The organism is Streptomyces albiaxialis, assembly GCF_039530985.1.
GTDB lineage: Bacteria > Actinomycetota > Actinomycetes > Streptomycetales > Streptomycetaceae > Streptomyces > Streptomyces albiaxialis.
On record NZ_BAAAPE010000007.1, the window covers coordinates 215,258 to 271,495 of the forward strand.

A 56,238-nucleotide genomic window follows, 5' to 3' on the forward strand; every position below is an offset into this window, starting at 1 on the left:
ACGCGACGCCGACGGTCGTCGGCGAGATCAAGCGGCACTTCCGCGACAAGGGCTGGGCGGTGCGCGTGCCCCGCCGCCTCCAGGAGCTGCGGCTTTCCCTCACCTCGGCGACGGCCGAGCTGTCCCAGCAGCACGGCCGGGCCCCGACCGTGCACGAGCTGGCGCAGCGCCTGTCGATCTCCGAGGAAGAGGTCCTGGAGGGCCTGGAGTCGGCGAACGCGTACAGCACGCTCTCGCTCGACGTCCCGGACACCGACGACGAGTCCCCGGCGGTCGCCGACACCCTCGGCGCCGAGGACGACGCGCTGGAGGGCGTCGAGTACCGCGAGTCCCTCAAGCCGCTGCTGGAGGAGCTGCCGCCGCGCGAGAAGAAGATCCTGCTGCTGCGCTTCTTCGGCAACATGACGCAGTCGCAGATCGCCCAGGAGGTCGGCATCTCCCAGATGCACGTCTCCCGCCTTCTGGCCAGAACCCTGGCCCAGCTCCGCGACCGCCTGCTCGTCGAGGAGTGAGGGGACCGGCCCCCGGGCTCAGGCCCGGGGGCCGATGCCCAGCGCCTCGGTCGCGGTCGGGTTGATCAGGCAGGCCAGCACCCCGACCGCCGCGACGGCCAGGACGGCGGCGAGGGCCGCGTAGATCCCGCCGTTCTGCAGCAGTTGCCAGGCGACCGGCAGGGCGAGGAGCTGCACGATCATCGAGGGGCCGCGGCTCCAGCGGCGGCACAGCCACAGCCCGCGCGCGGCCGCCAGCGGCAGCACCGCCAGCGCCAGCACGGTCACGGACAGGGTGACGGCCTGCGTCATCCCGTCGGGCTTGTCCGTGATCAGCTTCACCAGCGAGACGACGCCGAAGCCCGCCACCACCAGTCCCTCGGCTCCGGTCACCAGCGCCGCCGCGGTGATCCTGCGCGGCCTGGACGTCTCCCTCGCGGTACTCACGGGGGAAGCCTAGCCCCGGGCCTGTGCCACCGTACGGCCCGGTAGGTACCCTCACCCCATGCGTGCGCTCCTCGTGGTCAACCCGGCGGCAACCACCACCAGTGCGCGGACCCGTGACGTGCTCACGCACGCGCTCGCGAGCGACCTCAAGCTGGAGGTCGCGACCACGGAGTACCGCGGCCATGCCCGCGACCTCGCGCGGCGCGCGGCGGAGAGCGGCGAGACCGAGATCGTCATCGCGCTCGGCGGCGACGGCACGGTCAACGAGGTCGTGAACGGGCTGCTGCACGACGGCCCTGATCCGGAGTCCCTCCCCCGCCTCGCGGTGGTCCCCGGCGGTTCGACCAACGTCTTCGCGCGAGCCCTCGGGCTGCCCAACGACGTCGTGGAGGCCACCGGCGCGCTGCTGGACGCCCTGGAGGCCGGCAGCGAGCGCACGGTGGGCCTGGGCCTGGCGAGCGGCGTGCCGGGCACGGACGACGCGGGGACGCCCCCGCGCTGGTTCACCTTCGCCGCGGGCTTCGGCTTCGACGCGGGCGTCGTCGGCCGGGTCGAGCAGCAGCGGGAGCGGGGCAAGCGTTCGACGCACGCGCTGTACGTACGACAGGTGGTCCGGCAGTTCCTCGGCGAGCAGCACCGCAGTAGGGGGACGATCACGCTGAGTCGCCCCGGCGAGGACCCCGTCGAGGACCTGGTCCTCTCGATAATCTGCAACACCGCGCCCTGGTCGTTCCTCGGCAACAAGCCCCTGTACGCGGCCCCCGAGGCCTCCTTCGACACCGCCCTCGACGTGCTGGGACTCTCGCGGATGACCCCCGCCGCCGTCAGCCGTTACGGCACTCAGCTCCTCGCCTCGTCGCCCGAGAAGGGACCTCGCGGTAAGCACGCGGTCACGCTGCACGATCTGACGGACTTCACCTTGCAATCGCAGGTGCCACTGCCCTTTCAGATGGACGGTGACCACCTGGGACTGCGTACCAGCGTGAACTTCACAGGCGTTCGCCGTGCACTGCGTGTGATTGTGTAAGCCGAAGGGCCTAAAGTCCTTCTACTCGAACGTTTAGACCAGGATCCACCCACTGGAATGACGGCTGTGAGCTAGTCGACACCAAGGATTCCAAAAAAACTTTCCGGAAGGGGTTGTATCCGTCGCCGAGGTTTGCGAGTCTCTTCATGGCGATCGGGACGGCCGCTCTTCAGGCCCCCTTGAGAGTCCGAATCCTCCTCTTAGATCAGTGGAACCCATCACAGTCATGGGCTCCCTCTTCCCCTGCGGAGGGATTCGTGAAAGCGTTCACATTCACAAGCAACTGAGCCCACACACGAGGAGAGGTAGCAGCCATGGACTGGCGTCACCACGCCGTTTGCCGCGAGGAAGACCCCGAGCTGTTCTTCCCCATCGGCAACACCGGTCCCGCGCTGCTGCAGATCGAGGAAGCCAAGGCCGTCTGCCGCCGCTGCCCCGTCATGGAGCAGTGCCTGCAGTGGGCCCTGGAGTCCGGTCAGGACTCCGGTGTCTGGGGTGGCCTCAGCGAGGACGAGCGCCGCGCGATGAAGCGCCGCGCCGCCCGCAACCGGGCGCGGAACAACGCCGCGACCGCCTGAGCGACGCTGACGCACAGCCCTGTCACCTAGCTGCCCCCCGAGCCGCAGCGCGCAGTGACCCTGGCCGAGCCCCGGTCCGCGACGAAACCGTCGACGGGACCGGGGCTCAGCGCTGTTCGCGCCCTTCCCGCTCGTTCCGCTCGCGCTCCCGCTTCTCCGTCTCCACCGGCAGGTCGAACAGCACGCGTGTGCCGCCCCCGGGCGCCGGCTGCATGTCGAAGCTGCCGCTCAACTCGCCCTCCACCAGCGTCCGTACGATCTGGAGGCCGAGGTTGCCCGCGCTGTGCGGGTCGAAGCCCTCGGGCAGGCCGCGGCCGTTGTCCTGGACCGTGACGAGCAGCCGGGCCTCCTCGTGGCCCGAGCCCCCTCCCCGTACCGCGTGCACCTCGATCGAGCCCTGCTCGTCCGCGCCGAAGCCGTGCTCCATCGCGTTCTGCAGGACCTCGGTGAGCACCATCGAGAGCGGGGTGGCGATCTCGGCGCCGAGGATGCCGAAGCGCCCGGTGCGCCGTCCCGTGACGCGGCCCGGGGAGATCTCCGCGACCATCGCGAGGACGCGGTCGGCGATCTCGTCGAACTCCACGCGCTCGTCGAGGTTCTGGGAGAGCGTCTCGTGCACGATCGCGATCGAACCGACCCTGCGCACGGCCTCGTTGAGCGCGTCCTTGCCCCGGTCGGAGTCCATGCGGCGGGCCTGGAGGCGGAGCAGCGCGGCGACGGTCTGGAGGTTGTTCTTCACCCGGTGGTGGATCTCCCGGATGGTGGCGTCCTTGGTGATCAGCTCGCGTTCGCGGCGCCGGACCTCGGTGATGTCGCGCAGCAGGATCAGCGAACCGATGCGCGTGCCCTTGGGCTTGAGGGGGATCGCGCGCAACTGCACGACGCAGTCGTTGGCCTCGACCTCCGCGCCGCGCGGGGCCCAGCCGCTGGCGAGCTTGACCAGCGCCTCGTCCACCGGACCCTTGGACGGGGCGAGTTCGGTGGTCGCCTCCCCCAGGTGCAGCCCGACGAGGTCGGTGGCGAGGCCGAGCCGGTGGTAGGCGGACAGGGCGTTGGGGCTCGCGTACTGCACGACGCCGTCGGCGTCGAGCCGGATCAGGCCGTCGCCGACGCGCGGGACGTGGTCCATGTCGACCTGGTGGCCGTAGAACGGGAAGGAGCCCGCGGCGATCATCTGTGCGAGGTCCGAGGCGCTCTGGAGGTAGGTCAGCTCCAGGCGGCTGGGCGTGCGGACGGTCAGCAGATTGGTGTTGCGGGCGATGACGCCCAGCACCCGGCCCTCGCGGCGGACGGGGATCGACTCGACGCGGACCGGCACCTCCTCGCGCCACTCGGGGTCGCCCTCGCGCACGATGCGGCCCTCGTCGAGCGCGGCGTCGAGCAGGGGGCGGCGGCCGCGCGGGACGAGGTGGCCGACCATGTCGTCCTGGTGCGAGGTGGGCCCGGTGTTGGGGCGCATCTGTGCGACGGAGACATAGCGCGTCCCGTCCAGGGTGGGGACCCACAGGACGAGGTCGGCGAAGGAGAGGTCGGCGAGGAGCTGCCACTCGGAGACCAGCAGGTGCAGCCACTCCAGGTCGGTGTCCGACAGGGCGGTGTGCTGGCGTACGAGGTCGTTCATGGAGGGCACGGAGCGAGCCTACCGGCCGATTTCCGGCGCGTTCGACCGCTCCTTCGAGTACGGTCGGCGCAGGCGTAGACAGGAACCTGTGGTCTAGTCCACAATTCCTGGGAATGCTTCTGGCCTCCCCGCACAGGAGGCCGGAACGAGGCTCACGGCGCTCTCTGCCCTGACCGCGCCGGGGTCTTGAAGCTCCGGGCCGCAGCGCCGGGCGGGTTGAGGGTCCCGCCCCGGCGCCGCGGCCCGTAGTGTTTCCCGGATCCGTGCGAGGGCCGTCAGGCGTGCTGTATCGCCTCGTCCGCCGTCATCGGGAACGTCGTCTTCGTGTCCCCCAGCGTCAGCGCGCGGTAGGTCGCCGTCGCGGCCTCCTCCAGGTTCATCGCCCGGCGGAACGCCATGCCGATGTCCTCCCCCAGAGCCGAGCAGCCGTGGTGGGCCAGCACGACGCAGTTGTGCTCCCTGGCCTGCTCCGCCGCGGTGTCGGCCAGCTCGTCGGAGCCGTTGGGGTGGAACGGGGTGCGGCCGTAGGAGCGGACGTAGACCGCGTGGTCGAGGGTGAGCAGCCGGATCTCGTGGCCGAGCGCGTCGACGAGGACGGCGTGCTGGGGGTGGATGTGCACGATCGCGTTCACGTCCTCGCGCACCCGGTACGTGCGCTGGTGCAGCTTCCACTCGCTGGAGGGCTTCGAACTGCCGCCGACGATCTCCCCGTCGAGGTTCATCACCGTGAAGTCCTCGGGCGTGAGCCGGTCCAGCCAGGTGCCGGAGCCGGTGACGACGTACGTGTCGGAGCCGGGCAGCCGGGCGGACAGGTTGCCGCCGCTGGCGAGCACGAAGCCGCGCGTCACGGCCGTACGGCCGACGTCGATGAGCTGCTCGATCAGGCCGTCCGTCGTCTCAGGGTGCTTCATCGTCACTCTCTTTCTCGTCCTGGAGCAGTGCCCGCGCCGTCTCGACGTCGGTCACCGCCATGTTCACGAGGCCGTGGCGGAGCGCCGCCCGGAGGGCGCCCGCCTTCTGCGGGCCGAAGGAGATCCCCACCCGCTGCGGGATGGCGGTCAGTTCGGTGAGGGCGAGGCCGACGACCCGCTCGTCCACCTCGCCGGTGACGGAGGTGCCGTCCGGGCCGAAGAAGCGGCCCGAGATGTCGCCGACGGCGCCCGCCCCGTCCAGCTCCGCCCGCTCCCGGTCGCTGAGCCGGTCGAGCAGCAGCCCGGAGCTGCCGGTCATGCCGCCGACCCCGGCCACCAGGAGGTCGGCCTCGGCCGCGCGGCGCAGCGTCTCGCGGACCCCGGGGTCGGCCCGCAGGGCGCGGCCCATCTCGGGGGACGAGGCGAGGATCGGCGCGGGCAGATGGTAGGTCTCGGCCTCGAAGGAGGCCCCGAGCCGCAGGACCAGCTCGTGCGGGCTGATGCCCCGCGAGACCCCGCCCCAGCTCCCCGCGAGGGGCACGAAGCCGAGCCCGGGCACGGGCTCCGGCCGTACGTGCGGCAGGGTGGCGGCGACCGCGGAGGAGAGGCCGACCGCGACCGTGGTGGCCCGGGGGACCAGCGCGGAGAGGGCCTCGGCCCCGGCCATGCCCACCGCGTCGTACGTACGGTCGGCGTCGGCGAAGCTGGGGGCGACCCAGACCTGCTCCAGGCCGAACCGGGCCGCCAGGGCCGCCTCCAGGTCGCCGAACGGGGTGCTGGGGCTGTGGATGCGGATCTCGACGATCCCGGAGCGGCGGGCCTCAGCCAGCAGCCGGGTCACCTTCACGCGCGAGAGCCCCAGTAGCGCGCCGATCTCGTGGTGCGTCATCCCGTGCTGATAGTGCAGCCGGGCTACCCGCCCCTGCAGCTCCTTGGCCTCCATGCGGTGAACTTCCGTTCTCACTCGCGAGCATTCGTTCACCCATCATGCCTTCCTGGCCCTCCGGAGGACAAGCGTCGCCCTCGCCGCGTGCGCGCCCACCGTCCCGCAGCAGCAGGGTCAGGCCGATGCCCGCCGCGTAGACCGCCGCGAGCAGCCACATCAGGCCGCCGACGCCGAGCGGGCCGAGGAAGACCCGGGCGAGCACGGGACCGGCCGCGTTGCTCAGGCCCGCGCCGAGGTTGAGGATCGCGACGGCCGCGGCCTTCTGGCTGGGCGCGAGGAGCGGCACGATCGCGCTGAGCGGGACGTACGCCGCCATGGCGAGGCCGAGGACGATGGCGACGGCCATGGCCGCGGCGAAGTTCGGGCCGAGCCACTCGGGCACGTAGTACATCGCGAGCACCGCGATCACGCAGCCCACGCCGCCGATCCAGGCGACGACGTTGATCTGGCCGATCCGGTCGCCGAGGTAGCCGGAGAGGACGTTGCCGATGATGTTGGCGAAGAGCATCGTGCCCCAGATCGTCTGCCACTGCGGCAGCGAGAAGCCCACGTCGTGGACCATGTGGGAGGCGACGAAGACCGGGAACGCGTAGAAGCAGAGCGTGTTGATGATCCGCACCACGCCGCCGATGCCGACCTTGGGGTGGGTCTTCACCACTGTGAGCCCCTTGACCACCTGGCGCAGGTTGGCCGCGGCGCCCGCACCCTCCCCCGCGCCCCGCGACCGGGCGCGGACCAGGAAGAAGAGGATCAGGCCGCCCGCGAGGATGAAGGCCAGCGATATCCACAGGGTGACCAGCTCGCCCACGACGGGGATGACGGCGCCCGCGAAGTACGAGCTGACGACGCCGAGCCCGGCGGTGCTCGCGAACCAGTACCAGCCGACCGCCCGGCCGATGACCTCCTTGGGCGTCGCCATGGTCACCCACACGAGGAAGCCGTAGGCGAAGAACGGGTAGCCAAGGCCACGGATCCCGTAACTGACCAGCATGACCGGGTAGTTGCCCGCCATCACGCCCAGCGCGAGGAAGACCACCTCGAAGGCGGCCCAGATCGCGAAGCCGAGGGCCATCACCCGCCGCGGGCCCCACGCCTCGGCGAGCGCGCCCGCGAGCCAGGCGGCGACGGCGACCACGATCCCGTACACGCTCACCAGCGTCGCGACGTCGGACGCGGCGAAGCCGCGGGACTCCAGATAGGGCGCGAGGAAGCCCAGCTCGACGCCGTCGCCGACCATGAACAGCAGCAGCGCCAGATAGCCCCACGCCAGGGGACGCACGATCCCCTGACGGGCGAGCCAGACGGACATCGACGACATGAGGGCACTCTCCTTTGAGTCCGGGCCGCACCTCACCGGTGAACTTTTGTTCAGGCATGTGCACTATGGGCCGCCCAGAGTCGGCCCGCCCGGGGCACCTGTCAAGAGTTGACCCTCGATCTCCCTCGACTTACATTGCGAACGTTCGCACAATGCTGTGCACCAATGTTCAGTCGGAGAGTGTCATGACGCCACCTGAGAGCGCGCTGATCGGCATCGACGCGGGCACGACCGCGGTGAAGACCACCGTGCTGACCACCGACGGCCGCGAGCTGGCCACCGCCCGCGCCTCCGTCGGGGTCGAGCGCCCGGAGCGCGGCCACGCCGAGCAGTCGATGGACGAGGTCTGGCACGCGGTCGTCCGCACGGCCACCGCCGCGCTGGAGCAGGCGGGGCCCGTCACCGTACGGGCGATCGGGCTGACCGGGCAGGGCGACGGCGCCTGGCTGCTCGGCCGGGACCACCGGCCGGTCGGCCCGGCGCTGCTCTGGCTGGACAGCCGCGCCACGGAGCGCGTACGGGCGTGGGAGGCCGACGGACGCGCCGCCGCCGTCCGCGCCGTGACGGGCTCGTCCGTCTTCCCCGGCGCCCTGCCCCCGCTGCTGGAGGAGCTGGCCGCGACCCGGCCCGAACTGCTGGAACGCGCCCGCCACCAGGCCAACTGCAAGGACTGGATCCGGCTGCGGCTCACCGGCGTGCTGGAGACCGACGCGACCGAGGCGTCCCGCACGTACCTCGACATCCGCACCGGGCGGTACTCCGACGAGCTGATCGACCGGCTGGGCCACCGGCGCTTCGCGCACTTGCTGCCGCCCGTCGTCCCGGCCGACGCGCACCGCCCGCTGACCGGCGAGGCCGCGGCCCTGCTCGGGATCCCCGCCGGGACGCCCGTGGCCACCGGGATGATGGACACCGCGACGGCGGGCGCCGGGACCGGCGCCGTCTCCCCCGGCGAGGCGTACGCGATCATCGGCACCACCGCCTTCCTCGGCGTGACCCGCGCGAGCGCCGACGAGCTGACGGCCTCCGAGGGCATCTGCCTCGCCACCGGCTTCGACGGCCAGGTGCTGGAGTGCCTGGCCCCCATGTCCGGCTCGCCGAACCTCACCTGGGCGCGCGAGGCGCTGCTGCGTGGCGCCTCCGGCGGGGCCGCCGACGCGACCGCCGACCACTGGGACGCGGTCGAGGCCGAGGCGCGCGCCGTGCCCGCCGGTGCGGGCGGCGTGCTCTATCTGCCGTACGGCGCGGAGGCGGGCGAGCGCGCCCCGTTCAACGACGTCCACGCCTCGGCCGCCTGGCTGGGGATGTCCAACCGGACGACCAGGGGCCAGCTCCTGCGCGCCGTCTACGAGGGCATCGCGCTCAACCTGCGCGAGTGCCGGGCCGCGCTGCGGCACACCGGCACCCTCCGCGTCTGCGGCGGCGCCGCCAGCGACCTGCTCTGCCAGATCCTCGCCGACGTCACCGGCGGCACCGTCGAACGGCCGCTCGCGCAGGAGGTCGGCACCCGCGGCGCCGCGGCCCTCGCGCTCGCCGCCGTCGAGGGCGGCGGGCCCGTCGCCTCGGCCTCCGCGCTGCTCGGCGACGCCGACGTCTTCACCCCCGACCCGGCCGTCGCCGGGCTCCACGCCGCGCAGTCCGAGACGTTCACGGCCGTACGGGACGCGCTGCGCCCCCGCTGGCCCGCGCTGCGGGAGCTGCGGCGGTGGGCGTGACCGTACCTGTGAGAGAGAAGAGGAACCCCTGATGACCGCACCGATGCCCGACCGTCCCCGCGTGCTGGTGACCGCCGCCTTCGACGGCGCCGTCGCGAAGGAGCTGGAACGGGACTTCGAGGTGACCGTCACATCGCCGTCCACGAGCGGCCGTTCGCTGGCCGAGGCGACGGAGCCGGGTGACGCGCTCGCCTCCGCCGACGCCGTCGTCTGCGAGCTGGACCGGCTCGACGCGGCGGCCCTCGCCGCCGCGCCCCGACTGCGCTTCGCGGTCTCGTGCCGCGCCGCCCCCGTCAACATCGACCTCGACGCCTGCACCGCGCGCGGCATACCGGTCGCGACGACCCCGGGCCGCAACGCGGACGTCACCGCCGACCTCGCCTTCACGCTGCTGCTGGCCACGCTGCGCAACACCTCGCGCGCCGAGGCGTGGATGCGGGCGGGCAACTGGACGGAGGACGACGTCTTCGCCCCCTACCGGCTCTTCCGGGGGCGCGGGCTGAACGGGCTCACGCTGGGCATCCTCGGCGGCGGCGCCGTCGGGCGGCGCGTCCTCGCCCGCGCGCGGGCCTTCGGCATGCACGTCCTGGTGTACGACCCGTACCTGGAGCCCGGCGCGTTCGGGGACGAGGCGCGCGTGGTCGAGCTGGACGCGCTGCTGGAGCGCTCGGACGTGGTGAGCGTCCACGTGCCGCTCGCGGAGTCGACGATCGGGCTGATCGGGGCCCGCGAGATCGCCCTGATGCGGCCGGGCTCGTACCTGGTCAACGCGGGGCGCGCCGCGGTCGTGGAGGAGGGCCCGCTGATCCGTGCGCTGCGCGACGGGCACCTCGCCGGTGCGGGCCTCGACGTCTTCTGGACGGAACCGCCGCGTCCGGACCACCCGCTGTTCTCGCTGCCGAACGTGACGATGACCCCCCACATCGGGGGCGCGTCCGATGACGTGATCGCCGTGCACTCGCGGATGGCGGCGGAGGCGCTCCGCGCCTGGGCCGCGGGGCGGCGACCGGCCGCTGTCGCGAACCCCGGTGTCTACGCGGACCGTTGACGGTGCGCCCCGCCGTGCCGGGCAGGGGTCGCCCCTCGCTGTGCTTCGCGGGGCGCGGGCGCGTTGTGGTTGCTCGCGCAGTTCCCCGCGCCCCTGAAGCCGCCCTTCGGGCGTGCTTCGGGGGCGCCTGCCGCCGGGCTCGCGCCCACGCGGCGGAGCCGCATGGATGACACAGTCCCGCGCCCCCGAAACCGCCGCCTCTAGCGGGTCTCCGTCACCTTCGCCAGGGAGCGGGGGGCGTCCGGGTCCTGGCCTCGGGCGATGGTGACCTCGTAGGCCAGCATCTGGAGGGGCATGATCTCGACGATGGGCTGGAGCTCCTCCGCCAGTCCGTCCGTCGGGAGGGCGAAGCCGGCCGAGGCGCGCTCGACCTGGTCCTGGGCGCCGATCACGACGAGGTCGGCGCCGCGGTCGCGGAGCCGGTCCAGGACGGGCTGGAGGGCCTCGCCGCCCTTGCCGTCGGTGACGACGGCGATGACCGGCGAGATGTTGTCGACCATGGCCAGCGGGCCGTGCAGCAGGTCGGCGCCCGAGTAGGAGAGGGCCGGGATGTAGCTCGTCTCCATGAGCTTGAGCGCGGCCTCCTTCGCGGTCGGGTACCCGTAACCGCGCGAGGTGAGGACCATGCGCTCGGCGAACCGGTAGCGCGCGGCCAGCTCCCGTACCTCGTCCTTGCGGGCGAGGACGGACTCGGCGATCTCGGGGAGCGCCTTGGCGGCCTCGGCCCCTCCCCCAGACTCCGTCCGGGGGGACCCCCAGCCGCGCAGGCCCTCGACGAAGAGGTAGAGGGCGAGCAGTTCCGCGGTGTACGTCTTGGTGGCGGGCAGGGCCTTCTCGGGCCCGGCGAGCACGTCGATGTGGAACTCGCTGACCTCGGCCAGCGGCGAGTCCGCGTTGTTGGTGACGGCGAGTGTGATCGCGCCCGCCTCGCGCGCGGCCTTGGTGGAGGCCACCAGGTCGGGGCTGCCGCCGGACTGGCTGATGGTGATGACCAGGCAGTCGGTGAGGTCCGGCTTCGCGTCGTACGCCGTGGTGGTCGACATCGAGGTCAGGCCGCACGGCTTGCCGAGCAGGATCTCCAGCAGGTACTTCGCGTACAGCGCGGCGTTGTCGGAGGTGCCGCGTGCCGTGAGGAGGACGAAGCGGGGGTTCTTCGCGGCGATCCGCTCGGCGACCTCGCGGATGCCGGCCGCCCCCTCGTCGAGGATGCGCCGCAGCACGGCGGGCTGCTCGGCCATCTCACCGGCCATGATCTGGCCGGGAGCGTGCGTCGTGGACGACGGGGCGGACATGCGTGGTGCCTCCATGGAGCTGGGCGGGGTGTCGTCATCGATCCTACGTTCCCCCCGGTGAGGGGGCACATTTCCGTCCATTCCCCGGTCATTCCCCGGCGATGATCTCGGCCGCCGCGCGCCCGCAGACCCGCGCGGCGCCGTACGTGACGATGTGCAGCGCGCCCCGGGGCTCGGCCCGGGGCAGGCCCATCTCGACGACGACGGTGTCCGGGCGCGCCGTGACCAGGGTGTCCAGTGCCGCGCTCATCCAGGGGTGCCGGTGCGCGTCGCGGACGACGGCGACGACGCGGCGGCCGTCGGCCGCCCGCAGCACCTCGGCGCCCAGGTAACGGCCCCCGGCCGCCCCCTCCGCGCCGTCGCCCGCGCGGGCCGCGCCGTCGTAGACGGCGGTGGCGGTGCCGGGCAGCATCCGGCGCAGCTCGGCGGCGGGCCCCCAGGGCGTCTCGTCGCCGACCGCGATGTTCGCGAGCGGGGTGAAGGCCGCGACGAACACGGGTCCGTCGGGGCGCTTGTACGTGTCGAGGCCGGTGGCGCGCACCGCGCGCCGTGCGGCCTCCATGCCGATGCCGGGGTCGGGGGCGAGCGCGGGGACCGCCGCGTTGGCGGCCCCCGCGCCCCGTGCCCATTCCGCGAGGGAACGGACCCGTGCTGCGGCGTCGGCGAGCCGCTCCTCCTTCAGCTCGCCGTCGCGCACGGCCCTCACCAGCGCGTCGCGCAGCCGCAGCACGGTGTCTTCTCCGGACAGGCCCCCGCCGACGCAGATCGCGTCGGCCCCGGCGGCGACGGCCAGCACGCAGCCGCGCTCCAGTCCGTAGGTGGCGGAGATGGCCCGCATCTCCATGCCGTCGGTGACGATCAGCCCGTCGTGGCCGAGGCCGCCCTCGCTCTCGGGGGCGCGCAGCAGCCCGGAGAGCGCGGCCGGGCTGACGGTGCCCGGGTACGTGGGGTCGAGCGCGGGCAGCAGGATGTGACCGCTCATCACGCCCTTGGCGCCCGCGGCGACGGCCGCCCGGAACGGCACCAGCTCGCGCGACCTGAGGGTGTCGAGGTCGGCGTCGACGCGCGGCACCGCGTGGTGCGAGTCCACGGCCGTGTCGCCGTGCCCGGGGAAGTGCTTGACGCAGGCCGCGACCCCGGCCGACTGCATCCCGTCGACGTACGCCACGGTGTGCCGGGCCACCAGGTCGGGGTCGCCGCCGAAGGAGCGCACGCCGATGACGGGGTTGTCCGGGTTGGAGTTGACGTCGGCCGAGGGCGCCCAGTTGAGGTTGACCCCGGCCGCGGCCAGCCGGCGGCCCAGCTCGTGGGCGACGGCCCGGGTCAGCCGGGTGTCGTCGACGGCGCCGAGCGCCGCGTTGCCGGGGAACGAGGACCCCGTACGCGCCTCCAGCCGGGTGACGTCGCCGCCCTCCTCGTCGATCGCCACCAGCACATCGGGGCTGACCTCGCGCAACTGGGCGGTGAGCGACGCCAGTTGCTCCGCGGAGTCGATGTTGCGGCTGAACAGGCCGACCGAGGCGAGCCCGTCGCCGAGGTGCCGCAGCAGCCAGGCGGGCGCCGCCGTTCCCGTGAAGCCGGGCTGGAGGACGGCCAGCGCGTCGCGGGTGAGGGTGTCGGTGCGGCGAACGGAGGATGTGGTCATCTGGCGCGTGTCCCTTCGGGGTGAGCCGGGATCAGCCCTTGACCGCACCGGAGGTGAGGCCACTGACCGCCTTGCGCTGCAGGTAGAGGAAGAGCAGCAGGATCGGGATGGCGAAGAGCGAGGCCGCCGCCATGGTGGCGCCCCAGTCGTCGCCGAAGGCCGTCTGGAACTTCGACAGCCACAGGGGCAGCGTCTGGGCCTCCGCGTCCTTGTTCAGGATGAGCACCATCGGGAACTCGTTCCAGGCCGTGATGAACCCGAACAGCGAGGTCGCCATCAGTCCGGGCGCCAGCAGCGGGAAGATGACCTTCACGAACGCCTGTGTCCGCGTGCACCCGTCGACCATCGCGGACTCCTCCAGGTCCTTGGGCACGGCCGCGACGTAGTTGCGCAGGGTGATCACCGTGAGCGGCAGCACCATGACCGTGTAGAAGAGGGTCAGCGGGATCAGGCTGTTCAGCATGTCCGAGTCACGCACGATCATGTAGATCGCGATGACCATGACCTCCCAGGGCGCCATCTGCGCGATCATGAAGACCAGGATCACGCCCTTGCGGCCCTTGAACCGCATCCGTGCGAGCGCGAAGGACGCGAACAGCGCGAGCAGCAGGGAGAGTCCGACGGCGACGACGGTGACGGTGACCGAGTTCCGTACGAGCGTCCAGAAGTGCTCGGCGTTCACCGCGGTCTTGAAGTGCTCGAAGGTCGGCGAGGTCGGGAACCAGACGGGGTCCTCGCTGATGATGTCGCCGTTCTTCTTGAACGCCGTGTTGAACATCCAGTACACGGGGAACACGAAGCCGGCGAACAGCACGAGCGCCGTGGCGTTCGGCCAGATCCTGCCGGGGAGTGACTTCTTCATCGGGTCTCCCCCTCGTCGTCGGCGTCCTCCTGCTTGAGCACGATGCGCAGGTAGTACGACATCAGCGCGAGCAGGATCAGGATGGTGAGCATGGAGATGGCGGCACCGGCGCCGTAGTGCTGGTTGCCGACGCCCTCGACGAAGGCGTAGACGGGCAGGGTCTCGGTGAGCCGGTCGGGGCCGCCCTCGTTGACCGCGAAGACGTGCGGGAACGCCTTGAAGATCCAGATCACTTCGAGGAACGTCGCGACGAGCAGGAAGGGCTTGAGGAAGGGGAACGTCACGTTCTTGAAGCTCTTCCACGCGCCCGCGCCGTCGAGCGCCGCCGCCTCGTACAGCTCGCGCGAGATGGTGGTCGTCGCGGCGTAGAGGTTGATCGCGACGAACGGGATCGAGGTCCAGGTGAGCAGCAGCGAGATGACGAAGAACGTCGAGAGCTGGCTGCCGGTCCAGTTGTAGTCGGACATCCCCTCGAAGCCGATCTTGGCCAGCACCCAGTTGACGACGCCGAAGCGCTGCGCGAACAGCCACTGGTAGACGGTGGTCGCGGCGATGATCGGCATCGCCCAGGCGAGCACCAGCCCGATCGAGAGCAGCAGCCGCATCTTGGAGCCGAGGCGGGCGAGCAGCAGCCCGACCAGGGTGCCGCCGACCATGATGGCGACGACGTTGACGGCCGTGAAGATCATCGAGCGGAGGACGACGCGCCAGAACTGCTCGTTCGTGAGTGTGTCGGTGTAGTTCGAGAACCCGTGCCACTCGGTGACGTGCTGGATGAGCTGCGTCATGTTCAGGTTCTGGAACGACAGGATGCCGTTCTGCACCAGCGGATAGCCGAGGAAGACGGCGGTGGCCGCGAGAGCGGGCAGCATCAGCAGGTACGGGAGCCCGGCACGCGGCGCGCGCTCGGGGCGTACCTCGGAGGGCGCGAGCTCGCTCCCCAGCGGCTTGAACGGCACCTTGTCCTCCGGCGGCGCCTTACCGGTGTTCACAGACATCCAGACCTACGCTCCAACTCACAACAGGGTTGCCTCGGTTGCCTCCGCCGCCCCGGTCGCGGGCGGCCCGCGAGACCGCGGAAGCCAGGGAGGGGCACCGCGAGGGGCCCCTCCACCGGCCGTCGGCCACGCGCTCAGCGCCGTGTCACTGCTTCTGGCTGAGCCGCTTGTTCATCTCGCCCTCGACGCCCTTGGCCGCGTCGGCGTGCGACTTCCCCCTGAGCACGGACGTCATATAGGTCTTGATCGGGTTCGGCGGGTTCTCCACCGCGCCCCACTCGGGAATGAGCGGGGTCAGACCGCCGTCCTCGACCGCGGGCGCCGCGGCCTCGGCGGCCGGGTTGCCCTTGAGGTTGGACTGGAGCGAGTCCTTGTTCGGGATGACGCCGCCCTCCTTGGCCATGGCGCCCTCGAACTTGTCGGACATCGCGAGCTTCAGGAACTCCTTGGCCAGCTCCTGCTTCTCGCTGCCCGCGGCGACGGCGAGGTTGGAGCCGCCGAGGAAGACACCCTCGGGCTTGCCGGCCGACTCACCCGGAATGGTGAAGTAGCCGATGTCCTTCTCGATCTTCTTGTTGGCGTCGATGGCCGTCGCCGCCTCCCAGCTCAGACCGATGAACGCACCGGTCTTGCCCTTGGCGAAGACCTCGGCCTGCTGCGGGGTGGCCTCGTCCTTGTCCTTGGGGGCCTTGGAGTAGGAGGCGTACTTCTTGTACGTCGCCATGGCCTCGCCGACCTTCGGGTCGGAGAGGTTGGAGACCCACTTGCCGCCCTTCTTCTTCACGAGCTGCGCGTCGTTGGCGATGAGCAGGCCGTCGAAGAAGTACCAGTTCTGGCCCGGCATGTAGATCGGCTCGGCGTCGGTCTTCTTCTCGATCTTGTCGAGCGCCTCGAAGAACTCGTCACGCGTCTTGGGCGTGCCCTTGATGCCGGCCTCGGCCCAGATCTTCTTGTTGTAGATGACCGTGCGGTTGACGGCGAACCACGGCGCGGCGTACTGCTTGCCGTCGAAGACCGCGGACTTGTTGATGGAGGGCGTCCAGTCCTTGCCCACCGTCTTCTTGAGGTCGCTCAGGTCGGCGAGGCCGCCGGTCTTCGCGTAGGCGGGGGTCTGGGTGTTGCCGACCTCGATGATGTCCGGCGGGTCGGACTCGGAGAGGGCAGTGGTGATCTTCTGCTGGATGCCGTTCCACTGCTGGACTTCGAGCTTGAGCTTGGCCCCCGTCTTCTTTTCGAAGGCCTTCTTGATGTCCTTCTCCCATTTCTTGGGAGTGGACCCGTCCATCGCCCACAGGGTGAGAGTCTGGCCCTTCCAGTCGTCGGGGCCCGAACCCTTGTCCTTGTCGTCGGACCCACAGGCCGCGACGTTCACCACCAGTACCGCGACACCAGCCGCGGCTATGAGTCCACGTTTCACAGCATCCTCCCCTGCACACTGGAAGTGGTCTTTAATGGTTTAGACCAGTGTGCAGAGCTTGGCCTAGACCTTTAAGGGTGTCAACGGTGTATAAAGCTCGCTGTCGCTTCCGTTATCGGAACGACATCTGAGCTGGGAAGCGCACCCGGGCCCGGCCCGTGCCACGATGTGAGCCGCTGACCCGCATCGGGTTGACGCATCATCGGGCGCATGCGCATCGCCTCTGCGCTCACGCTCGGTATGCAGGGTGAGACTTCCTACAGAGCGATACGTACACGGAGGAAGCCGGTGACGGCAGCACGACACGAGTCGGGAAGGCGTGCCATGAGTACGGACGGGGGCGCGGTCGCGCCAGCGGCGACGTCAGCCTCGGCGGCGGAACCGGACGGGAGCCGCCCCTCGGGCGGCAACGGGTCGGGCGCCCGCACCGCACGCGTGCCCAAGTACTACCGGCTGAAGCGGCACTTGCTGGAGATGACGGAGACGCTCCCCCCGGGCACCCCCGTCCCCCCGGAGCGCACCCTCGCCAGCGAGTTCGACACCTCCCGTACGACCGTCCGCCAGGCCCTCCAGGAACTCGTCGTCGAGGGGCGGCTGGAGCGCATCCAGGGCAAGGGCACCTTCGTCGCCAAGCCCAAGGTCTCCCAGGCCCTCCAACTCACCTCGTACACCGAGGACATGAGGGCCCAGGGCCTCGAACCCACCTCGCAGCTCCTGGACATCGGGTACGTCACGGCCGACGACCGGCTCGCGGGACTGCTCGACATCCCGGCGGGCGGGCGCGTGCTGCGCATCGAGCGCCTCCGGCTGGCCAGCGGCGAGCCCATGGCCATAGAGACCACCCACCTCTCCCAGAAGCGGTTCCCCGCGCTGCGCCGCAGCCTGGTCAAGTACACCTCGCTCTACACCGCGCTGGCCGAGGTCTACGACGTCCATCTGGCCCAGGCCGAGGAGACCATCGAGACCTCGCTCGCCACCCCGCGCGAGGCCGGGCTGCTCGGCACCGACGTCGGGCTGCCGATGCTGATGCTCTCCCGCCACTCGCGCGACACGCACGGCGAGCCGGTCGAGTGGGTCCGTTCGGTCTACCGCGGCGACCGCTACAAGTTCGTGGCCAATCTCCAGCGCCCCGCGCCCGAGCAGGACTGACGGGCGCCGGCCCTCCCCCGGGGCGGCGTTATCGCTCCGTGTCCTAACTGCCGTTGACCACGGTGTGGCGCGGAGGAACGCGCTGTTCTACGGTCCTTGCGTCGTGCAATGTTCACTGTGTCCACAGTGAACGCTGGGGGACGAGGAGGACTCGCGCGTGCGCAATGCCAGCCCGAAATCCATCGCCATCTGGACCGCGGTCGCCCTTGTCGGCGCGGCGGGATGGGCCGTACTCGCGCTGGCGCGCGGCGAGGAGGTGTCGGCCGCCTGGATGGTCGCCGCGGCGCTCGGCTCGTACGCCATCGGGTACCGCTTCTACGCGCGCTTCATCGCGACCCGCGTCCTGAAGGTCGACAAGACCCGCGCCACCCCGGCCGAACGGCTCGACAACGGGATCGACTTCCATCCCACCGACCGGCGCGTGCTGCTCGGCCACCACTTCGCCGCCATCGCGGGCGCCGGACCGCTCGTCGGGCCCGTGCTGGCCGCCCAGATGGGCTATCTGCCGGGCACCATCTGGATCATCGTCGGCGTGATCTTCGCGGGCGCCGTCCAGGACATGGTCACGCTCTTCTTCTCCATGCGGCGCGACGGCAAGTCGCTGGGCCAGATGGCCCGCGAGGAGATCGGCCCGGTGGGCGGCGCCGCCGCGCTGCTGGCCGTCCTCGCGATCATGATCATCCTGCTGGCGGTGCTGGCGCTGGTCGTCGTCAACGCGCTGGCCGAGTCGCCCTGGGGCACCTTCTCCATCGGGATGACGATCCCCATCGCCCTGTTCATGGGCTTCTACCTGCGCGTGCTGCGCCCCGGCCGGGTCACCGAGGTCTCCGTGATCGGCATCGCGCTGCTGCTGTTCGCGCTGGTCGCCGGGCGCTGGGTGGCCGAGTCCTCCTGGGCCGAGACCTTCACGCTCGCGCCGAGCACCCTCGTCATCTGGATCCTGGTCTACAGCTTCATCGCCTCGATCCTGCCCGTGTGGATGCTGCTCGCCCCGCGCGACTACCTCTCCACCTTCATGAAGATCGGCACCATCGGGCTGCTCGCGCTCGGCGTGATCGTCACCCTGCCGACCATGAAGATGGAGGGCATCACCGACTTCGCCGGACAGGGCGACGGGCCGGTCTTCGCCGGGTCGCTCTTCCCGTTCGTCTTCATCACCATCGCCTGCGGCGCGCTCTCCGGCTTCCACGCCCTCATCTCCTCGGGCACCACCCCGAAGATGATGCAGAAGGAGACCCAGGTCCGCATGATCGGCTACGGCTCCATGCTGATGGAGTCCTTCGTCGCGATCATGGCGATGGTCGCGGCCAGCATCATCGACCCGGGCCTCTACTTCGCGATGAACGCCCCGGCGGGCGTGATCGGCGACAACGTCCAGGCCGCGAGCGAGGCCGTGAAGGGCCTCGGATACACCATCTCCCCCGACCAGTTGGCCGCCGCGGCCAAGGCCGTCGAGGAGCACTCGCTGCTCTCCCGCACGGGCGGCGCGCCCACGCTCGCGATCGGCGTCTCCGAGATCTTCTCGAAGGTGATCGGCGGCGCGAGCATGAAGGCGTTCTGGTACCACTTCGCGATCATGTTCGAGGCGCTGTTCATCCTGACGGCGCTCGACGCGGGTACGCGCGTGGGCCGCTTCATGCTCCAGGACATGCTGGGCAACGTCTACAAGCCGTTCCGCCGCGTGAGCTGGTGGCCCGGGCTGCTGGCCTCCAGCGCCGTCATCGTCGCCCTGTGGGGCTACTTCCTGTGGGTCGGCGTCCACGAGCCGCTCGGCGGGATCAACCAGCTCTTCCCGCTCTTCGGCATCGCCAACCAGCTCCTCGCCGCCGTCGCCCTCGCCGTCTGCACCACGCTGCTCGTCAAGTCCGGCCGCCTCAAGTGGGCCTGGGTCACGGCCGTTCCGCTCGCCTGGGACGCGGTCGTCACGCTCACCGCGAGCTGGCAGAAGGTCTTCTCCAGCGACCCGAAGGTCGGCTTCTTCGAGCAGCGCTCCGTCTACCAGGAAGCCATCGACGCGGGCAAGGTTCTCCCCCCGGCGAAGGACATGGACGACATGCACACCGTCGTCACCAACTCCACGGTGGACGGCGTGCTCTCGGCGCTCTTCGCGGTGCTGGTGATCGTGGTGCTGCTGGACGCCGGGCGCACGTGCGTGCGGGCCATCCGCAAGCCGGAGACGGCGACCCTGACGGAGGTTCCGCACACGGAATCCACGATCGTCGCCCCCGCGGGGCTGATCCCCACGAAGGAGGAGAAGGCGGAACTCGCCGCGGCGGGCCCGGCGGCCTCGGAAGAGGGCTCCCGATGAGTGCCCTGCGCAGGGCGGGGCGCTGGGTCCGCTGGTACGTCCGCGAGTTCACGGACGAGAGCGCGTACGAGCGGTACGTGGCGCACGTCCGGCAGCACGAGGGGCCGTCGGCGCCTGTGCCGAGCCGGCGCGAGTTCGAGCGCACTCGCGCCGACGCCCGCGAGGGCGACCCCCGCGAGGGCTTCCGCTGCTGCTGAAGCCACTTCGCCGGGTGCCCGGCACTGAGGGCTGAGCACGGGCTGCCCCGTGCCGTGCATTGCAGGCTGCGGCTGCGCCGTGGCTGGCCGCGCAGTTCCCCGCGCCCCTGGCGGGGCACTCCTGCTTCGCCCTCCACCCCACTGCGCTTGGGAAGTCTGCCACTGGGGGTGCCCCCTGCTCGAAGAGCTTGGGGGAGCAGGGTTGGCAAGCGCAGCCCCCTGCGCCGGGTGCCCCGCGCACAGGGCCGGGTTCGGGGTGCCCCGGGCTGTGCTTCGCGGGCTGCCGCAGCGCCGTGGCTGGGCGCGCAGTTCCTCGCGCCCCTCATGGGGCAAGCCCAGAAGTCTTGGCTCGGGGCCCGGAATTGTCGTGCTCTCTGTCAGTCAGGGGCGACATCATGGGGGGATGGACTTCTTGGTGAGGGACGCGCACGCGGACGAGTACGGGGCGGTCGGCGAGCTGACCGGCAAGGTGTATGTCGGGGACGGGCTCCTGGAGTTCGGGGAGTCGGACGGTTATCTGGAGACGTTGCGCGACGCTGCGACCCGCGCCGCACAGGCCGAACTCCTCGTGGCCACCGCCCCGAACGGCAAGGTGCTCGGCACCGTCACGTACGTAGGCGACGGCGGCCCGTACGCGGAGCTGGCCGGCGAGACCGAGGCCGAGTTCCGGATGCTCGCCGTCGACGGCGCGGCACGCGGCCGCGGAATCGGCGAGGCCCTCGTGCAGACCTGCATAGACCGCACGAGGCTGCGCGCGAAGACCGGCATCGTCATATGCAGCCAGCCCCACATGCGCGCCGCCCACCGCCTCTACGAGCGCTTCGGTTTCCGCCGCGCCCCCTCCCGCGACTGGAACCCCGTCGAGGGCTCCGACCTCACGCTCCAGGCGTTCACGCTGACCCTGCGGGACGCCCCCGCACTGTAAACCATCTCTTGACCCTCGACACAACATCTAGGGGCACCTCCACCACGCACCCCAACATGTATGCTCGACCGAGCCGTTCGCCGCAGGGGAATCCGGTGTGACTCCGGAGCTGTCCCGCAGCGGTGTGTGCCGTGCTGCCCGTACGGCGCGAGCCCGAATGCCTGCCGGGCGGCATCGACGAACGTCCGGGTCTCGTGGAGTGGACCGGGGGACGGCGCCGTGGTGAGCCATGCCCGTGAGGGCGCTGTTCGGCATGCCCGCGCGCCGGCGTCCCGCGCCCGCCCTCGGCCCTGAGCGAGGGAGAGCAGAGCAGTGACCATCGCACCATCAGCTCCGTCAGTGCCGCAGGCGACGTCAGTTCCGACGGTGACGACGACGGAGCCACCCGGACCCGCGGCGCCCGGCACGGAGGACGCCCCCGCCGCCGCGCTCCTGCGCACCCTCACCGAGCTCAGCGCCGACCTCACCGCCGTCGCGCCCGGGAAGATCGCCGCCGCGGCCCTGCGGGGGCGCCGGCGGGAGTCGTCCGAGGCCGAGCTGCGGGCGCTCGCCACCGAGGCGGCGGCCGGGCTCATCGGCGAGGAGCCCGAGCACTCCCGGCTCGCGGCCCGCCTGCTCACCCTCGCGATCCGCGAGGAGGCCGCCTCGCAGGGCGCCACCTCGTTCTCCGCCTCCGTCGCCGTCGGCCACGCGCAGGGGCTGATCGCCGACGGCACCGCCGCGTTCGTCCGTACGCACGCCGCGCGGCTCGACGCGCTCGTCGAGGAGGCCCTCGGCGACGGCGCCGACGACCGCTTCGGCTACTTCGGGCTGCGCACCGTCCACTCCCGCTATCTGCTCCGGCACCCCACGACCCGTCAGGTGATCGAGACGCCCCAGCACTTCCTGCTCCGGGTGGCCTGCGGCCTGGCCGACGGCGACAGCGGGCGTCCCGCCGACGAGGTCGTGGACGAGGTCGCCGCGCTGTACGGGCTCACCAGTTCGCTCTCCTACCTGCCCTCCTCCCCCACCCTCTTCAACTCCGGCACCCGCCACCCCCAGATGTCGTCCTGCTATCTGCTCGACTCCCCGCGCGACGAGCTGGACTCGATCTACGAGCGCTACCACCAGGTCGCCCGCCTCTCGAAGCACGCGGGCGGCATCGGGCTCTCGTACTCGCGGATCCGCGCGCGGGGCTCGCTGATCCGGGGGACGAACGGCCACTCGAACGGCATCGTGCCGTTCCTCAAGACCCTCGACGCCTCGGTCGCCGCCGTGAACCAGGGCGGGCGGCGCAAGGGCGCCGCCGCCGTCTATCTGGAGACGTGGCACGCGGACATCGAGGAGTTCCTGGAGCTGCGCGACAACACCGGCGAGGACGCCCGCCGCACCCACAATCTGAACCTGGCGCACTGGATCCCCGACGAGTTCATGCGCCGCGTCGAGGCCGACGCCGACTGGTCGCTCTTCTCGCCCGTGGACGTGCCCGAGCTGGTCGACCTGTGGGGCGAGGAGTTCGACGCCGCGTACCGGAAGGCCGAGGCCGAGGGGCGCGCGCTGAAGACCGTGCCCGCGCGGCAGCTCTACGGCGCGATGATGCGCACCCTCGCGCAGACCGGCAACGGCTGGATGACGTTCAAGGACACCTCGAACCGCACCGCCAACCAGACGGCGGAGCCGGGCCGCACGGTGCACTCCTCGAACCTGTGCACGGAGATCCTGGAGGTCACCGACGACGGCGAGACCGCCGTGTGCAACCTGGGATCGGTCAACCTCGCCGCCCACCTGGTCGAGGGCGGCGGGATGGACTGGGAGCGCCTCGACGCGACCGTCCGTACTGCCGTGACGTTCCTCGACCGCGTGGTGGACATCAACTACTACCCGACCCCGCAGGCCGAGGGCTCCAACTCCCGCTGGCGGCCTGTCGGTCTGGGCGTGATGGGCCTCCAGGACGTCTTCTTCCGGCTGGGCCTGCCCTTCGACTCGGCGGAGGCCCGCGCGCTCTCCACCCGTATCGCCGAACGGATCATGCTGGCGGCGTACGAGGCGTCCGCCGACCTGGCCGAGCGGAACGGCCCGCTCCCGGCCTGGTCCGCGACCCGTACGGCACGCGGCGTGCTCCACCCCGACCACTACCCGGACACCGAGCCCGCCTGGGCGGACCGCTGGGAGGCGCTGCGCGCCCGTGTCGCGCGCACGGGCATGCGCAACGCGCTGCTGCTCGCCATCGCGCCGACCGCGACCATCGCCTCGATCGCGGGGGTCTACGAGTGCGTCGAGCCGCAGGTCTCCAACCTCTTCAAGCGCGAGACGCTCAGCGGCGAGTTCCTCCAGGTCAACACCTATCTGGTGGAGGAGCTGAAGCGGCACGGCCTGTGGGACGACCGGGCCCGCGAGGCGCTGCGCGAGTCCAACGGCTCGGTCCAGGACCTGGACTGGGTGCCCGCCGATGTCCGGGAGCTGTACCGCACGGCCTGGGAGGTCCCGCAGCGCGCCCTGATCGACATGGCCGCGGACCGCACCCCGTACCTCGACCAGAGCCAGTCGCTGAACCTGTTCCTGGCCTCCCCCACCATCGGGAAGCTCAGCTCGATGTACGCGTACGCCTGGAAGCGCGGCATCAAGACCACGTACTACCTGCGCTCGCGCCCCGCCACGCGCATCGCCCAGGCGGCGAAGTCCACCCTCCCCCAGCAGGCGGCGAGCGACGAGGCTGTCGCCTGTTCCCTGGAAAACCCCGAGTCCTGCGAGGCCTGCCAGTAATGCCGAACGAGAAGCCGGCCGAGAAGCCGACCGAGAACAAGAACCTGCTCGACCCGGGATTCGAGCTGACCCTGCGCCCCATGCGCTACCCGCACTTCTACGACCGCTACCGGGACGCGATCAAGAACACCTGGACCGTCGAGGAGGTCGATCTCCACTCCGACGTCGCGGACCTCGCCAAGCTCACGCCCGGCGAGCAGCACATGATCAGCCGGCTGGTGGCCTTCTTCGCCACGGGCGACTCGATCGTGGCGAACAACCTGGTGCTCACGCTCTACAAGCACATCAACTCCCCCGAGGCGCGGCTGTACCTGTCGCGGCAGCTCTTCGAGGAGGCCGTGCACGTCCAGTTCTATCTGACGCTGCTGGACACCTATCTGCCCGACCACGACGACCGCGTCGAGGCGTTCGCGGCCGTCGAGAACATCCCCTCCATCCGCGAGAAGGCCCAGTTCTGCTTCACGTGGATGGACTCGGTCGAGGAGATCGACCGGCTGGAGTCGCGGGCCGACCGGCGCCGCTTCCTGCTGAACCTGATCTGCTTCGCGGCGTGCATCGAGGGGCTGTTCTTCTACGGCGCGTTCGCGTACGTCTACTGGTTCCGTTCGCGCGGCCTCCTGCACGGCCTCGCGACCGGCACCAACTGGGTGTTCCGCGACGAGTCCATGCACATGTCCTTCGCCTTCGACGTGGTGGACACGGTGCGCCAGGAGGAGCCGGAACTCTTCGACGGGGAGCTGGAGAAGCAGGTCACGGCGATGCTGGAGGAGGCCGTCGAGGCGGAACTCCAGTTCGCGCGCGACCTGTGCGGGGACGGGCTGCCGGGCATGAACACGGACTCCATGCGGCAGTACCTGGAGGCGGTGGCGGACCAGCGGCTGGCCCGCCTCGGCTTCCCCGTCCGCTACGGCTCCACGAACCCGTTCTCGTTCATGGAGCTGCAGAACGTCCAGGAGCTGACCAACTTCTTCGAGCGCCGCCCCTCCGCGTACCAGGTGGCGGTCGAGGGCTCGGTCAGCTTCGACGACGACTTCTGAGGCACCGGGGCGCCTCAGTCGTTCGGCACGACCTCGTACCTCGGCTCGTTCTCCTCCATCTGGCGCAGCACGTCCTTGCGCTCGCGCTTGGAGAGCCGGTCGATGTAGAGGTACCCGTACAGGTGGTCGGTCTCGTGCTGGAGGCACCGCGCGAAATAGCCGGTGCCCCGCACGACGACCGGCTTGCCCTGGGCGTCCTGGCCGCGCACCACCGCGTAGTCGGGGCGGGCCAGCGGGGCGTAGGCGCCCGGCACGGAGAGGCAGCCCTCGTTCCCGTCGTCCAGCACCCGCTCCTCGGCGGCGAGTTGGTCGAGCACCGGGTTGCAGACGACGCCGACGTGCCGGACGCCCTCGTCGTCCATGCAGTCGTAGACGAAGACCTTCAGGTCGACGCCGATCTGGTTCGCCGCGAGGCCGACGCCCTCGGCGGCGCGCTGGCTGGCGAACATGTCGTCGACCAGCGTGGCCAGCTCGTCGTCGAACGACGTGACGTCCTTGCACTCGCGGTGCAGCACGGGATTGCCGACGACCGTGATGGGACGGGCCGTGCCCCGCGCGCGGTACGCCTCCTCGCGGGCGGCGGCGTCCGTCACGTCGTCGATGAACTCGCCGTCCACCGGCCCGGCCCCGGAACCGGTTCCCTGCTGCTGCGCCATGCCCTCGTACGCCTTCCCTGCAATTCCCACAAGCCGACTCTTCGGCCTACAGGGTACGGGGCCACGCGAGGGGCCTCAGCAGACCTCCTCCAGATCCCGCCACTCACGGGTGTCCGGGCTGTCCGCGACCCAGCCGTCCAGCAGGCCCCTGACCAGGCCCGCGGGCGCCGCGAGCCCGCACTCCCGCTCGGGCACCCACAGCTCCCCGGGGCCGCCCGGCGCCATATGGCCCAGCGGTCCGGGCTGGCCGGGCGAGCTGTGGTCGTGCGGGTCCATGTGGACGCCGCCCTCGCCCTCGTCGGCCGGCATCGCGCTCTCCGAGCAGGCCCGGCACAGCAGCCGGACGGAGGACGACCAGTCCTCGGCGGCGAACCCGGCGTCGGCCGCGAGCCGCTCCAGCGCGTCCCTGTCGCTCTCCGTGGCCGCCTCCAGCAGCACCACCCAGGTGGGGACGGGCGAGGGGGCCCACAGCTCGATCTCGTCGAAGACGGGGTACGAGGGCCCTGCGGCCGTGGTCCGCTCCCCGTGCGGGACGCCGTCGTGCAGCACGACCTCGCCCCAGCGGCGCCCGGAGGACGGCAGCGGGATGCTCTGGACCTCCATCCGCGCCGGGTCGATCCGACGGCCCCAGACGACCTCGGCCTCGCCCTCCGGGGAGAGCCGGACGGCGGCGCTGCCGAGCTGCATCCCCGCGGGCTCCCCCGCCGCCGCGGCGGTCTGGGCCTGTCCGGGCACGTGCAGCCCGTACGCCTGCCAGGCGCGGCGGGCCAGCGGCCAGTCCTGGAGGGCCGTGGCCGCGATGCCCACGTTCCACCAGTCGGGCGCCCCCGTCTCCCGGTCGAGCAGCGCGACGGCGCGCAGGCCCGCCGCGCGCGCCTGCTCCCAGTCGTGCCGGAACTTGTGGAGCAGCGCGAGGTTGAACCAGGACTCCGAGAGCCACGGCTCCAGATCGGCGGCACGGGTGAGCAGGGCTCCGGCGTCCTCGTACCGCCCGTCGCCGATAAGCGTGAACGCGCGGTCCGTCGCCTGCCGCCAAGAAGCGGAGGGACGGTGCCGCACCTTGCCGAAGATCCTCACTGATTCCGCCGTTTCCGCCTGACTTCCCGCCTGTCGTCGCGCTCCCGCGCTCTAGGTGCGCCTGCGTAGCCTGCGTGCCTTCGCGCGGTGTTACGCGTTTTCCGCGGTTCCCCTCTTCGCATCCAACCATGCCCGCTCGGGTGCCCGCTCATTACCCGTGCGTCAGGCTTCCCGGCCCCGCGTCACCACGCGCGCCAGCGCTTCCACCACCCGTGGTTCGTAGTCACGCCCCGTGGCCGTGCGCAAGCGCTCCAGCGCGTACGCCGTGCGCGCGCCGGGCCGTTCGCCCGCGTCATCCCTGCCCGCGCGGAGGTCCTCGTAGGCGTTCACCGCGCGGATGACACGCGCCGTGACGGGCTGGTCCCGGTACGGATCCGCCTGCCGTTCGACCACCAGGGCGACCTCGGGGGCCACGCCCGTCTGCCGTACGACGGCGCCGCCCAGCAGCGCGATACGGCGCCGCTCCTCGGGTACCAGGGGCTCGGTGGCCCCGCCGCGCACGGGGTCGACGAGGGAGAGCTGGCCGATGTCGTGCATCAGGGCCGCGTACTCCAGGACGGTGAGTTCGGGCTCGCGCAGCCCCAGCTCACGGCCTACGGCGCGGCTGAGGACGGCCACGCGGCGGGCGTGGCCGTGCGGGGTGTATCCGGCGACCTCCGTCGCCCGCGCGAGGGAGGCGATGGTCTGCCGGTAGGTCGCCCGTACGGAGGCGTAACGGCGGAAGGAGAACTGGGTGAGGAGCAGGGGCACGCAGAAGACCGGCAGCGCCCACAGCCCCGCGACGGCGACGGCGAGCGCGATCACGGCGCCCGTCGCCGCGATGGCCGGAACGATGCCGAGGCGCCCCGCCAACTCGTCGCGCAGCAGCGGCCCGAAGGGCCAGCCGGTGCGCCCCGCCGCGAGCAGGGCGGTCAGCAGCGCGTCGCACACCCCCGTCAGCAGGGTGATGGCGAGCAGGCAGAGCGCGTATCCGGGACCCCGGCCCATGGCCTCGCCCAACGTGCCGCTGTTGTAGAGCGGTTGGAAGCAGGCGGCGGCGAAGCCGACCCCGAGCACGCCCCGCACACTGTCGTCGAGGGGCGGCGCGGTGCCGCGCGCGACGTGCGGCGCGAGGCCGCACAGCGAGCCGACGACCGCGACAGCGACGACCTGGAGGACACCGTGCGTGGTGGGCTCGCCCCCCACCTCGCCCAGCAGCGCGTAGCCGAGGGCCCCGGCGATGCCGAGGGGGCCCACGGTGCGGGTGCCGCCGTCGGTGTCGGGGAAGCGGACCCGCGCGAACTCGCCGACGGCGATGACGAGTCCGAAGGCGAGCGCGTTGCCGGGCTCGGCCGGGCCCCGCCACAGGGTGGCGCAGAGCCCGGCGGCGCTGAGCGCGGCGGCGGCCAGGTGGAGCAGCGCGACGAGACGCCTCACCGGACGGGCTCCTGGGCGGCGCGGGCGGCGTCCGCCGTCACTCCCGCGACGTCCGCATGCACGTTTCCGCTCGCGTCCCGCCCGCTCCCGTCCCGGCCCGCCGGGAGGTCCGCGGTGACGGCGGCGTGCCAGCCCGTACGGCCCAGCGCGCGGGCCAGGGCACGGACCATCACGGGGTCGAACTGCGTGCCGGAGCACCGCTCCAGCTCCTCCAGGGCCACGCTCACCGGGCGTGCCCTGCGGTAGCTGCGGGTGGAGGTCATCGCGTCGAAGGCGTCGGCCACGGCGACCAGGCGCGCGAACTCGGGGATCTCGCCGCCGGACAGGCCGTACGGATAGCCGCTGCCGTCCATCCGCTCGTGGTGGTGGAGGATCGCCGAACGGGCCTCGCCCAGGAAGCCGATGCCGCGCACCATCTCGTGCCCGTACTCGGGATGCAGCTCGATCACGCGGCGCTCCTCGGGGGTGAGGGGTCCGTCCTTGCGCAACAGCCGGGTGGGGACGCCGAGTTTGCCGACGTCGTGCAGGATCCCCGCGAAGCGGAGCACCTCGGTCCTGGAGTCGTCCATGCCGAGTTCACGGGCGATGAGCACGGAGGCGCGGCCGACGCGCTCGCTGTGGCCGCGCGTGTAGCGGTCCTTGATGTCGACGGCCTGCACGAGCGCGCGGATCGTGGCCTGGTGCGCGCCGCGCTCGCGGTGGTACTGGGCGAACACCCAGCAGCAGATGTACATCGGCAGCAGCACGAACAGCGCCGCCACGGGCCCGTACGGGCTGCGCCACAGCACGGCCATCATCAGTCCGGCCAGCCCGTGCGCCAGATGTGGCCCGGCGGCGCGGGCGAACTGGCCGCGCCAGGCGGTGCGCGGCGCGCAGCCCTCGGCGACGACGAGGATCCAGCCGTCGAGCGCGGTGCGCACGGCGCCCAGGGTCAGCGCGGCGGCGAGCGCCGGGACCAGCGCGTACGGGAAGTCGGCCTCGGCCGTGCCCCTGCCGAGCAGGACGTGCGTCCACCCGGCGGCGTACGCGGCGAGGGCGAGCTGCCCGGCGTGCCAGATCCGCCGGGCCGCCGCGTGACGCTCCCGTACGCGGCCGACGAGCGCGCCGGGGATCCCGGTGAGCGCGGCGGCCTCGGGCGGCAGCAGCACGACGGCGGTGAGGAGGACGGGGAAGAACGCGCCCACGTTGCCCGGCACCCGGTGGCCGAGGAGCGGGCAGCGGGGCAGGTACTCGCAGAACGCGTAGAGCGCGGCGAGGGGCAGCAGCACGGCCCACTCGGTGCCGCGGGGCCGCTCCAGCGCGGGCGCCACGCAGACGGCGCCCGCCAGCGCCGCGCCCACGACGGTGGCGCGGGCCGCGCGCGGCAGCCCCGCTCTCCTGGCACGCATGGTGAGCCTCCTCCCCAGATCCCGCCGGCTCGTGCCGATCCGCAGGATGGGGAGGATAGGGCGGCCAGGGCGCACGGGGGCGCCCGCACGAGGCGTTCCCCCGTACGGGACGCTGTCGGCTCACACGAAGGGGTGACAGCGTCCGGAACCGCTCGCGCGTAAGCGGTCGGGCGTGATGAGCGTCAGGCCTCCGAGGCCTCGGGCTGCGAGGACTGTGCGGACTGCGCGGCGGACCCCGAGGGCTGTGCGGGCTCCGAGGACTGCGCCGCGCCCTGCGGACCCTTCGCGGTCTTCCCGTCCTTCGTGCCCTTCGCGCCCTGCGCCGCCTTCGTGCCCGCCGGGTCGGGTGACTCCGCCGACGGCTCGCCCGCCTGGCCCGCGCGGATCACGTCGATCCGGCTCATCACCTTGGCCCGCAGGTCCGTGGGGACGTCGTCGTGCCCGCAGCAGCGCTTGACGAGCTTCTTGACCTCCTGCTCCAGCCCGTACTTCTCGAAGCACGGGGAGCATTCGTCGAAGTGCTCCTGGAACTTCTCGCAGTCCTTGTCGGGCATTTCCCGGTCCAGGTACTCATAGAGGTGGTCCAGGACCTCAGAGCAGTCCGTCTCGTGCGGCTCTCCGCAACTCATGAGCCCGAGCCTTTCCGGTCGTGCGACCCGTCCGAAACCCCACCCGCCGGGACGAGCCCGCGATCGCGCGCGTAGCCCTCCAGCATGTCGCGCAACTGGCGGCGTCCGCGGTGCAGTCGGGACATCACCGTGCCGATGGGTGTCCCCATGATGTCCGCGATCTCCTTGTACGCAAAGCCCTCGACATCCGCCAGATAGACGGCGATGCGGAACTCCTCGGGGATCGCCTGCAGCGCTTCCTTGACATCGGAGTCGGGCAGGTGGTCGAGCGCCTGGGCCTCGGCCGAGCGCAGACCGGTCGACATGTGCGACTCGGCGCGCGCGAGCTGCCAGTCCTCGATCTCCTCGGCGGCGCTGCGCTGGGGCTCGCGCTGCTTCTTCCGGTACGAGTTGATGAACGTGTTGGTGAGGATGCGGTACAGCCACGCCTTGAGGTTGGTGCCCTCGCGGAACTGGTGGAAGGAGGCGTACGCCTTCGCGTAGGTCTCCTGGACCAGGTCCTCGGCGTCTGCCGGATTGCGCGTCATGCGCAGCGCGGCCGAGTACATCTGGTCGAGGAAGGTCAGCGCGTCGCGCTCGAAGCGCGCGCTGCGCTGCGCCTCGGTCTCCGTCGTCTCCGCGGTCTCAGCCGTCTGGGCGTCGTGCTGGGCACTTCCGCCGCCGTCGGTCCCGGTGACCGGACCCACCTCCTCCAGAGTCGTGGCGAGCCCGTACGAAGACTCGCTCGAATCGGAGAATAGACGACGATCCGCCTCGCCCGCCGCTCGAATCTTCGAGCCTCCGGCCAGCGCGAGCGTGGCCCAGTCCAGGTCAACGGCCTGCGGGCGCTCGGGGCAAGCGACAGAACCCATACGGGCGGCTCCCTCTCCTCGTGAAGACTGTGCGGTTGCACACGTGTGTACCGACGTTCCGTGCAACCACACGGCCCCCCGTCTCATTCCCGGGTCAGCCACGCGGCCACGGAATCGGTGATCACGGCCAGCGCCCCGTCCTGGCCGAGGTCCGCCTTCTTGGGCACCGCGAAGCCGTGGTCCCCGTACGGCACCTCGACGATCTCCGTCCCCGCGGGGAACTCCTCCGGGCGCCCGAACGGGTCCCGTCCGCCCTGCACCACCAGCACCGGCAGCCCCGTCCCCGTCAGCTCGCCGGCGCGGGACTTCTCCGGCTTGCCCGGCGGGTGCAGCGGGAAGGAGAGCGCGAGCACGGCGCGGGCGCCCAGCTCTGCGCCCGTACGGCACGCGACGCGCGCCCCCGCGCTGCGCCCGCCCGCGACGACGGGGAGCCCGGGCTTCTCCAGCGCGGGCCACAGGCCCCGCCAGCCCTCGTCGAGGGTCTTCGGGGCCGGGGCCAGCTTCTTGCCCGCGACCCGCCAGGGCTGTTCCACCAGCGCGACGGTCACCCCGCGCGCGGGCAGCGCCTGCGCGAGCGCCCGCAGGTCGCGGGCCTCGATCCCGCCTCCGGCGCCGTGCCCGAGGGCGAGCACGGTGTGCGCGTCCGCCGCCCCGTGCCAGGTGATACGGGCGGTGCCCGCGTCCGTCTCGACGGTCTCCGCTGTCGCTGTCGCACTCATGCGCCGCATCCTGCCGCACGCCGCGTCAGAAGAGCGTCTCCTCCTCCGGCGCCGACAGCTCCTTCAGCAGCTCGGGGCCGTTGTTGCGGACGTTGCTGACGTCCGTGGAGACCGGATAGGCCCGCATCAGCCCCTCGGGCGGCGGCGCCAGCAGCTCGCGCACCTCGCCCGCGTCCGTACGGGAGGGGTCCAGCCAGGCGTCCCAGCGGTCCGGGGTGAGCATCAGCGGCATCCGGGGGTGGATGTCGGCGAGCGAGCCGGGGCCGCCCTCGGCGATCTCCGCGGCGTTGGCGAGCGGGGCCGTCTCGGCCTCCGTCGTGACCACCGTGCACGTCGCCCACCAGGCGAGCGGATGGTCGTCCGGCAGCGTCTTGTCCCGCCAGAACTCGTACAGCCCGGCCATGGCGAACACCGAGCCGTCGGCGGGCGTCACGAAGTACGGCTGCTTGCGGGGCCGCTTCTTCTTGCCCTCCTGCTCCAGCTTCAGCTCGCCCGTGGCGGTGACCCACTCGTAGTAGCCGTCGGCGGGCAGCAGGCAGCGACGGGCGGCGAAGGGGCGGCGGTAGGCGGGCTTCTCGTGGACGGTCTCCGCGCGGGCGTTGATCATCTTCACGCCCATCTCGGGCCCCTTGGCCCAGCCCGGCACCAGGCCCCACTTGAGCACCCGGAGCTGCCGCACCGGGCGGGGGTCGTCGGACCCCTTCACGGGCCGGTCGAGCACGGCGTAGACCTGCTTCGTCGGCGCCACGTTCCAGTCGGCGGCCAGGGTCTCCTCCGGGTCCCACTTCTCGATCTCGAAAAGCCCGACCAGATCCTCGGGCGCCCGGCTCGCTGCATACCTCCCACACATGGATGCAAGACTGCCACGGCGCGCGTGAGCGCCGCCGTCCGTTGGAGTGGGAAATACGGGGAGGGCCAGGGGAAGATGGGCAACACGAGCATCGCGGACGTCTGGGACCGGGTCTTCGGCACCCAGCCGGACCCCGAGCAGTGGCTGGTGATCGCCACGGGGGTGGTCGCCCTGCTGGCCGTGCTGCCGCACGGCGTGTGGCGGCTCTCGCGGAACGCGGTGACGATCGCGCACGAGGGCGGGCACGGCATCGTCGCGCTCCTCTCCGGACGGCGGCTGGACGGCATCCGGCTGCACTCGGACACCTCGGGCCTGACGGTCTCGCGCGGCAAGCCGACCGGGATAGGCATGGTCCTCACCGCCGCCGCCGGATACACGGCGCCCTCGCTGCTCGGCCTGGGCGGCGCCTGGCTGCTGGCCGCGAACCACATCACCGCCCTCCTGTGGGGCGCCACCGCGCTGCTGGTCGCCATGCTGGTGATGATCCGCAACGCGTACGGGGTGCTGACCGTCTTCGTCGCGGGCGGCGCCTTCCTGCTCGTCTCCTGGCTGACCGACCCGGAGGTGCAGGCGGCCTTCGCGTACGGCGTGGTCTGGTTCCTGCTGCTGGGCGGGGTCCGTCCCGTCTTCGAGCTGCAGGGCAAGAGGCGCAGGGGCGGCGCCCCGGACTCGGACGCCGACCAGCTCTCCCGGCTCACCCAGGTCCCCGCCGCCCTCTGGCTGCTCCTCTTCCACCTTGTCTCGCTCGCCTCGCTGCTCGCCGGGGGCCGCTGGCTGCTGTCGCTGTAGGCGCCCGCGGGGCCGGAAGGGCGGGGCCGAGGGGCTCGGGGACTCGGAGCGCTCTACCAGGAGCATGTTTCACCAGCATTTCTCCCCGTCTGGTCGGGAATCGGCGTCACCCCCACCCACTAAAGTGAGGTTCATGACCGACCAGACCGATCACCCTGCCGCTCCCTCGCCTCTCTGGGCCGCGCCCACCGTGACGGGCCCGGTCGACGCGACCGTCACCGTCCCCGGCTCGAAGTCGGTCACCAATCGCGCCCTCGTCCTGGCCGCCCTCTCCTCGGAGCCGGGCTGGCTGCGCCGCCCGCTCCGCTCGCGCGACACCCAGCTCATGGCCGAGGGCCTGCGCACGATGGGCGTGCAGATCGAGGAGACGGTCTCGTCGACGACCTCGGCGCCCCGCCCGGAGGACACGGCGCCCGGCGCGGCCGTCGCGGGCGAGGCGTGGCGCGTCATCCCCACCACGCTGCACGGCCCGGCGACGGTGGACGTGGGGAACGCGGGCACGGTCATGCGTTTCCTCCCGCCCGTCGCGGCCCTCGCCGACGGCCCCGTCCGCTTCGACGGCGACCCGAGGTCGTACGAGCGCCCGCTGCACGGCGTGATCGACGGACTGCGCACGCTCGGCGCCCGTATCGACGACGGCAAGCGGGGCGCCCTCCCGATGACCGTGCACGGCAGCGGTTCGCTCACGGGCGGCCCGGTCGAGATCGACGCGTCGTCCTCCAGCCAGTTCGTCAGCGCGCTGCTGCTGTCGGGTCCGAGGTTCAACCAGGGCGTCGAGGTCCGGCACACGGGCCGCGCGCTGCCGTCGATGCCGCACATCCGGATGACGATCGACATGCTGCGCGCCGCGGGGGCGCAGGTGGACGCGCCGGAGGACGGCGGCGAGCCGAACGTGTGGCGGGTCACCCCCGGCGCCCTCCTCGGCCGGGACCTCACGATCGAGCCGGACCTGTCGAACGCGCAGCCGTTCCTCGCCGCCGCGCTGATCACCGGCGGCCGAGTCACGATCCCGGACTGGCCGGAGCACACCACGCAGCCGGGCGACGCGCTGCGCGAGATCTTCTCCGCGATGGGCGGCTCGTGCGAGCTGGACGAGCGCGGCCTCACGTTCACCGGCGGCGGCCGGGTGCACGGGATCGACGTCGACCTCGGCGACGTCGGGGAGCTGACGCCCGGCATCGCCGCCGTCGCCGCGCTGGCGGACGGCGAGTCGGTGCTGCGCGGCGTCGCGCACCTGCGGCTGCACGAGACGGACCGGCTGGCGGCGCTCGCCAAGGAGATCAACGGCCTGGGGGGCGACGTCACCGAGACCGAGGACGGCCTGCGCATCCGCCCCCGCCCGCTGCACGGCGGCGTCTTCCACACGTACGACGACCACCGGCTCGCCACGGCCGGGGCCCTGCTCGGTCTCGCCGTCGAGGGCGTCCAGGTCGAGAACATCGCGACGACGGGCAAGACGCTGCCCGACTTCCCCGGGCTCTGGGAGGGCATGCTGGGGGCCGCACCCGTCGGAGAGAGGGCCTGAGAGGGCTCCCGCGATGCGCCGCTACGGCAAGCACACCGACGAGGACGACATCCGCGTCCGCCCCTCCCGCCGGGGCACGCGCCCCCGCACCCACACCCGCCCCAAGCACGAGGACGCGGCGGAGGGCCGCGTCCTCACCGTCGACCGGGGCCGGCTGACCGTCCTGGTCGAGGGCCGCACGATCACCGCGATGAAGGCCCGCGAACTGGGCCGCAAGGGCGTGGTGGTGGGCGACATCGTCGCCGTGGTCGGCGATCTGTCGGGCGCGAAGGACACCCTGGCACGCGTCGTGCGCGTCGAGGAGCGCGCCTCGGTGCTGCGCAGGACGGCCGACGACAACGATCCGTACGAGCGCATCATCGTCGCCAACGCCGACCAGCTCGCGATCGTGACCGCGCTCGCCGACCCCGAGCCCCGTCCCCGGCTCATCGACCGCTGCCTCGTCGCCGCGTTCGACGCCGGGCTCGAACCGCTGCTCGTGCTCACCAAGGCCGACCTCGCCCCGGCCCAGCCGCTGCTCGACACCTACGCACCACTGGGCCTGCGGTACGCGGTCACCGACCGGGACCGGCTGGCCGCCGACGGCCCGCCCGAGGAGCTGCGCGCGATGCTGCGCGGGCTGACCACGGTGTTCGTCGGGCACAGCGGCGTCGGCAAGACCACGCTGGTCAACTCCCTGGTGCCGGAACGGCAGCGCGCCACCGGGGACGTCAACGCGGTCACGGGGCGCGGCCGTCACACGACGACGGCGGCGCTCGCCCTGCCGCTGCCGGACGAGGACGACGGCGAGGCCGGGGACGGCTGGGTCATCGACACCCCGGGCGTCCGCTCGTTCGGACTCAACCACATTCAACTCTCGCGCGTCATCCAAGCGTTCCCCGATCTCGAACCGGGGACGGCGGAGTGCCCCCGGGCGTGCGGTCACAACGAGCCGGGGTGCGCGCTCGACGCGTGGGTGGCGGAGGGCCATGCCGATCCGGCCCGTCTCCACTCGCTGCGCCGGCTGCTGGAAACGCGGGAACGACGCGAAGGGGATTGATCGCCTCCGCTCGACATCCGCGGGCATACTGTATTTCCCCGGGCCAAGCACGCCCCGAGCCCGATCCATGCCCAGCCCAAGGCAGTGCCAAGAGGAGCAACGGGAGGAAGGCCGTATGGCGTGGTTGCTGGTCATCGTCGCGGGGTTGCTGGAGACCGGCTTCGCCGTCTGTCTGAAGCTCTCGCACGGCTTCACCAGGCTGTGGCCGACCGTGGCGTTCTGCGTCTTCGCGCTGGGCAGCTTCGGCCTGCTGACCCTGGCGCTGCGCCGCCTGGACGTCGGGCCCGCGTACGCGGTGTGGACGGGCATCGGAGCGGCCGGTACCGCGATCTACGGGATGGTCTTCCTCGGGGACGTGATCTCCACGCTCAAGCTGGTCTCGATCTCGCTCGTCATCGTGGGCGTCATCGGCCTCCAGCTCTCCGGCAGCGCCCACTGAGGGGGCGGCTCGCGGCGGCCCGGGAAACCCACGGGGCGCTCTCGGCGGCTCAGGGGGCGCTCTCCAGCAGCGCGCGGACGACCTCGTCGACGCGCCCGCAGGTCTCGTCGTCCGGATCCCCCGACTCCGCGACGACGTAGGAGAGCGCGATCCGTAACCCCGCCTCGTACGCCCGTTCCAGCACCGGCTGTCCGCCCGGCGCGGCCGGTGAACCGAGGCCGGAGACGGCCCTGTTGCGCAGGACGACGGCGAGCGCTCCCGGCTCGCCCGGCAATCCGCCCGCGGGCGCGTGCCGCGCGGGCGCCGGTAACGGCATACGGGCGCCCCAGCAGCCCGTCAGCGCCGCGTGGACGATCGGCTCCTCGCGGGCCGTGCGCAGCATCCACGCCGCCGCCGCGGCGCAGCAGGCGGCCGGGTCGGCGCCCTTGCGGCCCGCCTCGGCGACGGCGCGCGCCGCGCCGTCCAGGAAGTCCTCGACGAGACGGCTCACGAGCGCCGCGCCGAGTCCCTCCTTGCTGCCGAACTCGTTGTAGAGCGTCTGCCGGGACACCCCCGCCGCGGCGGCCACGTCGACCATCCGCACTCCGGTCCACGGCTGCGTCCCGACCGCCGCGTGAGCGGCCTCCAGCAAGGTCTCGCGTGCAGTAGGCATCGTCGCCTCCCCAGCCCGAAGCCCGACGGCCAGCGTGCGGCTCAGAATTGACGCGCCGCCAGGAGGTGTCAATACACCGCGCACACGCATGGCCGCTGGCCGGGGGTTTCCCCGCTCGATACTGTTCGGAACATGCTGGACTACCACGATGATCTGCGTCTCGCCCATGTGCTGGCCGACGCCGCCGACGCCGCGACCATGGAACGGTTCAAGGCGCTCGACCTGAAGGTCGAGACCAAACCGGACATGACGCCGGTGAGCGAGGCCGACAAGGCGGCCGAGGAGCTGATCCGGACCTCCCTCCAGCGCACCCGTCCCCGGGACGCGGTGCTGGGCGAGGAGTTCGGCACCGAGGGCCACGGACCGCGCCGCTGGGTCATCGACCCCATCGACGGCACCAAGAACTACGTCCGCGGCGTGCCCGTGTGGGCCACGCTGATCGCGCTCACGGAGACCGGCGAGGGCGGCGACCACCCGGTCGTCGGCGTCGTCTCGGCGCCCGCGCTCAACCGCCGCTGGTGGGCCGCGAAGGGCAGCGGCGCCTTCACGGGCCGCAGCCTCTCCAAGGCCAGCAGGATCGAGGTCTCGCAGGTCTCGGACGTACGGGACGCGTCGTTCGCGTACTCCTCGCTGCACGGCTGGGAGGAGCGCGGGATGCTGGACGGCTTCCTGAACCTCACCCGGGACTGCTGGCGCACCCGGGGATACGGCGACTTCTGGCCGTACATGATGGTCGCCGAGGGCGCGGTGGACATGTGCGCCGAGCCGGAGCTGTCGCTGTGGGACATGGCGGCGAGCGCGGTCATCGTCGAGGAGGCGGGCGGCACCTTCTCCGGGCTCGACGGCCGTCCGGGCCCGCACAGCGGGAACGCGGCCGCCTCCAACGGGCTGCTCCACGACCGGCTGCTGAGCTACCTCACCGCTTAGGGCGGTTTAGGGTTCGCGCCTCCGGGGCCCTTGTTGTGGCCCCGGTCACATGTGAGCATGAGAATCAGCTCGCTTGTGACCTTGTGAATCGCTTCTCGAAAGAGCGGCGGTTCCTCCAAGGAGGTGGCACGTCCATGCCGTCCATGCCCGGTCACGTCCACGAGGCGATGAGCACCGTGGTCCTCACCATCGGCCCCGCACACACCCTCCGCCAGGCCGCCCGGCTCATGTCGGCGCGCCGGGTCGGCGCCGCCGTCGTCCTCGACCCGGACACCAGCGGCCTGGGGATCCTCACGGAACGGGACATCCTCAACTCGCTGGGCGAGGGCCAGGACCCGGACCTGGAACGCGCGCACGACCACACCACCACGGACGTGGTCTTCGCGGCCCCGTCCTGGACGCTCGACGAGGCCGCGCAGGCCATGACGCACGGGGGCTTCCGGCACCTGATCGTCCTGGACGAGCGCGAGCCGGTCGGGGTGGTCTCGGTGCGCGACATCGTCCGGAGCTGGTCGGACGCGGACGCGGCCATGTCCGCGACCGCCGACACGGACACAGACGCGGACGCCGACGCCGATGCCGACGTGGCGCTGACGCGGACGTAGCGCTGACGCGGACGTGCCGGAGGGACCGGAGCCCAATGGCGTCCGGCCCCTCCGGGTGGGTTCGGCGAGCTGGCCGGTCGTTCAGCCGCGGAGGGCCTGGACCGCGGCCTCCAGCCGCTTGCCGAAGTCGTCGTCCGCCTTGCGGAAGTTCTCGATGGCGCGCTGGGCGATGTCGTCACGCGAGACACCCGCGATGTTGCCCGCGAGATTGTCGACGAGGCGCTGCTTCTCGCCCTCCGACATGAGGCGGTAGAGGTTGCCCGCCTGGACGAAGTCGTCGTCCTCCGCGTGGGACGGGGCCTCGTGGTCGCCCGTGACGCCGCTGACGGCGGTGGGCTCCCAGAGCGGGCGGCCGGTCTGGGCCGGGCCGCCGAAGCTGTTCGGCTCGTAGTTCTTCGCGCCGCCGTGCCGGCCGTCGTACATCACGCCGTCACGGCCGTACGAACGGGCCTGGGCCGCCTTCGGCTCGTTGACCGGAAGCAGGTCGGCGTTGATGCCCACCCGGTAGCGGTGCGCGTCCCCGTAGGCGAACAGGCGGCCCTGGAGCATCTTGTCCGGCGAGGGGCCTATGCCCGGCACGAAGTGGTGCGGGGAGAAGACCGACTGCTCGACCTCGGCGAAGATGTTCCTCGGGTTGCGGTTCAGCTCCAGCTTGCCGAACTCGATCGGCGGGTAGTCCTCGTGCGGCCAGACCTTGGTCAGGTCGAACGGGTTGAAGCGGTACGTCGCGGCGTCCTTCGCGGGCATGACCTGCACCTGCACGGTCCAGCTCGGGTACTCGCCGCGCTCGATGGCCTCGCGCAGGTCGCGCTGGTGGCTGTCGGGGTCTTTGCCCGCCAGCTCCTCGGCCTCGGCCGCCGTCAGGTTCTTGATGCCCTGGTCGGTCTTGAAGTGGTACTTCACCCAGAAGACCTCGCCCTGCTCATTGGTCCACTGGAAGGTGTGGGAGCCGAAGCCGTCCATGTGGCGGTAGCTGGCGGGGATGCCGCGGTCGCCGAAGAGCCAGGTCACCTGGTGCGTGGTCTCGGGCGACAGGCCCCAGAAGTCCCACACGTTGTCCGCCTCCTGGGAGCCGGTGTACGGGTCGCGCTTCTGGGTGTGGATGAAGTCGGGGAACTTGATGGCGTCCTTGATGAAGAAGACCGGGGTGTTGTTCCCCACCAGGTCGTAATTGCCCTCTTCGGTGTAGAACTTCAGGGCGAAGCCGCGGGGGTCGCGCACGGCGTCGGCCGCGCCGAGATTGCCCGCCACCGTCGAGAAGCGGAGGAAGACCTCGGTCTCCTTGCCGATCTCGGAGAGGAACTTCGCGCGGGTGTACGGGGTGACGTCGCCGGTCACCGTGAACGTCCCGTACGCCCCCGCGCCGCGGGCGTGCACGATGCGCTCCGGGATCCGCTCGCGGTTGAAGTGCGCGAGCTTCTCCAGCAGGAGCTGGTCCTGGATGAGCCCGGGACCGCCGACACCCGCGGTCTCGCTGTTCTGGTTGTCCGCGACCGGCGCACCGGCTTCCGTCGTCATGGGTCCGGTGGTCTCGTCCTGCACGGTCACGTGCGCCTCCTGTGCCTCAGTCCTGTCTTTGTCCAACGCCGATGTCGATCCTACATTGGACAAAGTCCAAGTCAAGATGAAGCCGAAACTCGTACGGGTTCTTCCCATGGACATGGCGCTGCTAGTCTGGACGCATGAGTGACCTGCTGGAACGGCTCCGTGATCGCGGCTGGCGGCTCACCGCGCAGCGGCGGGTCGTCGCCGAGGTGCTCGACGGCGACCACGTGCACTACACGGCGGACGAAGTCCACGCCCGCGCGGCCGACCGTCTGCCCGAGATCGCCCGCGCGACCGTCTACAACACCTTGAGCGAGCTGGTCGCCATCGGCGAGATCCTCGAGGTGAGCACCGACGGCCGGGCGAAGCGGTACGACCCGAACGCGCGCCACAGCCATCAGCACCTCGTGTGCTCGAAGTGCGGCACCATCCGGGACGTCCACCCGCAGGGCGACCCCATAGCGGCCCTCCCCGAGGCCGAGCGGTACGGCTTCTCGGTCGTGGACGCCACCGTCACCTACCGGGGCACCTGCCCGAGCTGCGCTTCCTCTTAGGCGGCCCCCTTGGGCGCCTCCTTGGCGCCCTCCCCCTGAGCACGGCTTCCTCTTCACGGCGGCCCGCACCCCGCGCCGGGGTGCGGGCCGCCGTGCGTTGCGGCACGACCCTTGCCGCTATCTGACGACCCGTCATATCGTCGCTGGACGGATTCACTTCCCCCACTCCACGACGGGGAGTCACCATGCCGAAAATCCGCGCCAGCGGCCTCACCCGTACCTTCGGGCGGGGCTCCTCCCGGCTCACCGCCCTCGGCCCTGTCGAACTCGACGTCGAGAAGGGCGAATTCGTCTGCGTCGTCGGCCCCTCCGGCTGCGGCAAGTCGACCCTTCTGCGCATCGCCGCGGGCCTCCTGCGCCCCTCCGAGGGCGAACTGGAGCTGCGTACCGACGCCCGCCATCCCGCCGCCATGATCTTCCAGGACTACGGGATCTACGACTGGAAGACCGTCCTCGCCAACGTCCGCTTCGGCCTCGACATCCAGCGCGTCCCCCGCAAGGAGGCCGACGACCGGGCCCGCTCCTGGCTGTCCCGCCTGGGCCTGGCCGAGTTCGCCGGCGCCTATCCCGCCGCGCTCTCCGGCGGCATGCGGCAGCGCGTGGCCATCGCCCGCGCACTCGCGGTCGAGCCCGAGATCCTGCTCATGGACGAGCCGTTCGCGGCGCTCGACGCACAGCTCCGCACCCTCCTCCAGGACGAGCTGCTCGCGCTCACCCAGTCGGCCAGCACCACCACCCTGTTCATCACCCACAGCCTGGAGGAGGCCCTGGTGCTCGGGGACCGCGTACTGGTCATGTCCGCCAGGCCCGGCCGGATCATCGCCGAACGCCGCCCTCCCTTCGGCCGCCCGCGCACCGGTGACGTCCGCTCCGACCCCCGCTTCACCACGCTCAAGGACGAGCTGTGGGAACTGCTGCGCGACGAGGTACGGCAGGAGGTCCGGGAGGTGACCGTGCCATGAGCACCCTGGAACGCCCCCGCTCCGGCGACGGCCGCGTCATACGGCGCCCCGGCCCCCAGGAGGCCGACCCGGCCGCGGCGCACCGGCGCCGCCGCGCGCTGGAGCTGGCGCTCGCCGTCGCCGTCCCCGTCGTGCTCGTCCTGCTGTGGCAGCTCGCCGCGACCCAGCAGTGGATCGACGAACGCGTCTACCCCGCACCCACCTCGATCCTCTCCGACGGCTGGGACCGTGCCGTCGAGGGGGAGCTGTGGCCGGACGTGTGGGCGACCCTCAAGCGCGTCCTGGCGGGCTACGCCATCGGCACCGTCTCCGGCTACCTGCTCGGCCTCCTGATGGGCGCCCTGCCGCTCGTACGGGCCGCCCTGGAGCCGACCATGGACGCGCTGTACGTGGTGCCGAAGCTGGCGCTGCTGCCGATCTTCCTGAATATGTTCGGTCTCGGCGAGGGCCCGCAGATCGCGCTCGTCGCCGCCACGGTCTTCTTCTTCGTATGGATCTCGACCATGGCCGCCGTCCTGGCCGTTCCCGAGGGGCACCGCGACGCGGGCCGCGTCTTCGGCGCGGGCGCCTGGCAGATGTTCCGGCACGTGCTGCTGCCCGCCTCGCTCCCGGCCGTCCTGGTCGGCGCCCGTATCGCCGCCGGGGTGGCGGTGCTGGTGATCGTCGCCTCCGAGTCCATCGCCGCCTCCGACGGTCTCGGCCACCTCATCTTCGACTCCCGCGCGCTCTTCCAGAACGACGTGATGTTCGTGGGCATCGTCTGCGTCGCCGTCCTCGGCGTCGTCTTCTCCGAACTCGTACGGATCGCCGGGCGGTTCCTCACCCCCTGGGCCCCGCGCGACCGGGGACGCGGCCAGTCCTGAACGACGGTCCTGAACGGAGGTCCCATGCGCCCCCTCGGTACGGCACTCACCCTGACCGCCCTCGCCGCACTGGCGCTCACCGGCTGCTCCGCGCAGCGCGGCGGCGCCCTGAACACCGAGCCCCGCGACATCGAACCCGTGGCAGGCTGCGGCAAGAAAGCCTGGAGCGACCCGGCGAAGCTCGGCCGGGACCGCGCCCCCGCCCGCTGCGACAAGGGCGCGCCCGCGCCGGAGAAGCTCAAGAAGAAGCGCAAGCTGACTATCGCGACGGGAACGCTCAGTGCCGAATACGTCGCTCCGCTCCAGATCGCCCTGGAGAAGGGCGAGTTCGCGAAGGAAGGGCTGGACGTCGACCTGAAGGTCCTGCCGACGCCCGAGGCCCTGCCGCTGCTCGCCAAGGGAGAGGTCGACGCCCTCTGGGCCGCCCCCGAGGCCGCGGTCATCAACGGCATCAACAGCGGTTTCGACATCCGCTGGGTCGCGGGCAACTTCTCCCCCGCCCCGTCCTCCAAGAGCGGCCTGTGGGTCAAGCTCCACAAGGGGGAGAGCGCGAAGTCCGCGAAGCTGGAGGACCGCAAGGTCGGCACGATGATCGGCAAGGGCTCCGTGATCTCGTACCCCCTGGACAAGGTCATCGCCCAGCACGGCACCACCATGGACGCGATGTCCTTCCAGCAACTGGGCTCCGCCGACGTGCTCACCGCGCTGACGAGCGGCGGCGTGGACGCGGCCTGGCTGCTGGATCCGGTCTGGCGCAAGGTCGACGGGAACGGGCGCTACGCCTTCCTGGGCGGCCAGCCCGTCGGCGAGCCCCTGGGCGGCGCGCTGTTCGGCCCCAACCTGCTGAGCGACGACGTGGACGCCGGGGTCGCGCTGCTGAGGGCGTACATCCGCACGATCAACACGTATTTCGCCGGCGACTACAAGAAGGACCCCGCCTTCGTGCGCGACCTGGCGAAGGCCCTCAAGCAGGACCCGAAGGTCATCACGTCCGTTCCGTCGCTCCGTATGGACTGGGAAATACGGAAGGGGACGACCGACCGGCTGCAGAAGGCGTACAGCGACGCGGGCGTCACCGAGGGCGACCGGCTGCCGGAGGAGCGGCTGGTGGACCGCAAGCTGTACGCGGAGGTGGTCGGCCACAAGCCCTGATGCCCCCGTGGGACAAAAAGAAGGCCCGGATCCGAAGATCCGGGCCTTCTCACAGTAGCGGGGACAGGATTTGAACCTGCGACCTCTGGGTTATGAGCCCAGCGAGCTACCGAGCTGCTCCACCCCGCGTCGTTGTGATGTCTTAACTCTAACCCCACCTCGACGACCAGCGCAAATCACGTGCCCCACGGCCTCCCCGGGCCCCGCACGGCACGGGCCCGGTCCGGGAGCCGGAGCCCCCGGGCCGGGCCCTACGCCGTCAGCTCGGCCCGCAGCGCGTCCCGCAGCTTGGCCGCGCGCTCGGCGACCTCGGCCGGGCCGAGCTCGACCGCGCGGGCGCACCAGAACTGCCCCTCGGCCAGCTCGCCCCGGCGCGCGTTGATCAGCGCGAGCCGCAGCGCGGCCCGGCCGTGCCCGGCCTCCGCCGCGCGCATCCACCACAGCGCCGCCTCCGGCTCGCTGCCCTCGCGGGCCAGCAGCAGCCCGAGGTTGAACGCGCCGTTCGGGCTGCCCGCCTCGGCCGCCGCGCGGTACCAGCGGGCCGCGTCGACGACCTCGCCGCGCGCCGCGGCGCACATGCCGAGCCGGACCTGCGCGCGCCGGTGACCGCGCCCCGCCGCCCGCTCGTACCACTCCTCGTACTCGGGCCGCGACGCACCGTCGGCACCGGCACCGAGGCCGTCCGTACGGTGGCTGCCCGTGGTGTCGGCATCGGCCGCGCCGACGGAGCCGGGGCCTCCGGTGGCTCTCCGCCGGGAGCGCCGCTCCAGGAGCGCGGCGAGCCGGAAGGCGCCCTCGACGCTGCCGCCGCCCGCGGCGCACCGCAGATGGCGCTCGGCCGCGTGCAGCTCGCCCTCGCGCAGCAGCGCGATGCCGACCTGGAGCGCGGCCTCGGCGTGCCCGGAGGCCGCAGCGCGCTCGTACCACCCGCGCGCCGTGCGCTCGTCGCCCCGGCCCGCGTGCAGGATGCCGAGGTTGAAGGCGGCGTCGACGCTGCCCGCCTCGGCGGCCTTGGAGAACCACGGCTCCGCGCCGTCCCCGTCCCCGCGCTGGAGGAGCAGGACGGCCAGGGCGTTGGCGGCCTCGCGATGGCCCGCGTAGGCCGCTCTGCGGTACCACTGCTCGGCCTGCGCCGTACGCCCCTGGGCCGCGCAGAGCAGCCCGAGGTTGAACGCGCCGTTGTCGCAGCCCGCGTCGAGCGCCACGCGGTACCAGCGCTCGGCGGCCTGGCGCTCGCCGCGGTCGGCGTGCAGGGCCCCCAGTGCGTTGGCCGCGTTCCCGTCGCCGTCCTCGGCTGCGCGGCGCCACCAGACGGCGGCGCTCTCCTCGTCGCCCGCGTCGCGCAGCAGGAAGCCCAGCGCGCAGGCGGCGCGCGCCTCACCGTCCTTGGCGGACGTCAGGTACCAGCGCCCGGCCTCCTTCAGCTCGCCTCGGCGCTCCAGGATGGCCCCGAGCCGGAGCGCGGCCCTGCGGTGGCCGCGCGCGGCCGCCTGGCGGAACCACTGCTCCGCCTCGCGCTCCGCGCCCTTGGCCGAAGCGCGCCCCCCGGCGCCCCCCTCGGCCTCGCCCGTCTCCTCCTCGGCGCGCGCGGCCACGAGCTGGGCGACGCGGTACGCCGCCTCCCTGTGCCCGCACTCGGCCGCCGCGCGGAACCATTCCTCCGCGCCGCTCTCCCCCCGGTGCTCCAGCAGATCCGCGAGGGCGTACGCCCCGAGCGCGTGGCCGGACTCGGCGGACTGACGCAGCCAGTAGTGCGCCGCCGGCTCGTCGCCGCGCTCCCTGTGGTGCCGGCCGAGCGCGTGCGCGGCGGCCGCGGAGCCCGCCACGGCGGCGGTGCGCCACCAGGCCGCGGCCTCCTCCGGGTATCCCCGCTGGTGCAGGAGCACGCCCAGGTTGTTGGCCGCGGCGCGGTCGCCGGACGCGGTGGCGGCGCGCAGCAGCGGCTCCGCGCCGTCCAGGTCGCCCCGGCGCAGCAGTTGGGCACCGAGGACACTGGACGTCGCTGCGGTGTCGGTCTTCTCAGCGTGGTCAGTGTTCTTCTCGGTGTCTTCCTTCACGGTCAGGCCCTGCCCGCTCCTTCCGGGACCGGGAAGCCTTGCCTTGTCCCCCATAAGCTCCATCGTCGCACCACCTGCAACCCGCGTACACCTGGTATACCGCAGCCAGTGAGGTCACTTCAGCGGTTTGTCGACTTCCCGACAGAGAGATACCTCAAACGCGAATCCTCGTGGTCCCCCCGCACAAGCGAAGGGCCCGGAGTCTGTTGACTCCGGGCCCTTCGTCTTTTCGTAGCGGGGACAGGATTTGAACCTGCGACCTCTGGGTTATGAGCCCAGCGAGCTACCGAGCTGCTCCACCCCGCGCCGTTGTGTTCACAACCCTACACCACCCGCAGGGGTGAGTCGGACCGGGGCGGGCGGTCCCGCCAGGATGATCTTCCCGGCGGGACCGCCCAGGGGGACTAGTTCTTCGGGTCCCCTCCCTTGTCGCCTCCGCCCTTGCCGTCGCCCGGGCCCTTCTTCTCGGCCGAGGCGGCGTCCTTCAGGGCGTCCTCCAGCAGCTTCTGCTGCTTGCCGTACTCCTCCCAGTCGCCCCTCTCCAGGGCCTTCTGGCCGGCGTCGTAGGCATCCTGGGCGTCCTTCAGGGACTCCTGGACCTCACCCGAGGGTGGCGGATCCTGGTCCCCGCCGCCGGGCCCGGTGTCGTCGTCGCCCTCGTCGGTTCTGCCCTCGGTGTCGAAGACCTTGTCGAGCGCCTTCTCCAGGGTGTCCTCGAAGGCGATCTGTTCCCCGTAGGTGACCAGGACCTTCCGCATACGTGGGTAGTTGGTGTCCGCGCCCCGGACGTACACGGGCTCGGCGTAGAGCAGTCCGCCCTCCAGCGGCACGGTCAGCAGATTGCCGTACTCCACCTCGGAGTCACCGCGTTTGAGAAGGTTGATCTTCTCCGCGATCGCCGGATCGGAGTTGAACTTGCTCTGCACCTGGGACGGCCCGGAGACCGTGGTGTTCGGTGGCAGTCTCAGGATTCTGATCTTGCCGTACTCGTTGCTTCTGGCGTCCGCGTCGATGGCCATGAAGGCGCCCAGCGTCTCGCGTTTGTTGGGGTTGAACGTCGTCGTCAGCGAGAACTGCTGCTTCTGCTGGTCCGGCATCTTCATGCTCAGGTAGTACGGCGGGACCGCGTTGCCCTTGTGCGTCGGGTCGTCCGGGATCTGCCAGCGCTCCGAGCCGCTGTAGAACTGGGACGGCGACGTCACGTGGTAGGTCTGGAGCAGGTCGCGCTGCACCTTGAACAGGTCCTGCGGGTACCGCAGGTGGTCCATCAGGTCGTCGCTGATCGCGCTCTTCGGCTTCACCGTGTCCGGGAAGGCCTTCATCCACGTCTTCAGCACCGGGTCCTTGCTGTCCCACTGGTACATGTCGACGTCGCCGGAGTAGGCGTCCACGGTCGCCTTGACCGAGTTGCGGATGTAGTTCACCCGGTTCTGCTGGGCGACGACGGAACGCTGGCCGTCGGTCAGCGAGTCCTGGGTCGTGTCGCCCAGGGTCGTCCGCGACGAGTACGGATAGCCGTTCGTGGTCGTGTAGGCGTCGACGATCCACTTGATGCGGCCGTCCACCACCGCCGGGTACGGGTCGCCGTCGATCGTCAGCCAGGGGGCGACCGCCTCGACGCGCTCCTTGGGCGTGCGGTTGTAGAGGATCCGCGAGCCCTCACCGATCGCCCCGGAGTAGAGGATCTGCGGCTCGTTGAAGTTCACGGCGTAGGCGGCACGGTTGACCGGGTTGGAGAGGTTGACCCCGCTCTTGCCCTTGTACGTGTACGTCTTCTCGCCCTTGTCGTCCGCGTAGTCCAGCTCCTTCTGGGGACCACCGACGATGGAGTACTGGGTCGTCTTCTCGCCGTAGTAGACCCGGCCCTCGTACTCCCCCTTGTCGCCCTTGGGCGGCAGGTCCTTCTCCGTGAAGGCGGGGGCGCCGTCCTTGTCGACGGTCGTGCCCTTGGCGGCGACCATCCCGTAGCCGTGGGTGTACTTGAAGTGCTCGTTGATCCAGTTCTTCTCCGGGATGCCGTTCGTGTTGATCTCCCGGAGGCCCACGACGGTGTCCTGGTCCTTGCCGTTCTTCTTGTAACGGTCCACGTCGAGCGTCGCGGGGAACTGGTAGTACCCACGGACCTGCTGCTTCTGCTGGAACGTCGGCGAGACGACGTTCGGGTCCAGCAGGCGCATGCTCGCGGTCGTGTCGGCGGCGTCGCGCAGCTTGTCGTTGCTCGCCTTGCTGGTGCCCGTGTAGTCACGCACCTGCGAGTCGTCGATGTCGTACGCCTGGCGCGTCGCGTCGATGTTCTTCTTGATGTACGGCGCTTCCTTGGCCTGCTCGTTCGGCTGGACCTGGAACTTCTGGACGATCGCCGGGTAGAGCCCGCCGATGAGGATCGCCGAGAGCACCATCAGGCCGAAGCCGATGACCGGGAGCTGCCAGGTGCGGCGCCAGATGGTCGCGAAGAACAGCAGGGCGCAGATGATCGCGATGATGAAGAGGATCGTCTTCGCGGGCAGATACGCGTTCGCGTCGACGTACTTCAGGCCCGTCCAGTTGTCCGTCGACTTGAAGTCGCCGGACTTGACCGCCAGCCCGTACCGGTCCAGCCAGTACGCGATGGCCTTCAGCGCGACGAAGACGCCCAGCAGCACCGACAGATGGCCGGTCGCCTGCCCGGTCGCGCGGGCGCCCGGAGTCGTGATCCGCAGCCCGCCGTACAGGTAGTGCACCAGGGCCGCGGCGATCAGCGACAGCACCGCTGCGGCGAAGCCGAAGCTCAGCAGGAAGCGGTAGAAGGGCAGGTCGAACGCGTAGAACGACACGTCCATGTGGAACTGCGGGTCCTTGGTGCCGAACGAGACTCCGTTCACCCACATCAGCCAGGTGCGCCACTGGCCTGCCGCGGAGGCTCCGGAGATCAGCCCGACGAGCGCGGTGATACCGAGCAGCACCCACTTCTTGTACGGGGCGAGACCCATGCGATACCGGTCGAGGCTCTGCTGCTCCAGCGACATCGCGCTGAGCGGCGGACGCAGCCGGTGTGCCAGCCAGATGTTGAACCCGACGGCCACGGCCATCAGCAGTCCGAACACGGCGAACAGGCCGATCTTGGTCCACAGGGTCTTGGTGAAGACCGAGCTGTAATCGACAGAGCGATACCACAGCCAGTCGGTCCAGAACCCGGCGAACATGACAAAGAGCATCGCCAGAACGGCCAGCACGCCCGCTGTCATCAGCAGCGTCCGCGCACGCCGGGAAGGCCGGCCCACTCTTATACGTGGTCCGGAGGGGCCTCCTGAGCCCCGGTCCGGCATCTGGAAAGCCAAGGTGCGCACCTCGAAGATTCGCAGTGGATGGAACTTTGACAAGCAGGTCGAGCTGGTTTGGCAGGGCCCCGCATCGTAAGGCCCACTTAGGCAACTTACTCAAGCTTTACTCAGTTCCCGTTTCCGGGGTCGGAGGCGGCACGATATGCGCATGAACAACCTCCCCAATGACGGCACACCTCTCGCCTCCAACCCCCTGACCCGCGCGGTGCTCGAAATCGACGAGTACGCCTCCGGCCTGGGCTGGGACCAGCCCGCACGCCTCTTCGCCCTGGTCGACACGGCCAAGCTGCGCGCCCAGGAGCCCGCGCTCGCGGGCCAGCTCGGCCTGGACGAGGCGGACGAGAAGGACGGGAGCGACGCCCAGGCGGCCTCCCTCACCCCCGTGGAGCAGGACGAGCTGCCGTCCGGCGTGCCCCTGGACGAGTTCCTGGGCACCATCGGATGGCCCGACGCCGTCGCGGGCTGCGCGATGACCGTGGAGCGCCTGATGCTGCCACCGTCCGCCGAGGCGGCCGTCCCGGAGGACCTGGACGAGGAGGGGCTCACCAAATGGGTCGCCCAGCACCCCGAGCGCCAGGAGGTCCGCATGACCGTTGCGGTGCTGCGCGACGGGGCGCGCGAATCGGCCGTACGGCTGCGTGAGAAGGACGCGACGACGGAGGTACTGACCGGTTCCGATCTGGTGCCGGGCCTCGCCGAGGCACTGTCGGCGACGTTCGAGGGCTAACCGGGACTACGGCCAGGGGCCGGGCGTACGGCGGAGGGGGCCGGCGTCCGGCGGATCCGACGGAGGGGCGGGCCTTCCAGGAGGGGCCGGCGTCCGGCGTCAGTTCCCCTTGCAGGTGGGCAGGGAGTCCGCGTGGCCGGTCCTGATCTTCTTCAGCGCGTCCATGGCGTCGTCCATGGTGCCGGTCTTCACCAGGGTCAGGCCGTCGGGCTTGTCCTTGGCCGCGGTCGGGCAGTTGCCCTTGGGCGTCAGGAAGTACTCCGCGCCCTGGGCACGCGCCGCGACGGTCTTCATCTGGATGCCGCCGATCTCGCCGACCTTGCCCGCGTCGTCGATCGTGCCGGTGCCCGCGACGAACTTGCCGCCCGTGAGGTCGTCCTTGGTGAGCTTGTCCACGATGCCGAGCGCGAACATCAGCCCGGCGCTGGGCCCGCCGACGTCGGCCAGCTTGATGTCCACCTGGAACGGGAAGGTGTGGCCGGCCGTGGGCTGGATGCCGACGATGGCCCGGCCGTCCTCCTGCGCCTTCTTGGTCGTCACCGTGACCTCGCGGCGGTCGCCGGGGAACTTCTTCCCGGCCTCCTTCGCCTTCGTCGCCTTGGCGGCGGGGATAACCGTGAAGGTGACCTTCTCGCCCGGCTTGTGCTCGGTGACCAGTTCGCCGACCCGCAGCGGGTCCTTCGTGACCTTCTGGCCGTCCACCGCGGTGATCACGTCGCCCGCGTGGAGCTTGCCCTGCGCCGGGCTGCCCTTCTCGACGGAGCCGACGATCGTGTACGAGCGGAAGGGGACGTCCAGCTCGCGGAGGGCCGCTACCTTGGCGCTCTCCTGGGAGGCGCTGAACTCCTCCGCGTTCTCCTGGTCGACCTCCTTGGCCGACTTGTCGTCCGGATAGAGCGTCTCGTGGGGGACGACCAGACTGTCGTGCCGCATCCAGCCCCAGGCCGCCTCGATGAGGTTCATCCGGTAGTCCGCGCCGGTCACGCGGACGGTCGTCATGTTGAGGTGGCCCGAGGTCTTGTACTGCCGGGGTCCTTTGCCGATGTCCAGTACCGGCTCTCCGTCATGCGTGCCCAGCGTGTTCACGGTCGGGCCCGGGGACATCTCCGCGTACGGCACCTTGATGAGCACACCGGCGCAGAGCAGCGCTATGAGCATCAGGGTGGAGGCAAGCATGGTCGCGGTGCGGCGTGGCATGGCACGACAGTACGGGACCGGTCCGTCAGTCGGCCGCCCGGGCCGGTCCGTCCGGGGCGGAGTGCGCACCTACCCGCTCACGGACGGCCGTACCGGTTCCGTGCGTGACCGTACCGGTCTCCTGTGCGCCCGTATCGGCGCTGGAGCGCTCCATGGCCGCACGGAACCGCTCGTAGCCCGCGACCCCGGCGGCGTCGGGGGTGGTGGTGCGGCGGCGGTTGGCCCAGCTTCCCCAGACACTCGCCACGACAGCGGCGGCGACCGGAATCAGCAGCCAGGTGAGAGCCGCCATCGAGACCTCCCGACCCCTCGTGTGTGCCCCCGGCCGGAGAGTCCGAAATCCGGCCGATGAGCAGATTAACCGTCGGAGACACAACGGTCCGACCCGGGGCCGGGTTACGCAACCGGAATCCACCGGACCACACTGGCCAGTTGAGACACAGCCGTAAGGGTGGTCGGGCCCTACGGGCGGCCGCTCGACGACGCTAGACGCCCACCCATTCCTCGGTGCCGTCCCCGAAGGTCTGGTGCTTCCAGATGGGGACCTCGTGCTTGAGGTCGTCGATCAGCCTGCGGCAGGCCTCGAACGCCTCCGCGCGGTGCGGGCAGGAGACGGCCACCACGACGGCCAGGTCGCCCACCTCCAGGTCGCCGACCCGGTGGACGGCGGCGAGGGCACGTACCGGATGGTCGGCGGCGATCTTCTCCGCGACGCGGCGCAGCTCGGCCTCGGCGGAGGGATGCGAGGAGTAGCCCAGACGGGCGACGTCGGCGCCTCCGTCGTGATCGCGGACCGTCCCGACGAAGAGCGCGGTGCCGCCCGCCGCGTGGTCGCCGACGGCCGCGAAGACCTCGTCGACCGACAGCGGCGTCTCACGGATCCCCAGCAGCCTGATGGGATCGTCCACGCCCTTCTCCCCGGGGTGGTCGGGCCGCCCTGCTGCGTCGTACGTCTGTGCCATGCCGGTCATGCTGCCGTACAGGGCGCGAATCCGGAACCTCTCACAGCCCGCGCCGCTTGCGTGCCCTGCGGACGAGGGCGGCCGTGCCCAGCAGCGCCACGGTCGCACCGGCGGCGCCGGCGGCCGTGGCCGCCTCGGTACGGCCCAGACGGCGCCCCGCGACCGTACGGCGCCCGGCGACCTCTTCCAGGAGGGCGGCGAGGACCTCCTCGTTGGTCCAGCGGGGGCGCCAGCCCGCGTCGTGCAGCCTGCTGCCGCTGACGACCCAGGGATGCATCGTGTACGCCAGGTCGCCCGCCGGGGAAGGCGTCAGCCCCAGCCGGTGCAGCCGGGAGGCGGCGCCCAGGGCGACGCTGGAGGGCAGCTCCATGCGGCGGATGCCCGTCAGCTCCTCGACCTCCTCCTGCTCCAGCCATCCGTCGCACCCCACGGCCAGCTCGCCCTCGGCCTTCTCCAGCGCCGCGTATTCCAGGGCGCTCACCAGGTCCTCGACGTGGCAGAACTGCCAGCAGGGGCGCGAGTCCGCGACGACCAGCAGCCGCGGGGACTCGAAGTGGCGGGTCAGCGCGGTGTCCGTACCGGCGCCGACGAGGACGGCGGGGCGTACGACCGTGACGTTCAGCCCGGGGTGGGCACGGGGCGCGCGGCGCGCGAGCCGTTCGATCTCCAGCAGGTCGCCGACGCCCGTCGCGTCGGCCGTCGCGCGCAGCTCGGCGTCCTCGGACAGGGGCACGTCGTTGTCCTGGAGCGCCCCGTAGACCATCGCGGAGGTGCACAGCACCACGCGCCGCACCCCGGCCGCCGCGGCGGCGGTGAGCACGGTCTGGGTGCCCCGTACGTTGTACGCGGTACGGGCGGCCGGGTCGCTGCCCAGGTCGAGGTCGAGGGCGAGATGGACGACGACGTCCACGGGGTCGCCCTCGCCGCGCAGCCGGTCGGCGAGGGCGGGGTCCCGCACGTCCAGCGTGTGCCACTGGGCCTCGCTGACGTCTCCCCTGCGCTCGTCCAGCGCGATGACCTGCTTGATCTCGTCCGAGGCCGCGAGCCGCTCCGTGAGCAGCGCGCCGACCCCCGAGGCAGCGCCAGTGACGGCGACGGTTGGGGTTCGCGCTGCGCGAACGTGGGTCTCGGAGGAACTCACCGGGCGTCTCCAGTGGTTGTTTCTGGTACGAGGTGCGCAGGCTCCATCCTGCCTGACAGGTGTCTAGGCTGGAGGCAGAGCCCACCAGATCGCATCCAGGACAGCCAGATCGTTCAGGATCTCCACCCGACCGTCCACGAGACAGAGCCGAGGAAACCCGTGAGTGACACCCCATTCGGATTCGGCGTACCTCCCGAGGAGCCCGAGGACGGGGACGAGGGCAAGAAGAACCAGGGCGGCGGCCGGCCCAACCCCTTCGGGTTCGGCGGAGCCCCCGGCTCCGGCTCCGGTTCCGGCGCCGGTGACAACCCGCTGGCGGCGATGTTCGGTTCGCTCGGCGGCGGCCAGGGCGGCTTCGACCCGAGCGACCTGGGAGCCGCATTCCAGAAGCTCGGCCAGATGCTCTCGTACGAGGGCGGGCCGGTGAACTGGGACATGGCCAAGGACATCGCCCGCCAGACGGTCGCGGCAGGCGCGCAGGACGGCTCGAAGGACGCGTCGGTCGGCCCCCAGGAGCGGGCCGCCGTCGAGGAGGCGGTGCGCCTGGCGGACCTGTGGCTGGACGGCGTGACCTCGCTGCCCTCCGGCTCCGCCGCGGCGGTGGCCTGGAGCCGCGCGGAGTGGATCGAGGAGACGCTGCCGGTCTGGAAGGACCTGGTCGACCCCGTGGCCGAGCGGGTCGGCGCGGCCATGGGCGGCGTGCTGCCCGAGGAGATGCAGGCCATGGCGGGCCCGCTGCTCGGGATGATGCGCTCCATGGGCGGTGCCATGTTCGGCACCCAGATCGGGCAGGCCCTCGGCGTCCTCGCGGGCGAGGTCGTCGGCTCGACGGACATCGGGCTGCCCCTGGGCCCGTCCGGCAAGGCCGCCCTGCTGCCGAACAATGTGGAGCAGTTCGGCAAGGGCCTGGGCGTCCCCCAGGAGGAGGTCCGGCTCTACCTGGCGCTGCGGGAGGCCGCCCACCAGCGGCTCTTCGCCCACGTGCCGTGGCTGCGCTCGCACCTCTTCGGCGCGGTCGAGGGTTACGCACGCGGGATCAAGGTCGACACCTCCAAGCTGGAGGATGTCGTCGGCCAGCTCGACCCGCAGCACCCCGAGGAGCTTCAGGAGGCGCTCCAGCAGGGCATGTTCCAGCCCGAGGACACCCCGGAGCAGAAGGCGGCGCTGGCCCGTCTGGAGACGGCTCTCGCCCTGGTCGAGGGCTGGGTCGACGCGGTCGTGCACGCCGCCGCCGAGCCGCACCTGCCGTCCGCCTCGGCCCTGCGCGAGACGCTCCGGCGCCGCCGCGCGACGGGCGGTCCTGCGGAGCAGACGTTCGCGACGCTGATCGGCCTGGAGCTGCGTCCGCGCAGGCTCCGGGACGCGGCCCGGCTGTGGGCGTCCCTGGCGGACGCGCGCGGCGCGGAGGGGCGCGACGGCCTGTGGGCCCACCCGGACATGCTGCCGACCGCCGCCGACCTGGACGACCCGGACGGGTTCGTGCACGGCGAGCAGCAGCTCGACTTCTCCGAGCTGGACAAGATGCTCGGCGACGCGGCCGCGGGCGGCACGGACACCGGTTCCGGACAGGGCCCGAAGTTCGAGAAGGACACGGACGAGGGCGGCAAGGGCAGCACGGACAGCACAGACGGCGAGGGCAGCCAGGACGGCGAGGGCGACGAGAAGAGGTGAGCCCGGCCGGAACGAGCCTTCATGAGGACGCGACGCTGGTCCTGAAGGAGTGGCAGGCGCCCGACGCCGCCCAGGACCGGCTCCGCCTGGACTATCTCGACCATCTCGCCGCGCATCCGGACGGCATGTGGAAGGCGTGCGCCGACGGGCATGTCACCGCGAGTGCCCTGGTCGTCGATCCGTCACGCGGAACGGCGCTGCTGACGCTGCACCGCAAGCTCGGCATGTGGCTCCAGATGGGCGGCCACTGCGAGCCGGGGGACGCGTCCCTGGCGGACGCGGCGCTGCGCGAGGCCTCCGAGGAGTCGGGCATCACGGGCCTCCGACTCCTGCCCGGCGGCCCTGTCCGGCTGGACCGCCACCACACGCCCTGCGCCTGGCACCTGGACGTGCAGTACGCGGCGCTCGCGCCCGAGGGCGCGACGGAGACGATCAGCGACGAGTCGCTGGACCTGCGCTGGGTCGGTCACGAGGCCGTGGGCGAGGTCGCCGACGAGTCGGTCGTCCGGCTCACTCGCCGGACCTGGGAGCTGCTGGCCGCGCGCCGCTGACCGGGCGCTCCCCGACGGAACGCTCCCCGTCCGGGCACTCCTCGCCGGGGCACTCCTCGCCGGGACAGTCACCGGCGTCCGGGCAGTCCGCCGTACCGGAGCCGTCGTGCGCGGCGGTGGCATCGTCCGCGCCGGAGCCGTTCCCGGCGTCGGGACCGCCGCCCCTGACGGGCAGGTGCGGCAGCCGTTCGGCCGCGACGACGCCTTCCAGGAAGCCCCGTGCCTTCTCGGTGCGCGGATAGACGTCCAGGAGCCGCCAGAAGCGGGGGCCGTGACCCGGGACGAGCAGGTGGGCCAGCTCGTGCAGGAGCACGTAGTCCACGACGTACTCGGGCATGCCCTGCAGCCGGTGGGACAGACGGATGCTGCCCTCGGCGGGCGTGCAGGATCCCCAGCGGGTGTTCTGGTTGGTGACCCAGCGGACGGACGCAGGGCGGGCGCGGCCGTCGAGATACTGCTCGGACAGGTGCGCGGCCCGTTCCGCCAGCTCGCGGTCGCCCAGCATGCGCCTGCTCTCCTGGGCCGCGAGCTTGTTCAGCATCACGTTCACCCAGCGGGCCTCTTCGTCCGCCGACATCCGCGCCGGGATCAGCACGATGGTGCGGTCGCCCTCGCGATAGGCGGACACCGTCCGCCGTCGGCGCGCGCTGCGGCGCACCTCGACCGCGCTCTGGCTGGTGCTGTTCAGCGGGTCGGCAGGCACGCCCCGACGTTACCCGTTGCCGCCGGGTGAAGTCCCGCCCACGGCTGGTTCGCCGGGAAACACCACCGGCGGGCACGGTTTGTATGACTAATTCCCCAGCCTGTGGATAACTCACGGCGGGGTGCGTACGGGCTCCCGCAAGCTGTCTGCAGTGATCCCGGCCGATGCCCGGGACGAGCGACACAGGGGTAGGGGGGGAGAGGAATGCATCCGATGATCAAGCCCGCGCTGCGGCGCGGCTGGCGCGACCGGCAGACGGTGCAGTACGGGGTGACGCCCGCGCACGCGGTGGTGCTCGGCCCGGTGAGCGACACCACGGCCGCCTTCATGGAGCTGATGGACGGCACCCGGAGCCTGGACCAGCTCCGCGGAGAGGCCGGCAGGCTCGGGCTGGGGCCGGAGATCCCGGAGAGACTCACGGAGCGGCTCGCCGAGGCGGGCGTGCTCGACGACGCCACCGCTGACCGTGCGGCGGCAGCGAGCGTCGGCGACCGACTGCGGCCCGACCTGGCCTCGCTCACCGCCGTGCACCGGGAGCCGGGCGGCGGACTGCGCAGGCTCGCGGCGCGGCGCTCGGCCCGGGTGCGCGTGCGGGGC

51 protein-coding genes, 2 tRNA genes, 1 pseudogene and 1 riboswitch (2 of these 55 only partly in view) are annotated in these 56,238 nt (G+C 71.5%); of the genes and pseudogenes, 25 read left to right on the forward strand and 29 right to left on the reverse strand.

Features of this window, described 5'->3' with window-relative positions; all coding sequences use genetic code 11:
* Positions 1–512 carry the 3' portion of an RNA polymerase sigma factor SigF gene (locus ABD343_RS11925; RefSeq protein ID WP_344528521.1) on the forward strand. 424 nt of this gene lie to the left of the window's left edge, so only the last 512 of its 936 coding nucleotides appear in the window; the start codon falls outside the window, past its left edge; the stop codon is at positions 510–512.
* 18 nt (positions 513–530) lie between these two features.
* Here ABD343_RS11925 and ABD343_RS11930 read toward each other — a convergent pair whose 3' ends face one another.
* On the reverse strand, positions 531–938 hold the full coding sequence (locus ABD343_RS11930; protein ID WP_344527024.1) for a hypothetical protein: 408 nt from the start codon (positions 936–938) through the stop codon (positions 531–533).
* 58 nt (positions 939–996) lie between these two features.
* Here ABD343_RS11930 and ABD343_RS11935 point away from each other — a divergent pair, with 58 nt between their 5' ends.
* Together ABD343_RS11935 and ABD343_RS11940 are read left to right on the forward strand one after the other, a co-directional pair.
* Entirely contained in the window at positions 997–1,965 is a 969-nt protein-coding gene (locus ABD343_RS11935) for a diacylglycerol/lipid kinase family protein (RefSeq protein ID WP_344527026.1), read from the forward strand.
* A gap of 314 nt (positions 1,966–2,279) precedes the next feature.
* Positions 2,280–2,543, forward strand: coding sequence for a WhiB family transcriptional regulator (locus ABD343_RS11940; protein ID WP_016469673.1), 264 nt, complete (start codon positions 2,280–2,282; stop codon positions 2,541–2,543).
* A gap of 106 nt (positions 2,544–2,649) precedes the next feature.
* On the opposite strand, the gene ABD343_RS11945 is transcribed toward ABD343_RS11940, so the two are convergent.
* From ABD343_RS11945 to ABD343_RS11960, 4 genes are all read right to left on the reverse strand, one after another.
* The gene (locus ABD343_RS11945; protein WP_344528523.1) at positions 2,650–4,164 is read right to left on the reverse strand and encodes a histidine kinase N-terminal domain-containing protein; all 1,515 of its coding nucleotides are present in this window, start codon (positions 4,162–4,164) and stop codon (positions 2,650–2,652) included.
* A gap of 275 nt (positions 4,165–4,439) precedes the next feature.
* Positions 4,440–5,075, reverse strand: a complete 636-nt coding sequence (locus ABD343_RS11950; protein ID WP_344527028.1) for a class II aldolase/adducin family protein — start codon at positions 5,073–5,075, stop codon at positions 4,440–4,442.
* Positions 5,062–5,964 (reverse strand): sugar-binding transcriptional regulator, encoded by a 903-nt coding sequence (locus ABD343_RS11955; protein ID WP_344527030.1) that lies wholly within the window; start codon positions 5,962–5,964, stop codon positions 5,062–5,064. Before ABD343_RS11955 ends, ABD343_RS11950 begins: the two co-directional genes overlap by 14 nt.
* Positions 5,897–7,339: an MFS transporter gene (locus tag ABD343_RS11960; RefSeq protein ID WP_344527032.1), complete on the reverse strand. Its 1,443-nt coding sequence runs from the start codon at positions 7,337–7,339 to the stop codon at positions 5,897–5,899. Before ABD343_RS11960 ends, ABD343_RS11955 begins: the two co-directional genes overlap by 68 nt.
* A 185-nt stretch (positions 7,340–7,524) precedes the next feature.
* On the opposite strand from ABD343_RS11960, the gene ABD343_RS11965 reads away from it, so the two are divergent.
* The gene (locus tag ABD343_RS11965) at positions 7,525–9,054 is read left to right on the forward strand and encodes an FGGY family carbohydrate kinase (protein WP_344527034.1); all 1,530 of its coding nucleotides are present in this window, start codon (positions 7,525–7,527) and stop codon (positions 9,052–9,054) included.
* A 31-nt stretch (positions 9,055–9,085) separates the two neighbouring features.
* Complete coding sequence (locus tag ABD343_RS11970) at positions 9,086–10,102, forward strand: NAD(P)-dependent oxidoreductase (RefSeq protein WP_344527036.1); 1,017 nt, start codon at positions 9,086–9,088, stop codon at positions 10,100–10,102.
* 200 nt (positions 10,103–10,302) lie between these two features.
* On the opposite strand, the gene ABD343_RS11975 is transcribed toward ABD343_RS11970, so the two are convergent.
* From ABD343_RS11975 to ABD343_RS11995, 5 genes are all read right to left on the reverse strand, one after another.
* Complete coding sequence (locus ABD343_RS11975) at positions 10,303–11,394, reverse strand: SIS domain-containing protein (protein WP_344527038.1); 1,092 nt, start codon at positions 11,392–11,394, stop codon at positions 10,303–10,305.
* 88 nt (positions 11,395–11,482) lie between these two features.
* Positions 11,483–13,039: a glycoside hydrolase family 3 protein gene (locus tag ABD343_RS11980; protein ID WP_344527040.1), complete on the reverse strand. Its 1,557-nt coding sequence runs from the start codon at positions 13,037–13,039 to the stop codon at positions 11,483–11,485.
* Positions 13,040–13,070: 31 nt separating this feature from the next.
* Complete coding sequence (locus ABD343_RS11985; RefSeq protein WP_344527042.1) at positions 13,071–13,901, reverse strand: carbohydrate ABC transporter permease; 831 nt, start codon at positions 13,899–13,901, stop codon at positions 13,071–13,073.
* Positions 13,898–14,899: a carbohydrate ABC transporter permease gene (locus tag ABD343_RS11990; RefSeq protein ID WP_344527044.1), complete on the reverse strand. Its 1,002-nt coding sequence runs from the start codon at positions 14,897–14,899 to the stop codon at positions 13,898–13,900. The genes ABD343_RS11985 and ABD343_RS11990 overlap by 4 nt, the downstream gene beginning before the upstream one ends.
* A gap of 145 nt (positions 14,900–15,044) precedes the next feature.
* Positions 15,045–16,316 (reverse strand): extracellular solute-binding protein, encoded by a 1,272-nt coding sequence (locus tag ABD343_RS11995; RefSeq protein ID WP_344527046.1) that lies wholly within the window; start codon positions 16,314–16,316, stop codon positions 15,045–15,047.
* Between the two features lie 324 nt (positions 16,317–16,640).
* On the opposite strand from ABD343_RS11995, the gene ABD343_RS12000 reads away from it, so the two are divergent.
* The 6 genes from ABD343_RS12000 (at position 16,641) to ABD343_RS12025 (ending at position 24,674) form a co-directional block, all read left to right on the forward strand.
* Complete coding sequence (locus ABD343_RS12000) at positions 16,641–17,465, forward strand: GntR family transcriptional regulator (protein ID WP_344527048.1); 825 nt, start codon at positions 16,641–16,643, stop codon at positions 17,463–17,465.
* 157 nt (positions 17,466–17,622) lie between these two features.
* Entirely contained in the window at positions 17,623–19,773 is a 2,151-nt protein-coding gene (locus ABD343_RS12005; protein ID WP_344527050.1) for a carbon starvation CstA family protein, read from the forward strand.
* A complete protein-coding gene (locus tag ABD343_RS12010) occupies positions 19,770–19,970 on the forward strand; it encodes a CstA-like transporter-associated (seleno)protein (protein WP_344527051.1) in 201 nt (66 codons plus the stop codon). Before ABD343_RS12005 ends, ABD343_RS12010 begins: the two co-directional genes overlap by 4 nt.
* A gap of 403 nt (positions 19,971–20,373) precedes the next feature.
* Positions 20,374–20,895, forward strand: coding sequence for a GNAT family N-acetyltransferase (locus ABD343_RS12015; protein ID WP_344527053.1), 522 nt, complete (start codon positions 20,374–20,376; stop codon positions 20,893–20,895).
* A 48-nt stretch (positions 20,896–20,943) separates the two neighbouring features.
* A riboswitch (cobalamin riboswitch) is annotated at positions 20,944–21,078 on the forward strand.
* 129 nt (positions 21,079–21,207) lie between these two features.
* Complete coding sequence (locus tag ABD343_RS12020) at positions 21,208–23,637, forward strand: ribonucleoside-diphosphate reductase subunit alpha (RefSeq protein WP_425578159.1); 2,430 nt, start codon at positions 21,208–21,210, stop codon at positions 23,635–23,637.
* Positions 23,637–24,674, forward strand: a complete 1,038-nt coding sequence (locus ABD343_RS12025; RefSeq protein ID WP_344527057.1) for a ribonucleotide-diphosphate reductase subunit beta — start codon at positions 23,637–23,639, stop codon at positions 24,672–24,674. Before ABD343_RS12020 ends, ABD343_RS12025 begins: the two co-directional genes overlap by 1 nt.
* Positions 24,675–24,688: 14 nt before the next feature.
* Here ABD343_RS12025 and def read toward each other — a convergent pair whose 3' ends face one another.
* The 8 genes from def to ABD343_RS12065 form a co-directional block, all read right to left on the reverse strand.
* On the reverse strand, positions 24,689–25,330 hold the full coding sequence (def, locus tag ABD343_RS12030) for a peptide deformylase (RefSeq protein WP_344528525.1): 642 nt from the start codon (positions 25,328–25,330) through the stop codon (positions 24,689–24,691).
* 75 nt (positions 25,331–25,405) lie between these two features.
* Positions 25,406–26,407: a tetratricopeptide repeat protein gene (locus tag ABD343_RS12035; RefSeq protein ID WP_344527059.1), complete on the reverse strand. Its 1,002-nt coding sequence runs from the start codon at positions 26,405–26,407 to the stop codon at positions 25,406–25,408.
* Positions 26,408–26,569: 162 nt separating this feature from the next.
* Entirely contained in the window at positions 26,570–27,823 is a 1,254-nt protein-coding gene (locus tag ABD343_RS12040; RefSeq protein ID WP_344527061.1) for an HD-GYP domain-containing protein, read from the reverse strand.
* A complete protein-coding gene (locus tag ABD343_RS12045) occupies positions 27,820–29,211 on the reverse strand; it encodes an HD-GYP domain-containing protein (protein WP_344527063.1) in 1,392 nt (463 codons plus the stop codon). The genes ABD343_RS12040 and ABD343_RS12045 overlap by 4 nt, the downstream gene beginning before the upstream one ends.
* A 182-nt stretch (positions 29,212–29,393) precedes the next feature.
* The gene (rsrA, locus tag ABD343_RS12050; RefSeq protein WP_344527065.1) at positions 29,394–29,840 is read right to left on the reverse strand and encodes a mycothiol system anti-sigma-R factor; all 447 of its coding nucleotides are present in this window, start codon (positions 29,838–29,840) and stop codon (positions 29,394–29,396) included.
* Positions 29,837–30,526, reverse strand: a complete 690-nt coding sequence (locus tag ABD343_RS12055) for a sigma-70 family RNA polymerase sigma factor (protein WP_425578188.1) — start codon at positions 30,524–30,526, stop codon at positions 29,837–29,839. The genes rsrA and ABD343_RS12055 overlap by 4 nt, the downstream gene beginning before the upstream one ends.
* Positions 30,527–30,774: 248 nt before the next feature.
* Positions 30,775–31,410: an alpha/beta hydrolase family protein gene (locus ABD343_RS12060; RefSeq protein WP_344527069.1), complete on the reverse strand. Its 636-nt coding sequence runs from the start codon at positions 31,408–31,410 to the stop codon at positions 30,775–30,777.
* Between the two features lie 25 nt (positions 31,411–31,435).
* Complete coding sequence (locus tag ABD343_RS12065) at positions 31,436–32,260, reverse strand: SOS response-associated peptidase (protein WP_344527071.1); 825 nt, start codon at positions 32,258–32,260, stop codon at positions 31,436–31,438.
* A 75-nt stretch (positions 32,261–32,335) separates the two neighbouring features.
* On the opposite strand from ABD343_RS12065, the gene ABD343_RS12070 reads away from it, so the two are divergent.
* The 4 genes from ABD343_RS12070 to ABD343_RS12085 all read left to right on the forward strand — a co-directional run bounded on the left by ABD343_RS12070 (position 32,336) and on the right by ABD343_RS12085 (position 36,052).
* Entirely contained in the window at positions 32,336–33,049 is a 714-nt protein-coding gene (locus ABD343_RS12070) for a M50 family metallopeptidase (RefSeq protein ID WP_344527073.1), read from the forward strand.
* 133 nt (positions 33,050–33,182) lie between these two features.
* Positions 33,183–34,574: a 3-phosphoshikimate 1-carboxyvinyltransferase gene (gene aroA / locus ABD343_RS12075; protein ID WP_344527075.1), complete on the forward strand. Its 1,392-nt coding sequence runs from the start codon at positions 33,183–33,185 to the stop codon at positions 34,572–34,574.
* Positions 34,575–34,587: 13 nt separating this feature from the next.
* Positions 34,588–35,613: a ribosome small subunit-dependent GTPase A gene (gene rsgA, locus ABD343_RS12080; protein WP_344527076.1), complete on the forward strand. Its 1,026-nt coding sequence runs from the start codon at positions 34,588–34,590 to the stop codon at positions 35,611–35,613.
* Between the two features lie 115 nt (positions 35,614–35,728).
* A complete protein-coding gene (locus ABD343_RS12085; protein ID WP_344527078.1) occupies positions 35,729–36,052 on the forward strand; it encodes a DMT family transporter in 324 nt (107 codons plus the stop codon).
* Positions 36,053–36,101: 49 nt separating this feature from the next.
* On the opposite strand, the gene ABD343_RS12090 is transcribed toward ABD343_RS12085, so the two are convergent.
* The gene (locus tag ABD343_RS12090; RefSeq protein ID WP_344527080.1) at positions 36,102–36,704 is read right to left on the reverse strand and encodes a TetR/AcrR family transcriptional regulator; all 603 of its coding nucleotides are present in this window, start codon (positions 36,702–36,704) and stop codon (positions 36,102–36,104) included.
* Between the two features lie 132 nt (positions 36,705–36,836).
* Between ABD343_RS12090 and hisN the strand changes: the two genes are divergently transcribed.
* Both hisN and ABD343_RS12100 read left to right on the forward strand, forming a co-directional pair.
* Positions 36,837–37,631, forward strand: a complete 795-nt coding sequence (hisN, locus tag ABD343_RS12095; protein ID WP_344527082.1) for a histidinol-phosphatase — start codon at positions 36,837–36,839, stop codon at positions 37,629–37,631.
* 143 nt (positions 37,632–37,774) lie between these two features.
* Entirely contained in the window at positions 37,775–38,236 is a 462-nt protein-coding gene (locus ABD343_RS12100) for a CBS domain-containing protein (RefSeq protein ID WP_344528527.1), read from the forward strand.
* A gap of 81 nt (positions 38,237–38,317) precedes the next feature.
* Here the strand turns inward: ABD343_RS12100 and ABD343_RS12105 are convergent, their stop codons facing one another.
* Positions 38,318–39,784 (reverse strand): catalase, encoded by a 1,467-nt coding sequence (locus ABD343_RS12105; RefSeq protein ID WP_344527084.1) that lies wholly within the window; start codon positions 39,782–39,784, stop codon positions 38,318–38,320.
* A 134-nt stretch (positions 39,785–39,918) separates the two neighbouring features.
* Between ABD343_RS12105 and ABD343_RS12110 the strand changes: the two genes are divergently transcribed.
* From ABD343_RS12110 to ABD343_RS12125, 4 genes are all read left to right on the forward strand, one after another.
* On the forward strand, positions 39,919–40,335 hold the full coding sequence (locus ABD343_RS12110; protein ID WP_344527086.1) for a Fur family transcriptional regulator: 417 nt from the start codon (positions 39,919–39,921) through the stop codon (positions 40,333–40,335).
* Positions 40,336–40,520: 185 nt separating this feature from the next.
* The gene (locus tag ABD343_RS12115; RefSeq protein ID WP_344527088.1) at positions 40,521–41,297 is read left to right on the forward strand and encodes an ABC transporter ATP-binding protein; all 777 of its coding nucleotides are present in this window, start codon (positions 40,521–40,523) and stop codon (positions 41,295–41,297) included.
* Complete coding sequence (locus ABD343_RS12120; protein ID WP_344527090.1) at positions 41,294–42,160, forward strand: ABC transporter permease; 867 nt, start codon at positions 41,294–41,296, stop codon at positions 42,158–42,160. The genes ABD343_RS12115 and ABD343_RS12120 overlap by 4 nt, the downstream gene beginning before the upstream one ends.
* Before the next feature lie 24 nt (positions 42,161–42,184).
* Positions 42,185–43,312 carry an ABC transporter substrate-binding protein gene (locus ABD343_RS12125; protein WP_344527092.1) on the forward strand — a complete coding sequence of 376 codons (1,128 nt, stop codon included), beginning with the start codon at positions 42,185–42,187 and terminating at the stop codon, positions 43,310–43,312.
* Positions 43,313–43,367: 55 nt separating this feature from the next.
* Here the strand turns inward: ABD343_RS12125 and ABD343_RS12130 are convergent.
* The 4 genes from ABD343_RS12130 to ABD343_RS12145 all read right to left on the reverse strand — a co-directional run bounded on the left by ABD343_RS12130 (position 43,368) and on the right by ABD343_RS12145 (position 48,674).
* Positions 43,368–43,441, reverse strand: a tRNA-Met gene (locus ABD343_RS12130).
* Positions 43,442–43,563: 122 nt separating this feature from the next.
* Positions 43,564–45,432, reverse strand: coding sequence for a tetratricopeptide repeat protein (locus ABD343_RS12135; protein WP_425578160.1), 1,869 nt, complete (start codon positions 45,430–45,432; stop codon positions 43,564–43,566).
* Positions 45,433–45,601: 169 nt separating this feature from the next.
* A tRNA-Met gene (locus tag ABD343_RS12140) sits at positions 45,602–45,675 on the reverse strand.
* Positions 45,676–45,773: 98 nt separating this feature from the next.
* Complete coding sequence (locus ABD343_RS12145; protein WP_344528529.1) at positions 45,774–48,674, reverse strand: UPF0182 family membrane protein; 2,901 nt, start codon at positions 48,672–48,674, stop codon at positions 45,774–45,776.
* Between the two features lie 163 nt (positions 48,675–48,837).
* Here ABD343_RS12145 and ABD343_RS12150 point away from each other — a divergent pair, with 163 nt between their 5' ends.
* Positions 48,838–49,416 carry a PPA1309 family protein gene (locus ABD343_RS12150; protein ID WP_344527096.1) on the forward strand — a complete coding sequence of 193 codons (579 nt, stop codon included), beginning with the start codon at positions 48,838–48,840 and terminating at the stop codon, positions 49,414–49,416.
* A gap of 99 nt (positions 49,417–49,515) precedes the next feature.
* Here the strand turns inward: ABD343_RS12150 and ABD343_RS12155 are convergent, their stop codons facing one another.
* From ABD343_RS12155 to ABD343_RS12170, 4 genes are all read right to left on the reverse strand, one after another.
* Positions 49,516–50,613: a YlbL family protein gene (locus ABD343_RS12155; protein ID WP_344527098.1), complete on the reverse strand. Its 1,098-nt coding sequence runs from the start codon at positions 50,611–50,613 to the stop codon at positions 49,516–49,518.
* Between the two features lie 25 nt (positions 50,614–50,638).
* Positions 50,639–50,905, reverse strand: coding sequence for a hypothetical protein (locus tag ABD343_RS12160; RefSeq protein WP_344527100.1), 267 nt, complete (start codon positions 50,903–50,905; stop codon positions 50,639–50,641).
* Between the two features lie 193 nt (positions 50,906–51,098).
* On the reverse strand, positions 51,099–51,575 hold the full coding sequence (locus ABD343_RS12165) for a molybdenum cofactor biosynthesis protein MoaE (RefSeq protein ID WP_344527102.1): 477 nt from the start codon (positions 51,573–51,575) through the stop codon (positions 51,099–51,101).
* 40 nt (positions 51,576–51,615) lie between these two features.
* Entirely contained in the window at positions 51,616–52,716 is a 1,101-nt protein-coding gene (locus tag ABD343_RS12170) for an SDR family oxidoreductase (RefSeq protein ID WP_344527104.1), read from the reverse strand.
* A gap of 159 nt (positions 52,717–52,875) precedes the next feature.
* On the opposite strand from ABD343_RS12170, the gene ABD343_RS12175 reads away from it, so the two are divergent.
* Both ABD343_RS12175 and ABD343_RS12180 read left to right on the forward strand, forming a co-directional pair.
* On the forward strand, positions 52,876–54,387 hold the full coding sequence (locus ABD343_RS12175) for a zinc-dependent metalloprotease (RefSeq protein ID WP_344527106.1): 1,512 nt from the start codon (positions 52,876–52,878) through the stop codon (positions 54,385–54,387).
* Entirely contained in the window at positions 54,384–54,938 is a 555-nt protein-coding gene (locus ABD343_RS12180) for an NUDIX hydrolase (RefSeq protein WP_344527108.1), read from the forward strand. The genes ABD343_RS12175 and ABD343_RS12180 overlap by 4 nt, the downstream gene beginning before the upstream one ends.
* Before the next feature lie 169 nt (positions 54,939–55,107).
* Here the strand turns inward: ABD343_RS12180 and ABD343_RS12185 are convergent.
* A pseudogene (locus ABD343_RS12185) lies at positions 55,108–55,641 on the reverse strand (M48 metallopeptidase family protein); the annotation flags it as partial.
* A 204-nt stretch (positions 55,642–55,845) separates the two neighbouring features.
* Between ABD343_RS12185 and ABD343_RS12190 the strand changes: the two are divergent.
* Positions 55,846–56,238: the start of a ThiF family adenylyltransferase gene (locus tag ABD343_RS12190; protein WP_344527110.1), read on the forward strand. Its footprint extends 708 nt past the window's final position; 393 of the gene's 1,101 nt are visible here — the first part of the coding sequence; it begins with the start codon at positions 55,846–55,848; its stop codon lies beyond the right edge, outside the window.

Excerpts from the sequence above, each read along its gene's own strand:
- ABD343_RS11935 (WP_344527026.1), top strand. The coding sequence starts at position 997 with ATGCGTGCGCTCCTCGTGGTCAACCCGGCGGCAACCACCACCAGTGCG.
- ABD343_RS11940 (WP_016469673.1), top strand. The coding sequence starts at position 2,280 with ATGGACTGGCGTCACCACGCCGTTTGCCGCGAGGAAGACCCCGAGCTG.
- ABD343_RS11945 (WP_344528523.1), bottom strand. The coding sequence starts at position 4,164 with ATGAACGACCTCGTACGCCAGCACACCGCCCTGTCGGACACCGACCTG.
- ABD343_RS11950 (WP_344527028.1), bottom strand. The coding sequence starts at position 5,075 with ATGAAGCACCCTGAGACGACGGACGGCCTGATCGAGCAGCTCATCGAC.
- ABD343_RS11955 (WP_344527030.1), bottom strand. The coding sequence starts at position 5,964 with ATGACGCACCACGAGATCGGCGCGCTACTGGGGCTCTCGCGCGTGAAG.
- ABD343_RS11960 (WP_344527032.1), bottom strand. The coding sequence starts at position 7,339 with ATGTCGTCGATGTCCGTCTGGCTCGCCCGTCAGGGGATCGTGCGTCCC.
- ABD343_RS11965 (WP_344527034.1), top strand. The coding sequence starts at position 7,525 with ATGACGCCACCTGAGAGCGCGCTGATCGGCATCGACGCGGGCACGACC.
- ABD343_RS11970 (WP_344527036.1), top strand. The coding sequence starts at position 9,086 with ATGACCGCACCGATGCCCGACCGTCCCCGCGTGCTGGTGACCGCCGCC.
- ABD343_RS11975 (WP_344527038.1), bottom strand. The coding sequence starts at position 11,394 with ATGTCCGCCCCGTCGTCCACGACGCACGCTCCCGGCCAGATCATGGCC.
- ABD343_RS11980 (WP_344527040.1), bottom strand. The coding sequence starts at position 13,039 with ATGACCACATCCTCCGTTCGCCGCACCGACACCCTCACCCGCGACGCG.
- ABD343_RS11985 (WP_344527042.1), bottom strand. The coding sequence starts at position 13,901 with ATGAAGAAGTCACTCCCCGGCAGGATCTGGCCGAACGCCACGGCGCTC.
- ABD343_RS11990 (WP_344527044.1), bottom strand. The coding sequence starts at position 14,899 with ATGTCTGTGAACACCGGTAAGGCGCCGCCGGAGGACAAGGTGCCGTTC.
- ABD343_RS12000 (WP_344527048.1), top strand. The coding sequence starts at position 16,641 with ATGAGTACGGACGGGGGCGCGGTCGCGCCAGCGGCGACGTCAGCCTCG.
- ABD343_RS12010 (WP_344527051.1), top strand. The coding sequence starts at position 19,770 with ATGAGTGCCCTGCGCAGGGCGGGGCGCTGGGTCCGCTGGTACGTCCGC.
- ABD343_RS12015 (WP_344527053.1), top strand. The coding sequence starts at position 20,374 with ATGGACTTCTTGGTGAGGGACGCGCACGCGGACGAGTACGGGGCGGTC.
- ABD343_RS12025 (WP_344527057.1), top strand. The coding sequence starts at position 23,637 with ATGCCGAACGAGAAGCCGGCCGAGAAGCCGACCGAGAACAAGAACCTG.
- def (WP_344528525.1), bottom strand. The coding sequence starts at position 25,330 with ATGGCGCAGCAGCAGGGAACCGGTTCCGGGGCCGGGCCGGTGGACGGC.
- ABD343_RS12045 (WP_344527063.1), bottom strand. The coding sequence starts at position 29,211 with ATGCGTGCCAGGAGAGCGGGGCTGCCGCGCGCGGCCCGCGCCACCGTC.
- rsrA (WP_344527065.1), bottom strand. The coding sequence starts at position 29,840 with ATGAGTTGCGGAGAGCCGCACGAGACGGACTGCTCTGAGGTCCTGGAC.
- ABD343_RS12060 (WP_344527069.1), bottom strand. The coding sequence starts at position 31,410 with ATGAGTGCGACAGCGACAGCGGAGACCGTCGAGACGGACGCGGGCACC.
- ABD343_RS12065 (WP_344527071.1), bottom strand. The coding sequence starts at position 32,260 with ATGTGTGGGAGGTATGCAGCGAGCCGGGCGCCCGAGGATCTGGTCGGG.
- ABD343_RS12070 (WP_344527073.1), top strand. The coding sequence starts at position 32,336 with ATGGGCAACACGAGCATCGCGGACGTCTGGGACCGGGTCTTCGGCACC.
- aroA (WP_344527075.1), top strand. The coding sequence starts at position 33,183 with ATGACCGACCAGACCGATCACCCTGCCGCTCCCTCGCCTCTCTGGGCC.
- rsgA (WP_344527076.1), top strand. The coding sequence starts at position 34,588 with ATGCGCCGCTACGGCAAGCACACCGACGAGGACGACATCCGCGTCCGC.
- ABD343_RS12085 (WP_344527078.1), top strand. The coding sequence starts at position 35,729 with ATGGCGTGGTTGCTGGTCATCGTCGCGGGGTTGCTGGAGACCGGCTTC.
- ABD343_RS12090 (WP_344527080.1), bottom strand. The coding sequence starts at position 36,704 with ATGCCTACTGCACGCGAGACCTTGCTGGAGGCCGCTCACGCGGCGGTC.
- hisN (WP_344527082.1), top strand. The coding sequence starts at position 36,837 with ATGCTGGACTACCACGATGATCTGCGTCTCGCCCATGTGCTGGCCGAC.
- ABD343_RS12100 (WP_344528527.1), top strand. The coding sequence starts at position 37,775 with ATGCCCGGTCACGTCCACGAGGCGATGAGCACCGTGGTCCTCACCATC.
- ABD343_RS12110 (WP_344527086.1), top strand. The coding sequence starts at position 39,919 with ATGAGTGACCTGCTGGAACGGCTCCGTGATCGCGGCTGGCGGCTCACC.
- ABD343_RS12115 (WP_344527088.1), top strand. The coding sequence starts at position 40,521 with ATGCCGAAAATCCGCGCCAGCGGCCTCACCCGTACCTTCGGGCGGGGC.
- ABD343_RS12120 (WP_344527090.1), top strand. The coding sequence starts at position 41,294 with ATGAGCACCCTGGAACGCCCCCGCTCCGGCGACGGCCGCGTCATACGG.
- ABD343_RS12125 (WP_344527092.1), top strand. The coding sequence starts at position 42,185 with ATGCGCCCCCTCGGTACGGCACTCACCCTGACCGCCCTCGCCGCACTG.
- ABD343_RS12135 (WP_425578160.1), bottom strand. The coding sequence starts at position 45,432 with ATGGAGCTTATGGGGGACAAGGCAAGGCTTCCCGGTCCCGGAAGGAGC.
- ABD343_RS12145 (WP_344528529.1), bottom strand. The coding sequence starts at position 48,674 with ATGCCGGACCGGGGCTCAGGAGGCCCCTCCGGACCACGTATAAGAGTG.
- ABD343_RS12150 (WP_344527096.1), top strand. The coding sequence starts at position 48,838 with ATGAACAACCTCCCCAATGACGGCACACCTCTCGCCTCCAACCCCCTG.
- ABD343_RS12155 (WP_344527098.1), bottom strand. The coding sequence starts at position 50,613 with ATGCCACGCCGCACCGCGACCATGCTTGCCTCCACCCTGATGCTCATA.
- ABD343_RS12160 (WP_344527100.1), bottom strand. The coding sequence starts at position 50,905 with ATGGCGGCTCTCACCTGGCTGCTGATTCCGGTCGCCGCCGCTGTCGTG.
- ABD343_RS12165 (WP_344527102.1), bottom strand. The coding sequence starts at position 51,575 with ATGGCACAGACGTACGACGCAGCAGGGCGGCCCGACCACCCCGGGGAG.